Source organism: Paenibacillus sp. BSR1-1 (assembly GCF_030403775.1).
Lineage (GTDB): Bacteria > Bacillota > Bacilli > Bacillales > Cytobacillaceae > Neobacillus.
Window position 1 is genome coordinate 1 of the sequence record NZ_JAQMWQ010000029.1, and the last position, 56,743, is coordinate 56,743.

The 56,743-nt window shown below is 40.8% G+C and carries 68 protein-coding genes, 1 rRNA gene and 2 other annotated features (1 of these 71 cut by a window edge); of the genes, 65 read left to right on the forward strand and 4 right to left on the reverse strand.

What is annotated here, in order from left to right:
• From rrf to tuf, 32 genes are all read left to right on the forward strand, one after another.
• A 5S ribosomal RNA gene (rrf, locus tag PH210_RS26005) occupies positions 1–86 on the forward strand; the annotation flags it as partial.
• 392 nt (positions 87–478) lie between these two features.
• Positions 479–940, forward strand: coding sequence for a CtsR family transcriptional regulator (locus PH210_RS26010; RefSeq protein WP_289989274.1), 462 nt, complete (start codon positions 479–481; stop codon positions 938–940).
• Positions 941–965: 25 nt separating this feature from the next.
• Positions 966–1,514 (forward strand): protein-arginine kinase activator protein McsA, encoded by a 549-nt coding sequence (gene mcsA / locus PH210_RS26015; protein WP_289989275.1) that lies wholly within the window; start codon positions 966–968, stop codon positions 1,512–1,514.
• A 4-nt stretch (positions 1,515–1,518) separates the two neighbouring features.
• Positions 1,519–2,601, forward strand: coding sequence for a protein-arginine kinase McsB (gene mcsB, locus PH210_RS26020; protein WP_289989276.1), 1,083 nt, complete (start codon positions 1,519–1,521; stop codon positions 2,599–2,601).
• Positions 2,602–2,605: 4 nt separating this feature from the next.
• Positions 2,606–5,047, forward strand: a complete 2,442-nt coding sequence (clpC, locus tag PH210_RS26025) for an ATP-dependent protease ATP-binding subunit ClpC (protein ID WP_289989277.1) — start codon at positions 2,606–2,608, stop codon at positions 5,045–5,047.
• Positions 5,048–5,161: 114 nt separating this feature from the next.
• Positions 5,162–6,544, forward strand: coding sequence for a DNA repair protein RadA (gene radA / locus PH210_RS26030; RefSeq protein ID WP_289989278.1), 1,383 nt, complete (start codon positions 5,162–5,164; stop codon positions 6,542–6,544).
• Positions 6,545–6,547: 3 nt separating this feature from the next.
• On the forward strand, positions 6,548–7,621 hold the full coding sequence (gene disA, locus PH210_RS26035) for a DNA integrity scanning diadenylate cyclase DisA (protein ID WP_289989279.1): 1,074 nt from the start codon (positions 6,548–6,550) through the stop codon (positions 7,619–7,621).
• 162 nt (positions 7,622–7,783) lie between these two features.
• Positions 7,784–8,872: a PIN/TRAM domain-containing protein gene (locus PH210_RS26040; protein WP_289989280.1), complete on the forward strand. Its 1,089-nt coding sequence runs from the start codon at positions 7,784–7,786 to the stop codon at positions 8,870–8,872.
• Between the two features lie 14 nt (positions 8,873–8,886).
• Positions 8,887–9,570, forward strand: a complete 684-nt coding sequence (ispD, locus tag PH210_RS26045; RefSeq protein WP_289989281.1) for a 2-C-methyl-D-erythritol 4-phosphate cytidylyltransferase — start codon at positions 8,887–8,889, stop codon at positions 9,568–9,570.
• Positions 9,571–9,572: 2 nt separating this feature from the next.
• Positions 9,573–10,049 (forward strand): 2-C-methyl-D-erythritol 2,4-cyclodiphosphate synthase, encoded by a 477-nt coding sequence (ispF, locus tag PH210_RS26050; protein ID WP_289989282.1) that lies wholly within the window; start codon positions 9,573–9,575, stop codon positions 10,047–10,049.
• A 173-nt stretch (positions 10,050–10,222) separates the two neighbouring features.
• Entirely contained in the window at positions 10,223–11,680 is a 1,458-nt protein-coding gene (gene gltX / locus PH210_RS26055; protein ID WP_289989283.1) for a glutamate--tRNA ligase, read from the forward strand.
• A 46-nt stretch (positions 11,681–11,726) separates the two neighbouring features.
• Positions 11,727–11,958: a binding site (T-box leader), on the forward strand.
• Between the two features lie 49 nt (positions 11,959–12,007).
• Entirely contained in the window at positions 12,008–12,676 is a 669-nt protein-coding gene (gene cysE, locus PH210_RS26060; RefSeq protein ID WP_289989284.1) for a serine O-acetyltransferase, read from the forward strand.
• Positions 12,657–14,054, forward strand: a complete 1,398-nt coding sequence (cysS, locus tag PH210_RS26065) for a cysteine--tRNA ligase (RefSeq protein WP_289989285.1) — start codon at positions 12,657–12,659, stop codon at positions 14,052–14,054. The genes cysE and cysS overlap by 20 nt, the downstream gene beginning before the upstream one ends.
• Positions 14,055–14,058: 4 nt before the next feature.
• Positions 14,059–14,484 (forward strand): Mini-ribonuclease 3, encoded by a 426-nt coding sequence (locus PH210_RS26070; protein WP_289989286.1) that lies wholly within the window; start codon positions 14,059–14,061, stop codon positions 14,482–14,484.
• Positions 14,481–15,224: a 23S rRNA (guanosine(2251)-2'-O)-methyltransferase RlmB gene (gene rlmB / locus PH210_RS26075; RefSeq protein WP_289989287.1), complete on the forward strand. Its 744-nt coding sequence runs from the start codon at positions 14,481–14,483 to the stop codon at positions 15,222–15,224. The genes PH210_RS26070 and rlmB overlap by 4 nt, the downstream gene beginning before the upstream one ends.
• 2 nt (positions 15,225–15,226) lie before the next feature.
• Positions 15,227–15,736: an NYN domain-containing protein gene (locus PH210_RS26080; protein ID WP_223595889.1), complete on the forward strand. Its 510-nt coding sequence runs from the start codon at positions 15,227–15,229 to the stop codon at positions 15,734–15,736.
• Between the two features lie 70 nt (positions 15,737–15,806).
• Positions 15,807–16,457 carry an RNA polymerase sporulation sigma factor SigH gene (gene sigH, locus PH210_RS26085; protein ID WP_223595887.1) on the forward strand — a complete coding sequence of 217 codons (651 nt, stop codon included), beginning with the start codon at positions 15,807–15,809 and terminating at the stop codon, positions 16,455–16,457.
• Between the two features lie 100 nt (positions 16,458–16,557).
• Positions 16,558–16,704: a 50S ribosomal protein L33 gene (gene rpmG, locus PH210_RS26090; RefSeq protein WP_289989288.1), complete on the forward strand. Its 147-nt coding sequence runs from the start codon at positions 16,558–16,560 to the stop codon at positions 16,702–16,704.
• 50 nt (positions 16,705–16,754) lie between these two features.
• Positions 16,755–16,937 carry a preprotein translocase subunit SecE gene (gene secE / locus PH210_RS26095; RefSeq protein WP_289989289.1) on the forward strand — a complete coding sequence of 61 codons (183 nt, stop codon included), beginning with the start codon at positions 16,755–16,757 and terminating at the stop codon, positions 16,935–16,937.
• Positions 16,938–17,205: 268 nt separating this feature from the next.
• Positions 17,206–17,739, forward strand: a complete 534-nt coding sequence (nusG, locus tag PH210_RS26100; protein ID WP_289989290.1) for a transcription termination/antitermination protein NusG — start codon at positions 17,206–17,208, stop codon at positions 17,737–17,739.
• A 336-nt stretch (positions 17,740–18,075) separates the two neighbouring features.
• On the forward strand, positions 18,076–18,501 hold the full coding sequence (gene rplK / locus PH210_RS26105) for a 50S ribosomal protein L11 (RefSeq protein ID WP_223595882.1): 426 nt from the start codon (positions 18,076–18,078) through the stop codon (positions 18,499–18,501).
• A 109-nt stretch (positions 18,502–18,610) separates the two neighbouring features.
• Positions 18,611–19,309, forward strand: coding sequence for a 50S ribosomal protein L1 (gene rplA / locus PH210_RS26110; protein WP_289989291.1), 699 nt, complete (start codon positions 18,611–18,613; stop codon positions 19,307–19,309).
• Between the two features lie 53 nt (positions 19,310–19,362).
• Positions 19,363–19,507: a sequence feature (ribosomal protein L10 leader region), on the forward strand.
• Positions 19,508–19,540: 33 nt separating this feature from the next.
• Positions 19,541–20,041 carry a 50S ribosomal protein L10 gene (gene rplJ / locus PH210_RS26115; protein WP_289989292.1) on the forward strand — a complete coding sequence of 167 codons (501 nt, stop codon included), beginning with the start codon at positions 19,541–19,543 and terminating at the stop codon, positions 20,039–20,041.
• 57 nt (positions 20,042–20,098) lie between these two features.
• Positions 20,099–20,461, forward strand: coding sequence for a 50S ribosomal protein L7/L12 (gene rplL / locus PH210_RS26120; protein ID WP_223595879.1), 363 nt, complete (start codon positions 20,099–20,101; stop codon positions 20,459–20,461).
• Positions 20,462–20,549: 88 nt separating this feature from the next.
• On the forward strand, positions 20,550–21,149 hold the full coding sequence (locus PH210_RS26125; protein ID WP_289989293.1) for a class I SAM-dependent methyltransferase: 600 nt from the start codon (positions 20,550–20,552) through the stop codon (positions 21,147–21,149).
• 257 nt (positions 21,150–21,406) lie between these two features.
• Entirely contained in the window at positions 21,407–24,967 is a 3,561-nt protein-coding gene (rpoB, locus tag PH210_RS26130; protein ID WP_289989294.1) for a DNA-directed RNA polymerase subunit beta, read from the forward strand.
• A gap of 96 nt (positions 24,968–25,063) precedes the next feature.
• Complete coding sequence (gene rpoC, locus PH210_RS26135) at positions 25,064–28,663, forward strand: DNA-directed RNA polymerase subunit beta' (RefSeq protein ID WP_289989295.1); 3,600 nt, start codon at positions 25,064–25,066, stop codon at positions 28,661–28,663.
• A 157-nt stretch (positions 28,664–28,820) separates the two neighbouring features.
• A complete protein-coding gene (locus PH210_RS26140) occupies positions 28,821–29,069 on the forward strand; it encodes a 50S ribosomal protein L7ae-like protein (protein WP_289989296.1) in 249 nt (82 codons plus the stop codon).
• Positions 29,070–29,172: 103 nt separating this feature from the next.
• The gene (gene rpsL, locus PH210_RS26145; RefSeq protein WP_027322663.1) at positions 29,173–29,595 is read left to right on the forward strand and encodes a 30S ribosomal protein S12; all 423 of its coding nucleotides are present in this window, start codon (positions 29,173–29,175) and stop codon (positions 29,593–29,595) included.
• Positions 29,596–29,636: 41 nt separating this feature from the next.
• Positions 29,637–30,107: a 30S ribosomal protein S7 gene (gene rpsG, locus PH210_RS26150; protein ID WP_289989297.1), complete on the forward strand. Its 471-nt coding sequence runs from the start codon at positions 29,637–29,639 to the stop codon at positions 30,105–30,107.
• 48 nt (positions 30,108–30,155) lie between these two features.
• Positions 30,156–32,237 (forward strand): elongation factor G, encoded by a 2,082-nt coding sequence (gene fusA / locus PH210_RS26155; protein ID WP_289989298.1) that lies wholly within the window; start codon positions 30,156–30,158, stop codon positions 32,235–32,237.
• Positions 32,238–32,367: 130 nt separating this feature from the next.
• Entirely contained in the window at positions 32,368–33,555 is a 1,188-nt protein-coding gene (gene tuf / locus PH210_RS26160) for an elongation factor Tu (protein ID WP_223595867.1), read from the forward strand.
• A gap of 66 nt (positions 33,556–33,621) precedes the next feature.
• Here the strand turns inward: tuf and PH210_RS26165 are convergent, their stop codons facing one another.
• The 3 genes from PH210_RS26165 to PH210_RS26175 are packed head-to-tail and all read right to left on the reverse strand — an operon-like array spanning position 33,622 to position 37,294.
• A complete protein-coding gene (locus tag PH210_RS26165) occupies positions 33,622–34,713 on the reverse strand; it encodes a GerAB/ArcD/ProY family transporter (protein WP_289989299.1) in 1,092 nt (363 codons plus the stop codon).
• Positions 34,714–34,773: 60 nt separating this feature from the next.
• Positions 34,774–35,970, reverse strand: a complete 1,197-nt coding sequence (locus PH210_RS26170) for a Ger(x)C family spore germination protein (RefSeq protein ID WP_289989300.1) — start codon at positions 35,968–35,970, stop codon at positions 34,774–34,776.
• Between the two features lie 19 nt (positions 35,971–35,989).
• Positions 35,990–37,294 carry a Ger(x)C family spore germination protein gene (locus tag PH210_RS26175; RefSeq protein ID WP_354670024.1) on the reverse strand — a complete coding sequence of 435 codons (1,305 nt, stop codon included), beginning with the start codon at positions 37,292–37,294 and terminating at the stop codon, positions 35,990–35,992.
• A gap of 83 nt (positions 37,295–37,377) precedes the next feature.
• Between PH210_RS26175 and PH210_RS26180 the strand changes: the two genes are divergently transcribed.
• Together PH210_RS26180 and PH210_RS26185 are read left to right on the forward strand one after the other, a co-directional pair.
• Entirely contained in the window at positions 37,378–37,611 is a 234-nt protein-coding gene (locus tag PH210_RS26180) for a hypothetical protein (RefSeq protein WP_289989302.1), read from the forward strand.
• 14 nt (positions 37,612–37,625) lie between these two features.
• Complete coding sequence (locus tag PH210_RS26185; protein ID WP_289989303.1) at positions 37,626–38,759, forward strand: GerAB/ArcD/ProY family transporter; 1,134 nt, start codon at positions 37,626–37,628, stop codon at positions 38,757–38,759.
• A gap of 66 nt (positions 38,760–38,825) precedes the next feature.
• On the opposite strand, the gene PH210_RS26190 is transcribed toward PH210_RS26185, so the two are convergent.
• Positions 38,826–40,445, reverse strand: a complete 1,620-nt coding sequence (locus PH210_RS26190) for a spore germination protein (protein WP_483312148.1) — start codon at positions 40,443–40,445, stop codon at positions 38,826–38,828.
• A gap of 163 nt (positions 40,446–40,608) precedes the next feature.
• On the opposite strand from PH210_RS26190, the gene PH210_RS26195 reads away from it, so the two are divergent.
• The 31 genes from PH210_RS26195 to PH210_RS26345 form a co-directional block, all read left to right on the forward strand.
• Positions 40,609–41,724, forward strand: a complete 1,116-nt coding sequence (locus tag PH210_RS26195) for a GerAB/ArcD/ProY family transporter (RefSeq protein ID WP_289989304.1) — start codon at positions 40,609–40,611, stop codon at positions 41,722–41,724.
• Between the two features lie 352 nt (positions 41,725–42,076).
• Positions 42,077–42,385, forward strand: a complete 309-nt coding sequence (gene rpsJ / locus PH210_RS26200; RefSeq protein WP_007085291.1) for a 30S ribosomal protein S10 — start codon at positions 42,077–42,079, stop codon at positions 42,383–42,385.
• Between the two features lie 39 nt (positions 42,386–42,424).
• Positions 42,425–43,051, forward strand: coding sequence for a 50S ribosomal protein L3 (gene rplC / locus PH210_RS26205; protein ID WP_223595862.1), 627 nt, complete (start codon positions 42,425–42,427; stop codon positions 43,049–43,051).
• Positions 43,052–43,080: 29 nt separating this feature from the next.
• Complete coding sequence (rplD, locus tag PH210_RS26210; RefSeq protein ID WP_289989305.1) at positions 43,081–43,704, forward strand: 50S ribosomal protein L4; 624 nt, start codon at positions 43,081–43,083, stop codon at positions 43,702–43,704.
• Positions 43,704–43,988, forward strand: coding sequence for a 50S ribosomal protein L23 (gene rplW, locus PH210_RS26215; RefSeq protein ID WP_223595860.1), 285 nt, complete (start codon positions 43,704–43,706; stop codon positions 43,986–43,988). The genes rplD and rplW overlap by 1 nt, the downstream gene beginning before the upstream one ends.
• A 27-nt stretch (positions 43,989–44,015) precedes the next feature.
• Entirely contained in the window at positions 44,016–44,846 is an 831-nt protein-coding gene (gene rplB, locus PH210_RS26220) for a 50S ribosomal protein L2 (protein ID WP_289989306.1), read from the forward strand.
• A gap of 60 nt (positions 44,847–44,906) precedes the next feature.
• Positions 44,907–45,185, forward strand: a complete 279-nt coding sequence (gene rpsS, locus PH210_RS26225; protein WP_026565526.1) for a 30S ribosomal protein S19 — start codon at positions 44,907–44,909, stop codon at positions 45,183–45,185.
• Between the two features lie 17 nt (positions 45,186–45,202).
• Positions 45,203–45,544: a 50S ribosomal protein L22 gene (rplV, locus tag PH210_RS26230; RefSeq protein ID WP_223595858.1), complete on the forward strand. Its 342-nt coding sequence runs from the start codon at positions 45,203–45,205 to the stop codon at positions 45,542–45,544.
• 3 nt (positions 45,545–45,547) lie between these two features.
• Entirely contained in the window at positions 45,548–46,204 is a 657-nt protein-coding gene (gene rpsC, locus PH210_RS26235; protein WP_289989307.1) for a 30S ribosomal protein S3, read from the forward strand.
• 2 nt (positions 46,205–46,206) lie between these two features.
• The gene (gene rplP / locus PH210_RS26240; RefSeq protein ID WP_223595855.1) at positions 46,207–46,641 is read left to right on the forward strand and encodes a 50S ribosomal protein L16; all 435 of its coding nucleotides are present in this window, start codon (positions 46,207–46,209) and stop codon (positions 46,639–46,641) included.
• On the forward strand, positions 46,631–46,831 hold the full coding sequence (gene rpmC / locus PH210_RS26245) for a 50S ribosomal protein L29 (RefSeq protein ID WP_007085282.1): 201 nt from the start codon (positions 46,631–46,633) through the stop codon (positions 46,829–46,831). Before rplP ends, rpmC begins: the two co-directional genes overlap by 11 nt.
• A gap of 21 nt (positions 46,832–46,852) precedes the next feature.
• Positions 46,853–47,116, forward strand: a complete 264-nt coding sequence (gene rpsQ / locus PH210_RS26250; protein ID WP_289989308.1) for a 30S ribosomal protein S17 — start codon at positions 46,853–46,855, stop codon at positions 47,114–47,116.
• Between the two features lie 39 nt (positions 47,117–47,155).
• Positions 47,156–47,524, forward strand: coding sequence for a 50S ribosomal protein L14 (rplN, locus tag PH210_RS26255; RefSeq protein ID WP_034676100.1), 369 nt, complete (start codon positions 47,156–47,158; stop codon positions 47,522–47,524).
• Positions 47,525–47,560: 36 nt separating this feature from the next.
• Positions 47,561–47,869, forward strand: a complete 309-nt coding sequence (gene rplX, locus PH210_RS26260) for a 50S ribosomal protein L24 (protein ID WP_223595853.1) — start codon at positions 47,561–47,563, stop codon at positions 47,867–47,869.
• A gap of 26 nt (positions 47,870–47,895) precedes the next feature.
• The gene (gene rplE / locus PH210_RS26265) at positions 47,896–48,435 is read left to right on the forward strand and encodes a 50S ribosomal protein L5 (protein WP_289989309.1); all 540 of its coding nucleotides are present in this window, start codon (positions 47,896–47,898) and stop codon (positions 48,433–48,435) included.
• Positions 48,436–48,459: 24 nt separating this feature from the next.
• On the forward strand, positions 48,460–48,645 hold the full coding sequence (locus PH210_RS26270) for a type Z 30S ribosomal protein S14 (protein WP_034676107.1): 186 nt from the start codon (positions 48,460–48,462) through the stop codon (positions 48,643–48,645).
• A gap of 30 nt (positions 48,646–48,675) precedes the next feature.
• Positions 48,676–49,074: a 30S ribosomal protein S8 gene (gene rpsH / locus PH210_RS26275; RefSeq protein ID WP_223595849.1), complete on the forward strand. Its 399-nt coding sequence runs from the start codon at positions 48,676–48,678 to the stop codon at positions 49,072–49,074.
• Between the two features lie 31 nt (positions 49,075–49,105).
• Positions 49,106–49,642, forward strand: coding sequence for a 50S ribosomal protein L6 (gene rplF, locus PH210_RS26280; protein WP_289989310.1), 537 nt, complete (start codon positions 49,106–49,108; stop codon positions 49,640–49,642).
• Positions 49,643–49,674: 32 nt separating this feature from the next.
• Positions 49,675–50,037, forward strand: a complete 363-nt coding sequence (gene rplR, locus PH210_RS26285; RefSeq protein WP_289989311.1) for a 50S ribosomal protein L18 — start codon at positions 49,675–49,677, stop codon at positions 50,035–50,037.
• Between the two features lie 24 nt (positions 50,038–50,061).
• Positions 50,062–50,562, forward strand: a complete 501-nt coding sequence (gene rpsE, locus PH210_RS26290) for a 30S ribosomal protein S5 (RefSeq protein ID WP_223595843.1) — start codon at positions 50,062–50,064, stop codon at positions 50,560–50,562.
• A gap of 13 nt (positions 50,563–50,575) precedes the next feature.
• Positions 50,576–50,755: a 50S ribosomal protein L30 gene (gene rpmD / locus PH210_RS26295; RefSeq protein ID WP_223595841.1), complete on the forward strand. Its 180-nt coding sequence runs from the start codon at positions 50,576–50,578 to the stop codon at positions 50,753–50,755.
• Between the two features lie 32 nt (positions 50,756–50,787).
• Complete coding sequence (rplO, locus tag PH210_RS26300; protein ID WP_223595839.1) at positions 50,788–51,228, forward strand: 50S ribosomal protein L15; 441 nt, start codon at positions 50,788–50,790, stop codon at positions 51,226–51,228.
• On the forward strand, positions 51,228–52,523 hold the full coding sequence (gene secY, locus PH210_RS26305; protein ID WP_289989312.1) for a preprotein translocase subunit SecY: 1,296 nt from the start codon (positions 51,228–51,230) through the stop codon (positions 52,521–52,523). The genes rplO and secY overlap by 1 nt, the downstream gene beginning before the upstream one ends.
• Before the next feature lie 58 nt (positions 52,524–52,581).
• Positions 52,582–53,232, forward strand: a complete 651-nt coding sequence (locus tag PH210_RS26310; RefSeq protein WP_289989313.1) for an adenylate kinase — start codon at positions 52,582–52,584, stop codon at positions 53,230–53,232.
• 279 nt (positions 53,233–53,511) lie between these two features.
• Positions 53,512–53,730, forward strand: coding sequence for a translation initiation factor IF-1 (infA, locus tag PH210_RS26315; RefSeq protein ID WP_007085268.1), 219 nt, complete (start codon positions 53,512–53,514; stop codon positions 53,728–53,730).
• 37 nt (positions 53,731–53,767) lie between these two features.
• Positions 53,768–53,881: a 50S ribosomal protein L36 gene (gene rpmJ / locus PH210_RS26320; RefSeq protein ID WP_000868344.1), complete on the forward strand. Its 114-nt coding sequence runs from the start codon at positions 53,768–53,770 to the stop codon at positions 53,879–53,881.
• Positions 53,882–53,904: 23 nt separating this feature from the next.
• Positions 53,905–54,270, forward strand: coding sequence for a 30S ribosomal protein S13 (gene rpsM, locus PH210_RS26325; protein ID WP_166243776.1), 366 nt, complete (start codon positions 53,905–53,907; stop codon positions 54,268–54,270).
• Positions 54,271–54,291: 21 nt separating this feature from the next.
• Positions 54,292–54,681: a 30S ribosomal protein S11 gene (gene rpsK, locus PH210_RS26330; protein WP_026574109.1), complete on the forward strand. Its 390-nt coding sequence runs from the start codon at positions 54,292–54,294 to the stop codon at positions 54,679–54,681.
• A gap of 175 nt (positions 54,682–54,856) precedes the next feature.
• Positions 54,857–55,801, forward strand: coding sequence for a DNA-directed RNA polymerase subunit alpha (locus PH210_RS26335; protein WP_223595916.1), 945 nt, complete (start codon positions 54,857–54,859; stop codon positions 55,799–55,801).
• 52 nt (positions 55,802–55,853) lie between these two features.
• The gene (rplQ, locus tag PH210_RS26340) at positions 55,854–56,216 is read left to right on the forward strand and encodes a 50S ribosomal protein L17 (protein ID WP_289989314.1); all 363 of its coding nucleotides are present in this window, start codon (positions 55,854–55,856) and stop codon (positions 56,214–56,216) included.
• Positions 56,217–56,562: 346 nt separating this feature from the next.
• Positions 56,563–56,743, forward strand: partial view of an energy-coupling factor ABC transporter ATP-binding protein gene (locus tag PH210_RS26345; RefSeq protein WP_289989315.1) — the beginning only. Its footprint extends 659 nt past the window's final position; the window shows 181 of its 840 coding nt (coding positions 1–181); it begins with the start codon at positions 56,563–56,565; its stop codon lies off the right edge, out of view.

Genomic DNA, 56,743 nt, shown 5'->3' on the forward strand with positions numbered 1-56,743 from the left:
TTCCCATACCGAACACGGAAGTTAAGCTTCTCAGCGCCGATGGTAGTTGGGGCACGCGCCCCTGTGAGAGTAGGACGTTGCCAGGCACAAGAAAAGGACAATCCGCGAGGATTGTCTTTTTTTGTATTAAGGACAAAACTTCTGGCAAAATCAATCTAATTGTCCCTAATAGCCCTTATTGAGGACAAAATTGATTATCAAACGAAACAAAATGTCCTTAGTAGGCATATGCAAGACAAGGCTGGTTATTAAACTATTAAAACTGTCCATCATCTCGATCCAATCCAATCCCACCCTCCATTCGATTCACTCAAACCAATCACAAACAAATCAACATAAAAAAATTCACACGTTTCCCATCCGCAGAATTTGGAGAAAATCATTAGTAGCGAAACGTTGCATCTAGATAAAAAAATGAGTATAATTTATGTCAAATATAGTCAAAGTCAGATAAAATAATAACAAAGGGGGTGGGAAGATGAGAAACATCTCCGATATTATTGAAAAATATTTAAAGCAAGTATTAGAAATGAGTGACGAGGACCTTGTTGAAATAAAGCGGAGTGAAATCGCCGATAAATTTCAATGCGTTCCGTCCCAAATCAATTACGTCATCAACACACGCTTTACCATCGAAAGAGGCTACATTGTTGAGAGTAAAAGAGGCGGCGGTGGGTATATACGAATTATGAAGGTTCAATCCCATGATTTAGCCCATCTAATCGACCACTTGCTATCGTTGATTCAACACCGAATTAGTCAGACAAGTGCCGAAGACGTCATCCTCAGGCTTGTCCAGGAAGAAATCATAACAACCAGAGAAGCGAAAATCATGTTAAGTGTCATTGACCGTTCTGTTTTATATATTGATCTTCCACACCGGGACGAATTACGAGCCAGAATGCTAAAAGCTATGCTAACATCATTAAAATATAAATAACTAAAGCTGCTGGAGAGGTGAAAATATGATTTGCCAAGAGTGTAATCAAAGACCTGCAGCACTTCATTTTACAAAATTCATAAATGGTGAAAAAACAGAAGTGCATCTTTGTGAGAAATGTGCTCAGGAAAAAGGCGAAATGTTTATTTTTAATGGAGAGTCGGGTTTCGCATTTAATAATCTGTTAGCCGGATTACTAAATATCGACCCTTCTTTTAAAAAGCCCAGCCAAAGCCCGTTTCATCAGGAGGAAGTCCTGCAATGTGATCACTGTTCAATGACTTTTCCTCAATTTTTAAAGGTAGGCCGTTTCGGTTGTGCATATTGCTATGAAACCTTCAAAGAACAGCTAAAACCTGTTTTGGGACGTCTTCACAGCGGCAACTGGGCACATAATGGAAAAATCCCTAAAAGAATTGGCAGTGGAATTTATCTTCGCAAGCAATTAGATGAACTGAAAAACGCACTTAGGGATTCCATCATCAGTGAAGAATTTGAGAGAGCTGCTGAGATTCGTGATAAAATACGGAACTTAGAAAAACAACTAGCAAGCAGCCCTGAGGGGGGGGAATAAAGGCGTGTCACTCGAACGTTTTCTTAATCAAGCGGTCAGTTCATGGATGTGTGCGGAAGGACCCGATTCCGATATTGTCCTAAGTTCGCGAATACGATTGGCTCGAAATTTTTATGAATATCCTTTCCCAACTTTATTTTCACACGAAGAGGCAAAAAAGATTATTTTAGAAATGGAAGAGATTTTAAAAATTTCGCCGTTCCAAAAATTTGGCCAAATGGAATTGCTGAAAATTGATGAAATACAGCCGCTCCAAAAAAGAGTCTTAGTGGAAAAGCATTTAATCAGTCCGCATTTAGCGGAAGATTCACCATATGGTGCAATTCTATTAACCGAAAATGAAGAAGTTAGTATTATGATTAATGAAGAAGATCATATCCGAATACAATGCTTGTTCCCAGGCTTGCAATTATCAGAAGCGCTGGATGCTGCAAATGAAATTGATGATTGGCTCGAGAGTAATATTCAATATGCTTTTGATGAAAAACACGGCTACTTGACTAGCTGTCCTACTAATGTAGGAACAGGCCTTCGCGCTTCCGTTATGATGCATCTGCCGGGGCTGATGTTAACCCAGCAAATCAACCGGATTATTCCTGCTATTCATCAATTAGGACTGGTTGTTAGAGGGATATATGGCGAAGGAAGTGAGGCGCTGGGGAATATATTTCAAATCTCCAATCAAATTACATTAGGAAAATCGGAAGAGGATATCGGCCGTGACCTGATGGGCGTTGTCAGCCAGTTAATTTCACAAGAAAGGTCGGCGCGCGAAGCATTACGAAAGACTTCTAACATACAATTAGAAGACAGGGTGTTCCGCTCCTTGGGCGTGTTATCTAATAGCCGGATCATTGAATCAAAGGAAGCTGCAAAGTGTTTATCCGATGTTCGGCTTGGAATAGATATGGGGTATATCAATGATATGCCAAAAACGATATTAAATGAATTAATGATATTAACCCAGCCGGGATTTTTGCAGCAATATGCCGGCGGACCGTTAAGACCTCATGAGAGAGATATCAGACGCGCAGCATTAATAAGGGAACGACTAAATTTGGAGAAGGAAAAAATAGGTGAGGAGTGAGAGTATGATGTTCGGCCGTTTTACTGAGAGAGCACAAAAAGTTTTAGCTTTAGCACAAGAGGAAGCCATTCGTCTTGGTCACAACAATATTGGGACAGAGCATATTTTATTAGGGTTAATTCGTGAAGGAGAAGGGATCGCAGCAAAAGCCCTTTATGGACTGGGATTAGGTTCTGATAAAATCCAAAAAGAAGTTGAAAACTTAATTGGCAAAGGACAAGAGACGTCACAAACCATTCACTATACTCCTAGAGCAAAAAAAGTCATTGAACTTTCCATGGATGAGGCCCGTAAATTAGGCCATTCCTATGTGGGAACTGAGCATATCCTCCTTGGTTTAATTCGGGAGGGAGAAGGGGTTGCGGCCCGAGTACTTAATAACCTTGGTGTCAGCTTAAATAAAGCGCGCCAGCAGGTCCTTCAATTATTAGGCAGCAATGAATCCGGCGGCCATCAAGGTGGCGGCGCAGTAAGCGCTAATACTCCAACACTTGATAGCCTTGCTCGTGATTTAACAGCCATTGCAAGAGAAGGAAGCCTAGATCCGGTTATTGGACGCAGCAAGGAAATTCAGCGAGTTATCGAGGTCCTAAGCCGCCGGACAAAAAATAACCCGGTTTTAATCGGGGAGCCTGGTGTAGGTAAAACCGCGATTGCAGAAGGGCTGGCCCAGCAAATCGTGAATAATGAAGTGCCGGAAATTCTCCGTGATAAGCGCGTCATGACGCTCGACATGGGAACGGTTGTTGCCGGAACGAAGTACCGAGGTGAATTTGAAGACCGTCTGAAAAAAGTAATGGATGAAATTCGCCAAGCCGGTAATATTATTTTATTCATTGATGAACTTCATACCTTAATTGGAGCAGGTGGTGCGGAAGGTGCGATTGATGCTTCCAATATTTTAAAACCATCGCTTGCCCGCGGTGAACTTCAATGTATCGGTGCTACGACACTTGATGAATACCGTAAATATATTGAAAAAGATGCTGCCTTAGAACGTCGTTTCCAGCCAATCCGTGTTGATGAACCAACGGCTGAGGAATCGATTCAAATTTTAGAAGGACTGCGGGATCGTTATGAGGCACACCACCGTGTTTCGATTACAGATGAAGCAATTGAGGCAGCGGTAAAGCTATCTGACCGTTATATTTCGGATCGCTTCCTTCCTGATAAAGCCATCGATTTAATTGATGAAGCGGGCTCGAAGGTACGTCTTCGCTCCTATACCACTCCTCCTAATTTAAAAGAATTAGAGGTTAAGCTGGAAGATGTCAGAAAAGAGAAGGACTCAGCTGTTCAAAGTCAAGAGTTTGAAAAAGCTGCTTCCTTAAGAGATACTGAGCAGCGTCTGCGTGAACAGCTCGAAGAAACGAAGAAAACATGGAAAGAAAAACAAGGAAAAGAAAATAACGAAGTAACGGTTGAGGATATCGCCAGTGTTGTTTCCAGCTGGACGGGAGTACCTGTTTCGAAACTTCAACAAACGGAGACTGCAAAACTTCTAAATCTAGAGGAAGTTCTTCATTCCCGTGTTATTGGTCAAGAGGAAGCCGTTATTGCAGTGTCTAAAGCGGTCCGCCGTGCGAGAGCAGGGCTAAAAGATCCAAAGCGTCCAATCGGTTCCTTTGTCTTCCTTGGTCCTACCGGTGTCGGAAAAACGGAATTAGCACGGGCTCTTGCTGAAGCAATGTTTGGCGATGAGGATGCAATGATTCGTATTGATATGTCTGAGTATATGGAGAAGCATTCTACCTCACGTCTTGTCGGATCCCCTCCAGGTTATGTCGGCTATGAAGAAGGCGGGCAATTAACCGAGAAGGTTCGAAGAAAACCATACTCTGTCATCTTGCTGGATGAAATTGAAAAAGCACATCCGGATGTATTTAATATCCTTCTTCAAGTGCTTGAAGATGGACGCTTAACGGATTCCAAAGGAAGAACGGTTGATTTCCGGAATACCGTCTTAATCATGACCTCCAATGTCGGAGCTGAAGCATTAAAACGCAATAAATATGTCGGCTTTAATATTCAGGACAGTGCCCAGGATTATAAGGATATGAAGGGGAAAGTAATGGAGGAATTAAAGAAAGCCTTCCGTCCGGAATTCCTGAACCGTATCGATGAAATCATCGTCTTCCATGCACTCGAGAAGAAGCATTTAGACGAAATTGTCACTCTATTATCAGAGCAGTTAGTCAAACGATTAAAGGAACAAAATATTTCAATTGAACTTACGCCTGCAGCTAAAGGCAAAATTTCAGAGGAAGGGTACGACCCAGAATATGGGGCTAGACCACTAAGACGTGCGATTCAAAAGCATATTGAAGACCGTCTATCTGAAGAACTGCTAAAAGGTACATTATTAACAGGCCACCATGCTATAATAGATGTTGATAATGGTGAATTTGTTGTTAAATCGGCTGAGAAAACAAGCTTAGCGAAATAAAATAGTTAAAGTTCTGCAAAAAATAACTGTAGTTACTCAAGTAGAGGTACACGTGAATAAAGTCCAACCGTGTACCTCTTTTTTCATTTTTGCAGTTGTAAGGAAGGTATAGGAATGGCTAAACGAAAAACGAAGTTTATGTGCTCAGAGTGCGGTTATGAATCGCCAAAATGGATGGGTAAATGTCCGGGGTGTGGTTCGTGGAATAAGATGGTCGAGGAAGTAGAGGTAACCGGTGCGAATAGAAGAGGGGCTTTTGCCCATTCACAAGGCACTTCAGCAATCCTCTCAAAACCAACTCCAATCACATCAATTGAAATGATAAGTGAACCAAGAATTCTTACCGATTTAAATGAATTGAACCGAGTCCTCGGCGGCGGGGTCGTTAAAGGTTCTTTAGTTTTGATTGGCGGGGATCCGGGAATCGGTAAATCAACGCTGCTTCTACAAGTATCCTCCCAGCTGGCGGGTAAAGGCAATCAGGTTTTGTACATATCGGGTGAGGAGTCAATGAGGCAAACCAAACTCCGTGCTGAACGTTTGGGAATCAAATCAGAAAATCTGCTTGTCTATGCGGAAACAAATCTTGAAGAAATTAATCGAACGATTGATAGTACAAATCCAAGTTTCGTCATCATCGATTCCATCCAAACCGTCTTCCACCCGGATATTACTTCAGCGCCGGGGAGCGTTTCCCAGGTCCGTGAGTGTACCTCTGAACTAATGAGAATTGGAAAAACGAAAGGGATCGCCATTTTTATCGTTGGGCACGTCACCAAAGAAGGCTCAATTGCCGGACCGAGACTGTTAGAGCATATGGTGGATACGGTGCTTTATTTTGAAGGAGAGCGGCACCATACGTATCGCATATTACGAGCAGTCAAAAATCGCTTTGGCTCGACAAATGAAATGGGTATTTTTGAAATGAAGGAGTTTGGCCTCGAGGAAGTCGAAAACCCATCTGAAATTTTCCTGGAAGAACGTTCAAGGGGTGCGGCAGGGTCTACAGTGGTGGCTTCGATGGAAGGAACTCGCCCTGTTCTAGTAGAAATTCAGGCGTTAATCTCTCCGACAAGCTTCGGAAACCCGCGCAGAATGGCAACCGGAATCGACCATAACCGAGTGCCGCTATTAATGGCCGTCCTCGAGAAGCGCGTAGGAATGCTCCTGCAAAATCAAGATGCCTATTTAAAGGTTGCTGGCGGCGTAAAATTGGATGAGCCGGCGATTGATTTAGCCGTAGCGGTCAGCATCGCCTCGAGCTTTAGAGATAAACCGACAAGGCCGACCGATTGCATTATAGGTGAAGTGGGGCTGACCGGTGAGGTTAGACGGGTATCGAGAATCGAGCAGCGCGTCCAGGAAGCGGCAAAGCTTGGATTTGAGCGGGTCATCCTGCCAGCCAATAATTTAAGCGGCTGGAACGGGCCGGCAGGAGTTGAACTAATAGGTGTTTCGTCGGTAAGCGAAGCACTAAAAGCTGCGTTGGGGGAGTAGCGGATGGATCATAAAAAGCTTGGCGAACATACAGTTACTGATGTGTTACAGCTTATTGCCCCGGGAACACCTCTTCGCGAGGGAATTGATAATGTTCTGAGAGCCAATACTGGGGGGCTCATTGTAATTGGTTATAACGAAAAGGTTAAAAGTATTGTCGACGGCGGCTTTGCCATCAACTGTCCTTTTTCGCCAAGCTTTTTATATGAATTGGCCAAAATGGATGGAGCCATTATCCTAAATGAAACTGGAAATAAAATTCTATTTGCAAATGCCCAGCTGGCGCCTGACGCGGATATAACCTCGACTGAAACGGGGATGAGGCACCGAACGGCTGAGAGAGCTGCCAAACAAACGAAAGCTCTAGTCATAGCTATTTCACAAAGGCGAAATGTCATTACCTTGTATCAAGGAAATGTCCGTTATGCGTTAAAAGATATTGCAGTCATTTTAACAAAAGCCAATCAGGCCATTCAAACACTTGAGAAATATAAAGCGGTTCTGGAACAAAGTATTACCAATTTAAGTATTTTGGAGTTTGAGGAATCAGTTACTTACAATGATTTTTTACTGGTTCTTCATCGGTTTGAAATGGTGTTAAAAATTAAAAACGAACTATTAACCTACTTGTATGAACTGGGAACAGAGGGCAGGCTGATCCGCTTGCAAATGAATGAAATTTTGACGGAGCTAGAAGAGGAAATCATGTTAATCATCAAGGACTATGCCCATGATCGCGATGTGAAATCCCGTGAAGTCTTTCAAAGGATGCAGGTGCTGGCCAATAGCGGCACGATTGAAGATATGGTGTTATTAAAGCTAATGGGCTACCTAGGGTATGTTCATTTAGATGAAAATAAAAATCCCCGTGGTTATCGGATTCTGAATAAAATACCGCGGCTGCCAGCCATCATTATCGAAAACCTCATCACTTGTTTCGACGAACTTTCCAATATTATTGCTGCCACTGTTGAAGAACTGGACGAAGTTGAGGGGATTGGAGAAGTTCGGGCAAAGAAAATTAAAGAAGGATTTAAATTAATTAAAGAGCGGCTCTACACGGTCCGCCATTTGTAATTGGTAATTATTTGACACAAAAATTTTCCAATGCTACCCTATGAGGAGTAAGATTTTAACATCGCAATTTTATATCAAGGCCTTTCCAATTTGGAAAAATAATCAACATTTCAAGGTTTCAATTTTACGAATCTGTTTATAATGAGTAGAGGAGGTGAAGGAATGTTAAAGCGAATTGTGCAGGCTTGCTTCCTCATAATAGGTGGTACGCTTGGGATCCTGTTTTTACCGAATTTGTTCAATCTACTTCATATTAATGACATTCCCGTTATTAATAATTCTTATGTCACTGCTATTTTAGGTGCTATTATTTTTTATCTTATTACCTTTTGGGCAGTAGATTATGTGTTTAATTTTATTACATGGGCTGAAGATTCATTAGTGAAAATTCCTGTTACGGATGTTTTGTTTGGCAGTCTAGGTCTCATTTTTGGCCTGTTGGTCGCCTTTTTAGTCGGCTTTGCGCTAAACGCTGTTCAGGTGCCGGTGTTAAATGCGGTTGCACCCATTTTGCTGACTCTATTATTTGGTTACTTAGGCTTTCAAGTCGGCTTTAAAAAACGTGATGAGCTCTTAGGCCTTTTTGGAAAGGGCAGCAGCAAGAAAAAGTCTTCGGAAGAAGAGTCTGAAAAGGAAGCTAAGCAATCTTTAAAAATATTAGATACCAGTGTCATTATCGATGGACGTGTTGCTGATATTTGCCAAACGGGATTTTTAGAAGGGACCATTGTCATTCCCCAGTTTGTTTTGGCGGAATTGCAGCATATTGCGGACTCTTCTGATGTCTTAAAGAGAAATCGAGGCCGACGAGGCTTGGATATTTTAAACAGAATTCAAAAGGAACTCGCCATAAAAGTTGAAATTTACGAGGGCGATTTTGACGAGATTAGTGAAGTGGATTCAAAGCTTGTTAAGCTGGCGAAAATAACAAATGGTATTCTTGTTACCAATGATTTTAATCTTAATAAAGTATGTGAATTGCAGAACGTCTCTGTATTAAATATTAATGATTTAGCCAATGCCGTTAAGCCGGTTGTTCTTCCAGGGGAGGAATTAACGGTTCAAGTTATTAAAGATGGAAAAGAATATCATCAGGGCGTTGCTTATTTAGATGATGGAACAATGATTGTCGTAGAAGAGGGAAGAGAATATATCGGGAAAAGAATTGAGGTTCTGGTTACCAGTGTCCTTCAGACTTCTGCCGGGCGAATGATTTTTGCTAAACCTAAATTATTAGAAAAAGCTTTATAGATTGAGGTATTTATATGTCTTACCAAGTTATTCTCCCGGCTGCGGGCCAGGGAAAAAGAATGGGAGCGGGGAAAAATAAACTGTTGCTCACACTTAATGAAATTCCAGTTCTCATTCATACCTTAAGGGTGTTTAATGAAGACGAGGCCTGCGATGGCATCATTCTTGCCATTCATCCTCAGGATGAAGCGGAATTTATAGCTTTGTTAAAAAAGCACCAAATCAAAAAAGTCATCAATTTAGTTCCTGGTGGAAAGGAACGTCAGCATAGTATCTATAATGCTCTGAAAACAGTGAAAAGCGCAGGGATTATTCTTGTTCATGATGCAGCAAGACCATTTATTCAAAAAGAGCATATTCATCGTTTAACAGATAAGGCGGTTGAAACAGGTGCTGCCATTATCGGAGTACCTGCGAAGGACACGATGAAAAAGGTTCAGGATGGTATTGTTGCTGAAACTGTCGAACGTTCAAGCTTGTGGGCCGTGCAAACCCCGCAAGCTTTTCGTATTTCGCTCCTTAAAGAGGCTTATGAAAACGCCGAGAAGGACCAGTTTCTTGGCACAGATGATGCGAGTTTAGTCGAACGCCTCAACCATCCAGTAGCCATGGTCGAAGGCGATTACGATAATATCAAGCTGACAACACCTGAAGATCTATTCTTTGCGGAAGCGATTTTGAAAAAAAGGGGTTTTTAATCATGTTTCGAATTGGTCAAGGCTTCGATGTTCATCAATTAACGGAGGGGCGGCCGCTTATTATTGGCGGTATTACAATCCCCTACGAAAAGGGGCTGTTAGGTCATTCCGATGCAGATGTATTATTGCATACGGTGTCTGATGCCTGCCTGGGTGCAATTGGGGAAGGGGATATTGGCAAGCATTTCCCTGATACTGACCCGCATTTTAAGGATGCAGACTCCGCTAAGCTGATGGAGCATGTATGGCAGTTAGTAAAAGAAAAAGGCTATGAGCTTGTGAATGCTGATTGTACAATCATTGCCCAGAAGCCGAAAATGGCTCCTTATATTGAGAAGATGCGAGTACGGATTGCTGAATTGTTAGAAGCCGATCCGGAACAAATCAATGTAAAGGCGACAACAACAGAAAAGCTTGGCTTCACCGGAAGAGGAGAAGGGATCGCCTCCCAAGCAGTAGTTTTATTGAAAAAGAAATGATAAAATAATCAGTTGAAAATATTAAAAAGAGAAATGTCTAGCTCCAGCGCCTAGGTGCTCGGGGTCATAAGCCAATCCGTCAGGAAGGTTAAAGGGCAACCTTCCAGCCGGCTCGTCTTATGCCTATCGCCCCTGGGCAAGGCGCTTGCGCTTTTCTAATTGGAGGCACGATGATGTCAAACGAAGTTCGTGTAAGGTATGCACCTAGTCCGACAGGACATTTACATATCGGAAACGCCCGTACTGCGTTATTTAATTATTTATTCGCACGCAGCAAAGGCGGGAAATTTATCATTAGGATTGAAGATACCGATAAAAAGCGGAATATTGAGGGCGGAGAAGAAAGCCAATTAAAATACTTAAAATGGCTTGGTATGGATTGGGATGAAAGTGTCGATGTAGGCGGCGAGTTTGGACCCTATCGTCAATCTGAAAGAAACGATATTTATGAAACTTACTATAATCAATTATTAGATCAGGGTCACGCTTATAAGTGTTATTGTACAGAGGCGGAGCTTGAAGCAGAGCGTGAAGCACAGACGGAAAGAGGCGAAACGCCGCATTATTCTGGGAAATGCCGTCATTTGACTCCGGAAGAGCGTCAGCAGCTGGAAAGTGAAGGCCGCGAGCCAAGCATCCGTATTGCCGTTCCTGAAGAAAAAACCTATACCTTTGATGATATGGTTAAAGGCATCGTTTCCTTTGAATCAGAAGGAATGGGTGACTGGGTCATCGTTAAAAAAGATGGAACGCCTACCTATAACTTTGCGGTTGCCATTGATGATCATTTAATGGAAATTTCTCATGTCCTTCGCGGCGATGACCATATCTCGAACACACCAAAGCAGCTGATGGTATATGAAGCATTAGGCTGGGAACCGCCTGTTTTTGGACATATGACCTTAATTGTCAACGAAAGCCGCAAAAAGTTAAGCAAGCGTGATGAGTCGATTATTCAATTCATTGAGCAATACGAGGAATTAGGCTATTTGCCGGAAGCTTTATTTAACTTTATTACCTTACTCGGCTGGTCGCCAGCAGGTGAAGAGGAACTATATTCTAAGGCTGAATTTATTGAAATATTTGATGCAAACCGCCTGTCAAAATCACCGGCATTATTTGATAAACAAAAGCTTACCTGGATGAACAATCAATATATGAAAAAGATTGAAGTTGACCGGGTTGTGGAGCTAGCTCTGCCTCATTTAATGAAAGCAGGTCGCATCAGCGGAAATCCGACTGAAGAAGAGAGAAACTGGGTACACGGCTTAGTTGCGCTTTTACAGGAAAAAATGAGCTTTGGCGCCGAAATCGTCGAACTTTCCGATATGTTCTTTACAGACGAGGCAGTATATGAGGATGATGCAAGGGAAATACTGACAGGTGAGCAGGTTCCAGAAGTTTTAAAGGCATTCTCCCAAGAACTCGATCAACTCGAAAGCTTCGAGGCAGATGGCATTAAGGCAGCCATGAAGGCTGTTCAAAAATCCACTGGTCAAAAAGGAAAAAATCTGTTCATGCCGATTCGTGCAGCGGTGACAGGCCAAACCCATGGACCAGATCTCCCTCAGGCAATTGAACTTTTAGGCAAGAAAAAGGTCCAAATGAGAATTAATAAAATTATTAGTTAACATTACAGACAAAATGTAATATAGTATATGTAAGAATTTTTAATATCTTAAAGCGACGAAGAGGAAAAGTAGATAAATGATGCTTTTAAGAGAGAACCATCACCGGCTGTAAGTGGTTTAAGCCTCTCATTGATTGAAATGCACCTCTGAGCCCCAGTTCGAAAGAGTCAACTCCAGTAGATTTGGGCGGAACATTTCCGTTAACAAGTAAGAGTGAGACTAGTAAGCTATTCGCTTGTAGTCTAATCAGAGTGGAACCACGCACAAGCGTCTCTGTCGTTAGACAGAGGCGTTTTTTATTTTTCACAAAACAAGGGGGAAATGGGAATGTTTAAAAGGATGAGGGAGGATATTGAAGTTGTTTTTGAGCAGGATCCAGCGGCACGAAGCTATTTAGAAGTGGTTCTAACCTATTCAGGCTTACATGCTATTTGGGCACATCGCGTTGCCCATGCACTCTTTAAACGGAAATTATTTTTCTTAGCCCGGGTTATTTCCCAAATCAGCCGCTTTTTTACGGGAATTGAAATCCATCCGGGGGCAAAAATAGGCAGGAGATTTTTCATCGATCACGGTATGGGAGTTGTCATCGGTGAAACATGTGAAATCGGTGATAATGTTACTGTTTTCCAAGGGGTTACGCTCGGAGGTACTGGTAAAGAAAAAGGAAAGAGGCATCCTACTATTAAGGATAATGCCCTCATTGCCACCGGTGCGAAAGTTCTCGGTTCGATTACTGTAGGGGAAAATTCCAAAATCGGTGCAGGTTCAGTCGTATTAAAGGAAGTACCACCAAACTCAACGGTTGTAGGGGTGCCGGGAAGAGTTGTCATTCAGGATGGCAAGCGGATTAATAAAGATTTCAATCATTGTGACCTGCCGGATCCAGTTGCTGATCGTCTACGGGATATGCAATTTGAACTAAACCAGTTAAAAGTAGAACTTGAAGAATTGAAGGAAGAAAGGATAAAGGTCAATGGCCATTCAACTTTATAATACACTTACTCGCAAAAAGGAAGATTTCATTCCGCTTGAGGAAGGGAAAGTAAAAATGTATGTTTGCGGGCCGACTGTCTATAATTATATTCATATAGGCAATGCCCGCCCGGCAATCGTGTTTGATACGGTGCGCCGCTATTTAGAATTCCGCGGTTTTGATGTGCAGTATGTTTCCAATTTTACGGATGTCGACGATAAATTAATCCGTGCTGCCAATCAATTAGGGACGGATGTTCCAACAGTAGCGGAACGATTTATCAATGCTTATTTTGAAGATGTTTCGGCGTTAGGCTGCAAAAAAGCGGATGTCCATCCACGCGTTATGGAAAATATGGATATCATCATTGATTTTATCAGCGAGTTAGTTGAGAAAGGCTACGCCTATGAATCCGAAGGAGATGTCTATTTCCGTACTAGAAGCTTCGACGAATACGGCAAGCTGTCTCACCAATCAATTGATGACCTGCAGGTTGGCGCCAGAATAGAAGTCGGCGATAAAAAGCAGGATGACTTAGACTTTGCCCTATGGAAAGCGGCAAAGGAAGGGGAAATCTACTGGGAAAGCCCGTGGGGAATTGGCCGCCCAGGCTGGCATATCGAATGCTCGGCAATGGCGAAAAAATATCTTGGTGACACAATCGATATTCATGCAGGCGGACAGGATTTGACCTTCCCGCATCATGAAAATGAGATTGCCCAGTCAGAAGCCCTTTCAGGTAAGCTATTTTCCCGATACTGGATGCACAACGGCTATATCAATATTGATAATGAAAAAATGTCCAAATCACTCGGCAACTTCGTCCTAGTGCATGACATTATCAAACAGCATAATCCACAGGTAGTAAGATTTTTCATGCTGTCAGTCCATTATCGCAATCCGATAAACTATAGTGAGGAATTATTAGAGAGCACGAAGGCTGCGCTCGAACGCTTAACGACCTCATACCAAAATTTAAAACACCGCAAGGATGCAAGTACTGACTTGACTCATAATAATCAAGAGTGGCTTGAAAAAATTGCCGCTTTACGCAAGCAGTTTATCGAAGCGATGGATGATGATTTTAATACAGCAAAAGCCATTTCAGTTCTTTTTGATCTTTCCAAGCTGGCTAATTATTATCTATTAGAAAAAAATACAGCAATAGAAGTCATTGATGCCTTCACCAAGCAATTTGAAGAGCTTTTTCAGGTGCTTGGTTTGACAATGGAAAAAGAAGAAATGCTCGACGAAGAGATTGATGCCTTAATTGAAAAACGCATCCAGGCACGTAAAGACCGGAACTTCCAATTGTCTGACCAAATTCGTGACCAATTGAAGGATATGAATATTATTTTAGAGGATACACCACAGGGTACCAGATGGAAAAGAGGCTAATTCAATGCTTGATTATGAACAATCAATCGATGCTAAACAATTGAATAGCCTCGCCCTTGCTTACATGGGTGATGCCATTTTTGAAACATATGTCAGGCGTCATCTTTTGTACGGGGGCCAGGTTCGCCCTCATCAACTTCACAGAGCTGGTACAAGATATGTATCAGCGAAAGCGCAGAGCCAAATTCTTTTTCAAATGATGGATGATCATCTCTTAAATGAAGAAGAAATGGCTGTTGTCATGCGTGGCAGGAACGCTAAGTCAGGAACTGTCCCCAAAAACACGGATGTTCAAACTTATCGCTATAGTACTGCTTTTGAGGCATTGATGGGTTATTTATACTTAACGGATCATATCACTCGTTTAGAGGAACTCATTCAGAAGGCATTTTTATATGTTGATGAAAAAAGAAAGGAGGAAAAAGGATGAACCAGGAATACATCATTGGAAAAAATCCGGTTATGGAAGCACTGAAATCAGGACGAGATATTAATAAAATTTTAATTGCAGAAGGTTCACAGCGCGGTCAGATGCAGCAAGTGACCCAATTGGCAAAAGAAGCGAACGTGATCGTGCAATTTGTCCCAAAGAAAAAAATTGACCAAGTGACGGATCAAAATCATCAAGGAGTCCTTGCTTATGTTGCGGCCTATCAATATGCCGAAATGGATGATTTGTTTGCTGCAGCAGAAAAGAAAAACGAACCTCCTTTCTTTTTATTGCTTGATGAAATTGAGGACCCTCACAACCTCGGGTCGATTATGAGGACGGCTGATGCTGTTGGAGCTCACGGCATAATTATTCCAAAGCGCAGGGCTGTTGGCCTTACGGCGACGGTTGCCAAGGCCTCGACGGGTGCAATAGAATATATCCCGGTTGTCCGTGTCACGAATATGGCGCGAACAATTGAGGAATTAAAGGAACGCGGTGTGTGGATTGCCGGTACCGATGCGAAAGGAAAACAGGATTACCGGCAAATGGATGGAACACTTCCGCTTGGTTTAGTCATTGGCAGTGAAGGTAAAGGAATGGGAAGGCTGATTCGTGATAAATGTGATTTTCTTATCCAGTTACCGATGGCCGGCAAAGTTACGTCCTTAAATGCCTCTGTTGCTGCTGCATTGCTGATGTATGAGGTATATCGAAAACGTCATAAATTAGAGGGATAGCCATGGATATCCTGCTAGTTGACGGATACAACATTATCGGAGCATGGCCAGAACTAAGGGAGTTGAAGGACCGTGACCTGCCTGCTGCTAGAGACCGCTTAGTTGAAAGAATGGCTGAATATCAAGCCGTTTCTGGTTATCGCGTTATTGTTGTTTTTGATGCCCACTATGTACAAGGGACGGAAAAAAAATATAAAAACCATAAAGTAGAAGTGATTTTTACAAAAGAAAACGAAACAGCTGATGAGCGGATAGAAAAAATGGCCATTAGTTTAAATAATCGAAGAACACAAATTCATGTGGCGACCTCCGATTTTACAGAACAATGGGCTATTTTTGGACAAGGGGCGTTAAGAAAATCCGCTCGTGAGCTCCTTGTTGAAATGTCTTCCATTGAGAAGGGCATCGAAAAGAAAGTGAAGAAGATCCAAGAAAAGAAACCTGTGTCAAAAATCCCAATTAGTGATGAAATGGCGGAAATTTTTGAAAAATGGCGCAGAGGGCAGAAATGAGCATAGTATTTTCATAGTTTGTCATGTATAATAATACCTATCTATGCTTGTTCGGTGGAGGGGATCTACTTTGAGTACGGACTTCGGGACAAAAATCAACGAAGAGTTTTTTCGAATGGAAGACGAAGAAATTGTCGATTTAGTGCACCAGGGTGATAGTGAAGCATTGGATTATTTAATCCATAAGTATCGTAATTTTGTGCGTGCAAAAGCAAGATCCTATTTTTTAATTGGAGCCGATAAAGAAGATATTGTGCAAGAGGGAATGATTGGTTTATATAAGGCCATTCGTGACTTTCGTGAGGACAAGCTTACCTCATTCAAAGCATTTGCGGAGCTGTGCATAACCCGGCAAATTATTACTGCGATTAAGACAGCCACACGACAAAAGCATATTCCGTTGAATTCTTATGTTTCTTTGGACAAGCCTATCTATGATGAAGAGTCAGACCGGACCTTGATGGATGTTTTGTCAGGTGCCAAGGTACTTGACCCGGAAGAATTAATCATTAATCAAGAAGAGTTTGACCATATAGAAGTAAAAATGACAGAATTATTAAGCGATTTAGAACGGAAAGTTTTAGCCCTTTACCTTGATGGACAGTCCTATCAAGAAATATCGGAAGAACTGAACCGCCATGTTAAATCAATTGATAATGCCCTTCAGCGTGTGAAAAGAAAATTGGAGCGTTACCTCGAGATACGCGAATTTTCACTTTGATTTATGGCATTATTTTGAATCCGCTCTCACGGTTATTGACATTAATTAGGACACATGTTACATTTTTAGGGATAAAAAAGATGGGTAAAGGTGCCTTATTATGAGTAAAAAAGTCATTCTTGCCTGTGCTGAATGCGGTTCGCGTAATTATACGACAGCAAGCAAGCAGCCAGTTTCAGAAAGATTAGAATTAAAAAAATTCTGTAAGACTTGCGCAACCCATACCATACATCGAGAAACAAAATGATTTCGATAGATTTTTGCAATGCTGATTAAGATAGTCTGGGGGTTACAGAAATGCAACGCATAAAGAAATTCTTTAGTGATATTTTACGTGAAATGGGAAAAGTAAGCTGGCCAAAACGCGGCGAATTAACTCGTTCAACGATTACCGTTTTATCAACTGTTGTTTTTTTTGCGGCATTCTTTGCTGTGCTTGATTTAGGAATTTCTAAATTGATTCGTTTAATTCTTGAATAATAAGTTATACTTCATGGTATAATGGTGACTAATAAAGATATTTTGAACTAAAACCCGTAGATGCGGGTTTTTTAATTTGGCTAGAAAAGCGGAAGCGACCGTTTAGCGCACGACAGGCCTAGAGCGCTCCAACTGAGATAAAGGAAACACGAAGAGCGTTAGCGCATTCGTGCTTGACTTATCGTAGGGCGGAGAGCGAAGGACACTAGTCGCTGGGCGCTGGAGCTGGACAGTAAAAATAGGGAGGGACGGACGCGAGTCCTCTTAAATGGAAAAGAATTGGTATGTGGTCCATACTTACTCGGGTTATGAAAATAAAGTAAAGGCGAATCTTGAGAAGCGTGTGGAATCGATGGGAATGGCGGATAAAATTTTCCGTGTAGTCGTTCCGGAAGAAGAAGAAACTGAAATCAAAAATGGTAAGAAAAAGGTTGTAAAGCGAAAGGTTTTCCCTGGATATGTGTTAGTTGAAATCGTAATGACCGATGATTCTTGGTATGTGGTGCGTAATACACCAGGTGTAACAGGATTTGTTGGATCTGCAGGTTCCGGATCAAAACCGACTCCGTTACTGCCGGAAGAAGTACAAGTATTATTGAAACGTATGGGTGTAGATGAAAAACGTGTGGATGTTGATTATGAAATCGGTGAGACAGTCCGCGTAAAAGAAGGTCCATTCGCGAACTTTACTGGATCAGTTGAAGAAATGGACAAGAACCACTCGAAGCTTAAGGTACTTGTTAACATGTTCGGCCGTGACACCCCAGTAGAGCTTGATTTTACACAAATTGAAAAACTTTAAATAGAAAAGCGGAAGCGCCTTGCCCAGGGGCGACAAGCATAAGACGAGCCGGCGGGAAGGTTGTTTTTTAACCTTCTCGACGGATTGGCTTATGACCTCGAGCCCCTAGGCGCTGTAGCTAGACAGTAACCGAGGTTAAAAGAAAATTAAAGTTTAATGTAAAAAAACTTGAAATCATTTTTAAAAAATGTTAATATTTCATAGGTCAGTATGTCTCCGAATTGGAGACAAGACTTTTGTCAAGTTCTTTGTATTTATATAAAGACTAATTGCCTGAGTGGGAGGGTCCCTAAGGTACCCAATTACCACATCACGGACTTTAAGGAGGTGTGTCTCGTGGCTAAAAAAGTAATTAAAGTTGTTAAATTACAAATCCCTGCTGGTAAAGCAAACCCTGCACCACCAGTTGGTCCTGCACTAGGTCAAGCCGGTGTTAACATCATGGGATTCTGTAAGGAATTTAACGCTCGTACAGCAGATCAAGCTGGATTGATCATTCCTGTTGAAATCACGGTATTTGAAGACCGTTCATTTACATTTATTACGAAAACTCCTCCTGCTGCCGTTCTTTTGAAAGTAGCAGCTGGAATTCAGTCTGGTTCAGGCCAGCCTAACCGTAATAAAGTAGCAACAGTAAAGCGTGGTACAGTACGCGAGATTGCGGAACAAAAAATGCCTGACCTAAACGCAGCTAGCGTTGAAGCAGCAATGCGCATGGTTGAAGGTACTGCACGCAGCATGGGTATCGTAATCGAAGACTAATCCATGTAAAACTGGTTGTTTGTAATGAGGGTTGCGGAGTTTTAAACTACTGCAACCTTTTTCGTGGGAGTTATAAAACGTTAAAACCACAATTTAGGAGGAAATAAAAATGGCTAAAAAAGGTAAAAAGTACCTAGAAGCTGTAAAGCTTGTAGATCGTACAAAGGCTTACCCAATTGCAGAAGCAATTGAACTTGCTAAGCAAACAAACTTTGTGAAATTCGATGCATCTCTAGAAGTTGCATTCCGCTTAGGTGTTGACCCTAAGAAAGCTGACCAGCAAATCCGTGGAGCTGTTGTGCTTCCAAACGGAACTGGTAAAACTCAACGCGTATTAGTATTCGCGAAGGGTGAAAAAGTGAAAGAAGCTGAAGCAGCTGGTGCTGATTATGTAGGCGATGCTGAATACATCAACAAAATCCAACAAGGTTGGTTTGATTTTGATGTAATCGTTGCAACTCCTGACATGATGGGTGAAGTTGGTAAGCTTGGTCGTGTATTAGGACCTAAAGGCTTAATGCCAAACCCTAAAACAGGAACAGTTACATTTGATGTAACACGTGCTATCAATGAAATCAAAGCAGGTAAAGTAGAATACCGTGTTGACAAAGCTGGTAATATCCATGTGCCAATCGGTAAAGCTTCTTTCGAAAACGAAAAGCTTGTAGAAAACTTTACAACTGTATTTGAAACAATGTTAAAAGTTAAACCATCTGCTGCAAAAGGTACTTACATGAAGAATGTAACAGTTACTTCAACAATGGGACCTGGCGTGAAAGTAGATCCTTCTACAGTAGCAGCTAAATAATTTTACCAATTGACAAATACAACAGCATCTTATACAATATATTTTGTTGTTTAATATTATAAACATTTGTACTGTAGACAGCAGGTGCCGTGAGGCTTAATGTCCTGCCGAGGTAGAGCGAATAAATTAACTGAGTCGTTCAGTTGTTATATGCTGCCTCCATGTCTTAGATTGATATGGAGGCTTTTACTTGCCTGGTATAAATGTAGACATTCTACAGGAGGTGTAAAGATGAGCAGTGCAATCGAAGCAAAAAAACATGTTGTTGAAGAAATCACCGATAAATTAAAAAGCAGCGTATCAACAATCGTTGTTGATTACCGCGGACTAAAAGTTGCTGAAGTAACTGAACTTCGTAAACAACTTCGTGAAGCCGGTATTGAGTTCAAAGTTTACAAAAACACTATGACTCGCCGTGCTGCAGAAGCTGCTGAGCTTACTGGCTTAAATGATGCATTAACAGGTCCAAACGCAATCGCGTTCAGTACTGAAGATGTAGTTGCTCCAGCGAAGATCCTTAACGATTTCGCGAAAAAGCATGAAGCACTTGAAATCAAAGCAGGTGTAATCGAAGGTAATGTTGCAACAGTTGAAGAGGTTAAAGCTCTTGCTGAACTTCCTTCACGCGAAGGCTTGCTATCTATGCTACTCAGCGTACTACAAGCTCCAATCCGCAATCTTGCTCTTGCTGCAAAAGCTGTGGCAGAACAAAAAGAAGAACAAGGCGCGTAAGTTAATCTCTATCGCAATTTAAAAATAGTAAACGAAAACTAAGGAGGAAATATTATCATGACTAAAGAACAAATCATTGAAGCAGTTAAAAATATGACTGTTTTAGAACTTAACGACCTAGTAAAAGCAATCGAAGAAGAATTCGGCGTAACTGCTGCTGCTCCTGTAGCAATGGTAGGCGGAGCTGGTGCGGCTGCTGTTGAAGAAAAAACAGAATTCGACGTAATCCTAGCTGGCGCTGGAGATCAAAAAATCAAGGTTATCAAAGTTGTTCGTGAAATCACTGGTCTTGGACTTAAAGAAGCAAAAGACCTTGTTGACAACACTCCAAAGCCAATCAAAGAAGGCGTTTCTAAAGAAGATGCTGAAGCAATCAAAGCTAAGCTTGATGAAGTTGGAGCTAACGTTGAAGTTAAGTAATTTTGATATAAGAAAGCTCGCTGCATAAGCGGGCTTTTTTCTACTTCCTCAATTTTCTACAATATATACTCCCCTGGAGGTGAGTCTATTGTCAGAACACTACTATTCTCGAACCCAAAAGGTTGAAAGTGATCCGAAATATTGGGATTTCAGCTTAAGAAACCATAACTTTCGTTTTAAAACGGATAATGGAGTTTTTTCAAAAAGAGAAGTAGATTTTGGCTCACGGTTATTAATTGAATCTTTTGAAATGCCAGCTGTAGAAGGGTTTGTACTGGATGTTGGCTGTGGTTATGGACCGATTGGATTGTCTTTAGCGAAAACCTATCAAGACCGACTTGTACATATGGTTGATGTAAATGAACGGGCGCTTGAATTAGCTAAAGAAAATGCGTCACTTAACCGTATTGACAATGTGAACATTTATGAAAGTGACCGGCTGAAAAATGTGAAGGAGAATTCCTTCGCAGCTATTCTTACAAATCCGCCGATTAGAGCTGGAAAAAAGACGGTGCATGATATTTTTGAACAAAGCTATGAACATCTTGTTACACAGGGAGAGCTGTGGATAGTCATTCAAAAGAAGCAAGGTGCACCATCCGCCCTTGAAAAATTAAAAACTTTATTTTCCCATGTAGAAACTATTGACAAATCGAAAGGTTATTTTATCATTAAAGCGGTAAAATAGTTGACTCGGAATTGTCGTTGTGTTAGCATTATAAAATGCCATCATAATATTTACCGAATTATTCCTAAAAATACTTATTTTTTTAGTATAAAATTGGAGTAAGAAGGAAATGATGACAAAATAATAGTCAAAATGTGAAAATGTGGTTTTTGAGGAAAAAACCCTTTTTCTTTTTGTCTTATAGAAAGACCTACAGTTTTTTCTATAAGATGTAATAGATTATTTTTAAATAACGCTTGATTTGAGGGGTGAATCAGTTGACAGGTCAACTAGTTCAGTATGGACGACACCGCCAACGAAGAAGTTACGCGCGAATCAGTGAAGTTTTAGAATTACCAAATCTAATCGAAATCCAAACCTCTTCCTATCAATGGTTTCTTGATGAGGGGTTACGTGAAATGTTCCAGGATATTTCACCGATTGAAGACTTTACTGGTAACCTATCACTAGAATTTATTGATTACAGTCTTGGCGATCCAAAGTATTCTGTTGAAGAGTCTAAAGAACGGGACGTTACATATTCAGCTCCATTGCGTGTGAAAGTACGTCTTGTAAACAAAGAAACAGGCGAAGTAAAAGATCAGGATGTCTTCATGGGTGATTTCCCGCTCATGACTGAAACAGGCACATTTGTTATCAATGGTGCAGAACGCGTTATTGTATCACAATTAGTGCGCTCACCGAGTGTCTATTTCAGCGGCAAGCTTGATAAAAACGGAAAAAAAGGATTTACAGCAACTGTAATTCCGAACCGCGGCGCTTGGCTGGAATATGAAACAGATGCCAAAGATGTCGTATATGTCAGAATAGATCGTACTCGGAAACTGCCCGTTACGGTTCTTTTGCGTGCCCTTGGGTTCGGCTCTGACCAGGAAATCATTGAATTGATTGGTGACAACGAATATATTCGTAATACGCTTGAAAAGGACAACACGGAAGGTGTAGACAAAGCGTTACTAGAAATCTATGAACGCCTTCGTCCGGGTGAACCGCCTACCGTCGATAACGCAAAAAGCTTATTAGTTTCCCGTTTCTTCGATCCGAAGCGCTATGACCTTGCAAATGTTGGTCGTTACAAAATTAATAAGAAGCTTCACATTAAAAATCGTTTATTCAATCAACGTTTAGCAGAATCACTTGCTGATCCTGAGACAGGCGAAATCATTGCTGAAAAAGGGTTAGTACTTGATAGAAGGAACCTTGATAGGATTTTACCGGCTCTTGAAAAACATATTAATTTCAAGAACTTTAATCCTGTTGGCGGCGTAGTGGAAGAAGAAATCACCCTTCAGGGCATTAAAATTTACGCGCCTGGGGATGAAAACGAAAAAGTTATTAATGTACTCGGCAACGCCTATGTGGCAGAACCAATTAAAAATATTACTCCTGCAGATATCATTGCATCAATCAGCTATTTCTTTAACCTGCTGCATGGTGTAGGTGATACAGATGATATCGACCACTTAGGTAACAGACGTCTTCGTTCTGTTGGAGAGCTATTGCAAAATCAATTCCGTATCGGTTTATCCCGTATGGAGCGTGTAGTTCGTGAAAGAATGTCAATTCAAGACACGGCAACGATTACTCCGCAGCAGTTAATTAATATTCGTCCAGTAATTGCGTCAATTAAAGAATTCTTCGGAAGCTCACAATTATCGCAGTTCATGGATCAAACGAATCCGTTAGCTGAATTAACACATAAAAGACGTCTATCAGCATTAGGACCAGGTGGATTAACACGTGAACGTGCTGGCTTTGAAGTACGTGACGTTCACTATTCTCACTATGGCCGGATGTGTCCGATTGAAACACCGGAAGGTCCGAACATTGGGTTAATCAACTCCTTATCATCTTATGCGAAGGTAAATCGTTTCGGATTTATTGAAACACCATATCGCAGAGTTGATCCGGATACTGGAAAAGTAACAAGCAGGATCGATTACTTAACAGCAGACGAAGAAGATAACTATGTTACGGCACAGGCGAACTCTCGTCTTGGAGATGATGGATCATTCCTGGATGAAGATATCGTAGCTCGTTTCCGTGGTGAAAACACTGTAGTTAAACGTGAACGTATTGACTATATGGATGTATCACCAAAACAGGTTGTTTCTGCGGCGACTGCGTGTATTCCGTTCCTTGAAAACGATGACTCGAACCGTGCCTTAATGGGTGCGAACATGCAGCGTCAAGCAGTGCCGTTAATGCAGCCAGAAGCACCAAGGGTAGGAACAGGTATGGAATATGTATCTGGTAAAGACTCCGGTGCAGCTGTTATTTGTAAGCACGAAGGTATTGTTGAGCACGTAGAAGCGCGCGAAGTATGGGTTCGTCGTATTAAAGAGGTAGACGGACAAGAAGTAAAAGGCGATCTTGATAAATATCGCATGTTAAAGTTCATTCGTTCCAACCAAGGAACTTGCTATAACCAACGCCCAATTGTGGCTGTTGGTAACCGTGTAACAAAGGGTGAAATTCTCGCTGACGGTCCATCCATGGAGCTAGGTGAGTTAGCGCTTGGACGTAACGTTCTCGTTGCCTTTATGACATGGGATGGTTACAACTACGAAGACGCGATTATCATGAGTCAGCGTCTAGTAAAAGAAGATGTATATACATCGATCCACATCGAAGAATATGAATCAGAATCTCGCGATACGAAACTAGGACCAGAAGAAATTACCCGTGATATTCCAAACGTAGGGGAAGATGCCCTTCGCAACTTGGATGAGCGCGGTATTATCCGCACTGGTGCTGAGGTAAAAGATGGAGACCTGCTTGTTGGTAAAGTAACGCCTAAGGGTGTAACGGAGCTGACTGCAGAAGAGCGTCTGCTCCATGCAATCTTTGGTGAAAAGGCCCGTGAAGTTCGTGATACATCACTTCGCGTTCCACATGGCGGCGGCGGTATTGTTCTTGATGTTAAAGTCTTTAATCGTGAAGACGGTGATGAACTGCCACCAGGCGTGAATCAGCTTGTCCGCGTATATATCGTTCAGAAACGTAAGATCTCTGAAGGAGATAAAATGGCGGGACGCCACGGTAACAAAGGGGTTATCTCAAGAATTTTACCAGAGGAAGATATGCCATACCTTCCAGACGGTACACCAGTTGATATCATGTTAAACCCATTAGGGGTACCATCTCGTATGAACATCGGACAGGTGCTTGAGCTCCATCTTGGAATGGCTGCACGCTACCTAGGTATTCATGTTGCATCACCTGTATTTGACGGAGCCCGTGAAGAAGATGTTTGGGGCACAATTGAAGAAGCAGGCATGGCGCGGGATGCGAAAACCGTTCTGTATGATGGACGTTCTGGTGAACCATTTGATAACCGTGTTTCTGTTGGGGTTATGTATATGATTAAGCTGGCACACATGGTTGATGATAAATTACATGCTCGTTCAACAGGTCCTTACTCACTTGTTACGCAGCAGCCACTTGGCGGTAAAGCGCAATTTGGCGGTCAGCGTTTCGGTGAGATGGAGGTTTGGGCACTTGAAGCATACGGTGCTGCATACACACTACAAGAAATTCTTACTGTTAAATCAGATGACGTCGTTGGCCGTGTGAAAACATATGAAGCCATCGTAAAAGGTGAAAATGTTCCAGAACCAGGCGTCCCTGAGTCATTCAAAGTATTAATTAAAGAGCTTCAGAGTCTTGGTATGGATGTTAAGATCCTATCCGGTGATGAAAAAGAAATAGAAATGCGCGATACGGAAGATGACGAAGACTTACAGCAAGTCGACACGTTAAACATTGTTCCTGATGCACAAAGCTTTGAATCTGAAAAGGTTGGTTCAAAAGAATAGATTTATACGTTAAAAGCGCACAACCAATGTGTGTGCGCTTTTAACCTTTTTTCGCACTAAGGGTAAAACCTGGAGAACGAAAGGGAGGTAGGCCCCTTGATAGACGTTAATAATTTTGAGTATATGAAGATTGGTCTTGCTTCACCGGATAAGATCCGTTCATGGTCTTTCGGAGAAGTCAAAAAGCCAGAAACCATTAACTATCGTACCTTGAAGCCTGAAAAAGACGGTTTATTCTGTGAGCGAATTTTTGGTCCAACAAAGGACTGGGAATGTCATTGCGGAAAGTACAAGCGCGTCCGTTATAAGGGCGTTGTTTGTGACCGATGCGGCGTTGAAGTTACACGGGCAAAGGTTCGCCGTGAACGTATGGGACATATTGAACTTGCTGCACCTGTATCTCATATATGGTACTTTAAAGGAATCCCAAGCCGGATGGGTCTTGTGTTAGACATGTCCCCAAGAGCACTCGAGGAAGTTATTTATTTTGCTTCTTACGTAGTAACTGAATCCGGTGATACTGCACTAGATAAAAAGCAACTGCTTTCTGAAAAAGAATATCGTGCTTACCGTGAAAAGTACGGAAACAAATTCCAAGCTGCCATGGGTGCAGAAGCGATTAAAAAGCTTCTTTCTGATATCGATCTAGAAAAAGATGTAGATAGCTTAAAGGAAGAATTGAAAACTGCTCAAGGCCAGCGCCGTACGCGTGCGATTAAGCGCCTTGAAGTGTTAGAAGCATTCCGTGGTTCAGGAAATGAACCATCTTGGATGATTCTTGACGTTCTTCCGGTTATTCCGCCGGAATTACGCCCGATGGTGCAATTAGATGGAGGCAGATTTGCGACATCTGACTTGAACGATCTTTATCGTCGTGTTATTAACCGTAATAATCGTCTGAAGCGTTTATTAGATCTTGGTGCACCAAGCATTATCGTTCAAAACGAAAAGCGGATGCTTCAAGAAGCTGTTGATGCCTTGATTGATAACGGACGCCGCGGGCGCCCTGTTACTGGTCCTGGTAACCGTCCGTTAAAGTCACTTTCTCATATGTTAAAAGGTAAGCAAGGACGTTTCCGCCAAAACTTACTTGGTAAGCGTGTTGACTATTCTGGACGTTCCGTTATCGTCGTAGGTCCAAACTTAAAAATGTATCAGTGCGGCCTTCCGAAAGAAATGGCTCTTGAATTGTTCAAGCCATTTGTCATGAAGGAATTAGTTGAAAAAGGCTTAGCACATAACATTAAATCAGCAAAACGCAAAATCGAACGAGTATCCCCTGATGTTTGGGATGTACTTGAAGATGTTATTAAGGAGCATCCGGTTCTGTTAAACCGTGCCCCTACTTTGCATAGATTAGGAATCCAGGCTTTTGAGCCTACGTTAGTTGAAGGTAGAGCTATCCGTCTTCACCCGTTAGTATGTACGGCATACAATGCCGACTTCGACGGTGACCAGATGGCGGTTCACGTGCCACTTTCATCTGAAGCACAAGCAGAAGCTCGTCTTTTAATGCTTGCCGCCCAAAACATCTTGAACCCTAAAGATGGTAAACCGGTTGTTACACCGTCTCAGGACATGGTTTTAGGTAACTATTACTTGACTCTTGAGCGTGAAGGTACAGTCGGCGAGGGTATGATTTTTAAAGATACAAACGAAGCGGTCCTTGCATACCAAAATGGTTATGCTCACTTCCATACGCGTGTCGCTGTACATGCCGGATCATTAGGAAATGAAACTTTTACAGAAGAGCAAAATAATAAGTTATTAATCACGACGGTTGGTAAGCTTATTTTTAATGAAATTCTGCCAAAATCATTCCCGTATATCAATGAACCAACTCGACACAATTTAGAAGTTGAAACGCCTGCTAAATATTTTGTAGAAAAAGGCGAAGATATCTCTGCGAAAATCAAAGATATGCCATTAGTTGATCCGTTCAAGAAGAAAATCCTTGGAAATATCATTGCGGAAGTGTTCAAGCGTTTTAAGATTACTGAAACGTCAAAAATGCTTGACCGTATGAAAGACTTAGGATTTAAGCATTCAACTAAAGCTGGTATTACTGTTGGTGTGGCAGATATCGTCGTACTAGGTGAAAAACAAGAAATTCTGAAAGAAGCACAAGGTAAAGTTGATAACGTCATGAAACAGTTCAGACGTGGTTTAATTACCGAAGATGAGCGTTATGACCGTGTTATTGCCATCTGGAGTGCGGCTAAAGATACCATTCAAGGCAAGCTGATGAAATCCTTGAATAAAACGAACCCAATTTTCATGATGTCTGATTCCGGTGCCCGTGGTAATGCCTCGAACTTTACCCAGCTTGCTGGTATGCGCGGCTTGATGGCCAACCCGGCAGGACGTATCATCGAGTTACCGATTAAATCAAGTTTCCGTGAAGGATTAACGGTATTAGAGTACTTTATCTCTACACACGGTGCGCGTAAAGGTCTTGCCGATACCGCTCTTAAAACCGCCGACTCTGGTTACTTGACTCGTCGTCTTGTTGACGTTGCCCAGGATGTTATTGTCCGAGAAGACGATTGCGGAACCGATCGCGGCTTTACAATCAGTGCCTTAAAAGACGGTACGGAAATCATTGAAGGCTTGGATGAGCGCTTAATTGGCCGCTATGCTCGCAAAGCAATCAAGCATCCTGAAACAAAAGAAGTGCTTGTTCCTGAAAATGGTCTGATTACTGAAGATCTTGCGGAAATCATTGTTGGCGCGGGTGTTGAAACCGTAAAAATCCGCTCTGCCTTTACATGTAATACTCGCCATGGTGTATGTAAGAAGTGTTATGGCCGTAACTTGGCTACAGGTCAAGAGGTTGAAGTGGGCGAAGCAGTTGGTATTATCGCTGCTCAATCCATCGGTGAACCTGGTACACAGTTAACCATGCGTACGTTCCATACGGGAGGTGTTGCCGGAGATGATATCACTCAAGGTTTACCGCGTATCCAAGAGATTTTTGAAGCCCGTAATCCTAAAGGTCAAGCTGTTATTTCTGAAATTGATGGTGTTGTTGTTGGTATTAATGAGGGCCGTGACCGTCAGCATGAAATCGTCGTTCAAGGCGAGGTTGAATCACGCACTTATAATGCACCGTATACAGCACGCTTGAAAGTAGCTGTCAATGATCATGTTGGCCGTGGTCAGGAATTAACAGAGGGTTCAATTGACCCTAAAGAATTAATCAAAGTAAAAGACGTAACATCTGTTCAAGAATACCTATTGCGTGAAGTGCAGAAGGTTTACCGTATGCAAGGGGTAGAAATTGGCGATAAGCACGTTGAGGTAATGGTACGTCAAATGCTGCGTAAAATCCGTGTCAGCGAAGCGGGTGATACAGATGTATTACCAGGTACACTTCTAGACATTCACCAGTTTACGGATGCGAACGAAAAAGCATTATTGGCTGGTAAAATGCCGGCAACTGGCCGTCCGGTCTTGCTTGGTATTACAAAAGCATCACTGGAGACTGATTCATTCTTGTCAGCAGCATCGTTCCAAGAAACAACAAGAGTTCTTACCGATGCAGCGATCAAAGGCAAGCGCGATGAATTACTCGGCTTAAAAGAAAATGTTATCATCGGAAAACTTGTACCTGCTGGTACCGGCATGCAGCGCTACCGCAAAGCAGAGCCTGTCCTGAGGGATACAACTTCTGAAGAAACAGTTGCTATTGACTAATTTAAAAGGCGGTATCTGCTAAACGGCAGATACCGCATTTTAAAGAATAATAATTTGTTTGTATAAAAAAGTAAAATCAAATGTTGACATCTTTTTGCTAAGATGTTACTATATCAAAGGTGCTCCTATTCACCTGATACTTTGGAGGATATGATTAATGTCTTATGAAAAAGTATTACAGGCACAAAAGATCATTATAGGAACTAAACAAACAGTGAAAGCCCTAAAGGAAGGGAAAGTTCAAGAAATTTTCGTTGCAGCCGATGCAGAACCAAAGGTTACTGGAAAGATTGTAGAGGAAGCTCTTGGATTAAACGTTCCGGTCCAATATGTTGACTCGATGAAAAAACTCGGGAAAGCGTGCGGGATTGAAGTAGGTGCAGCAGCTGTAGCAATTATCCGTTAAAAACTGTTTTTGTAGATAGAGTAGTCTGCAAAAACTTTGTTTTTGCAAAAAAATGAACCACCTGGATGTGTGGGCTTACAAATAATGAAGGGAGGAAAAAATCATGCCTACTATTAACCAATTAGTGCGCAAGCCTCGTCAAACTAAAGAGGAAAAGTCAAAATCACCTGCGCTAAATAAAGGTTACAACAGCTTCAAGAAATCACAAACTAATGTATCTTCACCACAAAAACGCGGAGTATGTACTCGTGTTGGTACAATGACTCCAAAGAAACCAAACTCAGCGTTACGTAAATATGCACGTGTACGTTTGACAAATGGTATCGAGGTGACTGCATACATTCCTGGTATCGGCCACAACCTTCAAGAGCACAGTGTTGTTCTTATCCGTGGAGGACGTGTAAAGGACTTACCGGGGGTACGTTATCACATCGTACGTGGAGCGCTTGATACAGCTGGTGTAAACAACCGTATGCAAGGCCGTTCTAAATATGGTACTAAGAGACCAAAAGCAGCAAAAAAATAATTTGACACTAAATAGAAGCTTCTTTGAAAGGAGGAAAAACAATGCCACGTAAAGGTCCTGTAGCAAAGAGAGACGTGTTACCAGATCCGCTTTACAATTCAAAATTAGTTACTCGTCTAATCAACAAAATGATGATCGACGGTAAAAGAGGTAAATCTCAAGAAATTCTTTACTCTGCATTTAATACTATCCGTGAACGTTCTGGCAAGGAGCCAATGGAAGTATTCGAAGCAGCAATGAAAAACATCATGCCAGTTCTAGAAGTAAGAGCACGCCGTGTTGGTGGTGCTAACTACCAAGTTCCAGTTGAGGTGCGTCCTGACCGCCGTACAACTCTTGGTCTTCGCTGGTTAGTAAACTATTCACGACTTCGCGGTGAAAAAACGATGGAAGAGCGTTTAGCTAACGAAATCATGGATGCAGCTAACAATTCTGGTGCATCTGTTAAGAAGCGTGAAGATACACACAAAATGGCAGAAGCAAACAAAGCGTTTGCTCACTATCGTTGGTAATTTAACCTTCAATATAAAAACTTTCATACTAGGAAGGAGAAAGACCCAATGGCAAGAGAGTTCTCCTTAAACAACACTCGTAATATCGGGATCATGGCACACATCGATGCCGGTAAAACGACGACCACTGAGCGTGTCCTTTACTACACTGGTAAAATTCATAAAATCGGTGAAACACATGAAGGCGCTTCTCAGATGGACTGGATGGAGCAAGAACAAGAACGCGGAATTACAATCACTTCCGCTGCAACAACTGCACAATGGAAAGGCCACCGTGTTAACATCATCGACACACCAGGACACGTAGACTTCACAGTTGAAGTTGAACGTTCCCTGCGTGTACTTGATGGTGCGGTAGCTGTCCTAGATGCACAATCAGGCGTTGAACCGCAAACTGAAACAGTTTGGCGCCAAGCAACAACTTACGGTGTACCACGTGTTGTATTCGTAAACAAGATGGACAAAATCGGAGCTGATTTCCTATATTCTGTAGGAACAATTCATGATCGTCTTCAAGCGAATGCTCATGCAATTCAGTTACCAATCGGAGCTGAAGATCAGTTTGAAGCCATCATTGACCTTGTGGAAATGAATGCTGTATTCTACGGGAACGACTTAGGTACTGATATTGAAGTACGTGAGATTCCTGAAGAATTCCGCGCTCAAGCTGAAGAATACCGTGAAAAGCTAGTAGAAGCGGTTGCTGAACTAGATGAAGAGTTAATGGAAAAGTACCTTGGTGGTGAAGAAATCACTAAAGAAGAACTTAAAGCAGGAATTCGTAAAGGTACTGTTAACGTTGAATTCTATCCAGTAATTTGTGGATCTGCATTCAAAAACAAAGGTGTTCAGTTAATGCTAGATGCTGTTATTGATTATCTTCCATCTCCACTTGATGTACCTGCAATCAAAGGTCACGCTGTTGATGATGAAGAAGAAACAATTGAACGTCATTCAAGTGATGAAGAGCCATTCTCAGCTCTTGCATTCAAAGTTATGACTGACCCTTATGTTGGTAAATTAACGTTTTTCCGCGTTTACTCTGGTACTTTAGAATCTGGATCATATGTTCAGAACTCAACTAAAGGCAAGCGTGAGCGTATCGGACGTATACTGCAAATGCACGCAAACAGCCGTCAAGAAATCTCTAAGGTTTATGCCGGTGACATTGCAGCTGCAGTAGGTTTGAAAGATACAACAACTGGTGATACTCTATGTGACGACAAAAACCCTGTTATCCTAGAGTCTATGCAATTCCCTGAGCCAGTTATTCAACTTTCTGTTGAACCAAAATCAAAAGCTGACCAAGATAAGATGACAACTGCACTACAGAAGCTTCAAGAAGAAGATCCGACTTTCCGTGCACATACTGACCAGGAGACTGGACAGGTTATCATCGCTGGTATGGGTGAGCTTCACCTAGATATCATCGTTGACCGTATGCGCCGTGAATTTAAGGTTGAAGCTAACGTAGGTGCGCCTCAGGTTGCCTACCGCGAAACTTTCCGTGCTTCTGCACAAGTTGAAGGTAAATTCGCTCGTCAATCTGGTGGTCGTGGACAATACGGTCACGTTTGGATCGAATTCTCACCTAACGAAGAAGGAAAAGGATTCGAATTTGAAAACGGTATTGTCGGTGGTGTTGTTCCTCGTGAATACATCGCTCCAGTTCAAGCTGGACTTGAAGATGCTCTACAACGTGGTGTTCTTGCTGGATATCCACTAGTTGATATTAAAGCAAGACTATTTGACGGATCATACCATGATGTTGACTCCTCTGAAATGGCGTTTAAGATTGCCGCTTCAATGGCTCTTAAAAATGCTGCTTCTAAGTGTCAGCCTGTAATCCTTGAGCCTATGATGAGAGTTGAAGTTGTTATCCCTGAAGAATATCTAGGTGATATTATGGGACAAATCACTGCTCGTCGTGGACGTGTAGAGGGAATGGAAGCTCGTGGTAATGCACAAGTTGTTCGTTCAATGGTTCCACTATCAGAAATGTTTGGTTATGCAACAGCTCTTCGTTCAAGTACACAAGGCCGCGGTGTATTCTCTATGCACTTCGATCACTACGAAGAAGTACCTAAATCAGTTTCTGAAGAAATCATCAAAAAAAATAAAGGTGAATAATTGATTTTCATCTTTCAATAAAGTATAACTACTATTGTGAGTAATGGAAGCTGTGATAATGGGACAAATCATTTTTCAGCTTCCATAAAAAATATACTTAACTTTTATAATCCAAAGGAGGATTTTCCAAATGGCAAAAGCTAAATTCGACCGTTCAAAGCCACACGTTAACATTGGTACAATCGGACACGTTGACCATGGTAAAACTACTTTAACTGCTGCAATCACTTCTGTTCTTGCAAAATCTGGTAAAGCAGAAGCTCGTGCATACGATCAAATCGACGGTGCTCCAGAAGAAAGAGAACGTGGTATCACAATCTCTACTGCTCACGTTGAGTATGAAACAGATCTTCGTCACTATGCACACGTAGACTGCCCAGGACACGCAGACTATGTTAAAAACATGATCACTGGTGCTGCACAAATGGACGGCGGTATCCTAGTTGTTTCTGCAACTGATGGTCCAATGCCACAAACTCGTGAGCACATCCTTCTTTCTCGTCAGGTAGGCGTACCTTACCTTGTTGTATTCATGAACAAGTGTGACATGGTAGACGACGAAGAACTTCTTGAATTAGTAGAAATGGAAATTCGTGATCTATTATCAGAATACGATTTCCCTGGCGATGACACTCCAGTTATCAAAGGTTCTGCTCTAAAAGCATTAGAAGGCGATGCTGCTTGGGAAGAAAAAATCTTTGAACTTATGACTGCTGTTGATGAGTTCATCCCAACTCCTGCTCGTGACACTGACAAGCCTTTCATGATGCCAGTTGAGGATGTATTCTCAATCACTGGTCGTGGAACAGTTGCTACAGGACGTGTTGAGCGTGGTGTAGTTAAAGTTGGTGACGTAGTTGAAATCGTAGGTTTCACTGAAGAGCCAAAATCTACTACTGTAACAGGTGTAGAAATGTTCCGTAAGCTTCTTGACTTTGCTGAAGCTGGTGACAACATTGGTGCCCTTCTTCGTGGTGTTGCTCGTGAAGAAATCGAGCGTGGTCAAGTTTTGGCTAAGCCAAAATCAATCACTCCACACACAAAGTTCAAAGCACAAGTTTACGTTTTAACAAAAGAAGAAGGTGGACGTCATACTCCATTCTTCACTAACTACCGTCCACAATTCTATTTCCGTACTTCTGATATTACTGGTATTTGTAACCTTCCAGAAGGTACTGAAATGGTTATGCCTGGCGACCACATCGAAATGACTGTTGAGCTAATCGCTCCAGTTGCGATCGAAGAAGGAACTAAGTTCTCTATTCGTGAAGGTGGCCGTACAGTAGGTTCAGGTTCAATCACTGATATCACTGAGTAATCAATATATATGAAAGCAGATGGATGACGATCCATCTGCTTTTTTAATTTGTCTATAAACTGAAGGTCAATAACTGTCCTTTTTTCTTATCTTGCTCACTATTAATAATAATAATGGAAAAAAGAGACCAAAAGGGAGAGAAAAAGACGTCCACCATTCTGCTTGTTTGTCAGATTCAACTATATTCTTATTTATAATGAGAGAGAGAACAAGTGTTATTAACCCTAATGGAAACGTCAAACATTTATATTCCTTTAGTTCTAGAATTTGACCCATACATATAATGGACCCATAAAAATAAAGTGTGATTTTAATATAGATGGAAATGAACCAAATGAAGGCCATGACGGCCTCTATTCGCTGCCAAAAGCCTCCAATATTGATTTTTAGTGCAAGAGCATAGGCAACAAATTCCATATTCTCAGAAAAGTAAGTGCCTAAGCACAATATGCTTAGTAATGTTACGACTGTTAAAACAGTTCCACCAATAAATGTTCCAAGCAAAAAGGATTTTTTTGCTTTTGTTGTTTGGTTTACAGCGGGGAAGACCATTAAGAACAATACTAATTGCAAATAAGGTGTCCCAACGGATTTCACAGCAGCACTAATTATGGGTTTTGTCCCATTGGCTAATATGGGTTGAAGCTGCTGAAATTCAATCATTGGGAAAATCGATATGATAAAAATAAGTAAAAGTAAAAAAATGATTGGAAAGAAAATTTCTATAGCTCGTGAAAAGGTTTCTATTCCGTATAGGACGCCCATAATCATTATTCCGATTAAAAGAATATGAAGGGGTAAAATGGGCGTATCCGGGAGAATTTGTATGATGACAAAGTCACCGATTTGTCTGATGAATACAGCAAGGCTAAGAAAAAAATAAATGAAATACAAAAAGGATAGGAGTTTTCCGAGCCATTTTCCTAATATTCTTTCGCTATATTCAGTTAGGTTCATTGTCGGAAATCTACTACCTAATAAATTGAACAGAGACACCAGTATTAGCCCTAGTCCGACCACAATAATATTAGCCATCCAAGCATCCTGTTTCGCACTATGTACAAGACCTGAGGGAGTATACAAAATGCTGCCGCCAACAATAAAAAATGCAATCATGATTGTATATTGATGAGGTGAAATTTTTCCATTCTCAAGCATGCTTGTTCCTCGCTTTTCCCAGAAAACATATTTTTTTGAATGGGAACATCTATTTATTTGTTATTTCATTTCATGAAGTGGGGAATTATTGATTGTACCCGTTTGACGAATATTCATTTCCACTTTAACGGAAACCGGCATCTGTGAATACAGTTGCTCCCATTCCCTTTTATGCTTTTTCCAATAATCAGGTTCAGAGCGATAAAGGGCTTCGCCGAATCCGAATATATCAGTTCGAAAATCTTTTTGTGCATGCTGTATCGTTGATTTTATAATTTTTATAAGAGCTTCCTCTGATTCCTTTTCTAAATATGGAATCGATTTTGGGTCTGTTAAATCCAAGCTTTGACAATCAACTTCTGCTACATTTCCAAGTATTTTAATTTTAATTGTTCCGTGAGGGCGTCCTTTAATAATCATGGTATTTAATTTTGATTTTGTTTTGACCACCTCAATGACCGCTTTGCCGCCTTCTGGACATTTTACAAAACCGACGCTGCTCTTAACCTTTCCCAAGGCATAATGAACCGCCTTACTTTCTCTTTCATTCATCCAGCCAATCAGTTTATCTTGTTTGAAGACTGCCAGCCCTTTATATCGCAGTAAGGTTTTAGGATTTGTCTGATCGACGTTCTTATTACTTTCACCTGTTTTTACAGGTCCCTTAAGTTCTATTCCGGTCAAAATAGGATTATTTCCTTCACTCACCATGTTAGAAACAAGTTTATCTAATGTTACACCTTCGGTAGGGGACCATTCTTTAGCTGATACCTCAAGCGAAGCAAATAAACTATTAGCTGGTATTGTTTCTAATGGGGTTAATATTTTTAAAACATCAGCCGCCTTTGAATTCTTGGATACTGCTATATAAAAATCATCCCGTACCTCTGAATTCCTAATAAGGGCGTCAATCATTTCGCCAATACCTTCTTTTGCTAAATCCTCACCGAAGACGAGAATTCGCAAATGCGCGAAATAAAGCTTTCTTGGGGCAACAGTGGTTATTTTTCTAACTGCTTCAAATAATGTTTCACCCTTACTTTGATAAACAATCACTGGTGCTTTTCCACTGCCTCCTTTCTTTGAAGCAATTTCACTTGGATTTACCACTTGTGCTGTGATAATATATTGCTCTTTTTCTTTATCAATCCCCAACCCAAGTAAGATGGACAGTTCATTTAATTCTCTTTTGTTCCAGCACCCGGTAAGGAGGATAATAGAGCTGAAAAATAGTATCAAAGTGATTTTTCGTTTCATTTCATGCCTCCAATCCGAGTTAATTCTTAATTTCATTGAGCGGGGAGTTTTTAATTTTTCCTATGTTGTGTATTTTTACCTTTACATCTATTTCTACCGGCATGTTTTCAAGGATTTGCAGCCAATCCTTCTTAATTAAATGCCAATAATCAGAGTTGGAACGATGCAGGGCTTCACCAAAACCAAATGGGTCTATTTTATATTTCTTTCGTGCAGCATATAGAGATTTGTTAATACTATGTTCTATATTTTTCTTGGTTTCTCTTTCTAAAATACTTATGGTTTCTGGTTTGGTCAAATCGAGTGTCTTACACTGGACATTTCCAACATTACCCACTGTGGTAACTTTTATGATTCCTTTTGGCTTATGATCTGAAACCTCTGTGTTTAATTCTGATGTTGTATGAATCAATTCAATGGCGGTTTTCCCTTTTTGGGGGCAGGGTATTGTGACAACCGTACTTGTAACATTCCCCAAGGCATAGTTGAGACCTTTGCTTTCGCTTTCTGATAACCAGCCAATAAATTTATCCTTTCTAAATACTCCAATTGAATCATATTTCAGAAATGCAGTAGGCTTCGTTTGCTGTGTGTTTTCTAATTTTCCCCCATCCTGAACATCTCCAATTAACTTAATTCCAGTTAATTTGGCACTTATGCCCTCACTAATAATATCGTAAATCAATTGATCCATCGTAATTTGTATGGTTGTTGCCCATGCTTTCTCAGATGACTGAAGCGATTCAAATACTTGTTGTACGGGTATTCTTTCCATAGTAGTTACAATTTTTAAGATATCTCCTGCTTTTTTATTTTTAGCTACTACAATATAAAAATCTGCTCTCATTTCTGGATCCCTTGATAAAAGGTCTAACGTTTTTGCTATCCCTTTTTTGGCAAATTCCTCTCCCAAAACGAGAAGCCGGAGATGGGAAAAATATAATTTTCGTGGTGAAACTGTGGTGATTCTTCTAATTGCTTCAAACAAGGTATTTCCTTTTTCTTGATAAACGACCACGGGTGATTTTCCACTGCCGCCTTGTGATTCAGCTATTTCTCCAGGGTTAACGACTTGTACAGTCACAACAAATTTACCGTCCTCAATATCGATCCCCATTCCAACTACAATAGCCAATTCGTTTAACTCTTTTCTGTTCCAACATGAAGTCAGTAGGGAAAGAGAGCATATTGAAATGATGATTAAAAGGAATTTTCGGTTCATGCCATTACTCCTTTTAGAATAAAAACTAGTTATATGCTCCCCAAAATATGGCTTTTTAAGCAATGGGAAACAGTAAATAAGCGATGGCAAGAATGGGAACATAGAAAAATGGATATTTTATCTAGTAATTATGATAAACATAGGAAGGTTTTGCCATGAAATTTGAATAGAGGGTGCATTTGCAGATGCTTGGTGTTGCAGGAACAATAGTCGCAGCAATAATAATGATTGCATTTGAAATTCCTTACTTGAAGAAAAAGAAGCTGACGAAAGAATTATGGGTATTTTCTTTCTTAATGCTGTTTGCTGTAGGATTAGGCATTGCCCATAGTTTAAATTGGCCCATTCCGAATCCGCTTGACGGAATAAGGACTGTTTTGCAGCCATTTAGTGATTTTATTTACGAATTGCTGAAATAGGTATGGTGATGTAAATGTTAAAAACGGTTAAAATTAGTGCACGGCAATTCGCAATATTAGTCATTCTATTTTCTGTAGGTACTACTATATTGGTGATACCTGGAATTCTTGCACAGGAGGTAAAACAAGACGCTTGGATGGCTGCAGTAATCGGTACAGTTATTGGTTTGTTAATAGTGACCTTATACATTGCTATAGTGAGGAAGTTCCCGATGATGACTTTAGTTGAAATCATTGAAACACTTCTAGGCAAATGGCTAGGAAAGGCCGTTTCACTTTCGTTTGTTTTCTATTCATTTATCGGCGCATCAGAGTTACTGTATTATGTTGGGTCATTCTTGACAACTCAACTTATTAAGGAAACTCCACCTGCTGCAATCCATATTATTTTCGCTGGCATCTTAGTCATGGGGGTTCGTCTTGGTCTGGAAACGATTGCCCGTTCAGCTGAATTGTTATTTCCTATATTTATTTTATTATTTTTATTAATAATGTTCTCTGTGATAGTAACTCCTGAATTATGGAAGATTGATAACCTGCAGCCTATATTGAATACAGGAATAAAGCCAATGACACGTGCTGTTATACTTTTTTCCAGTGTTTTCTCCTTGCCATTAAATATTTTTTTAATGATTTTTCCAATCTCAGTGACTAAGCCCAAGGAAGCTGAGAAAAATTTTTTTAGTGCCATTTTTATAGGTGGTGTATGTTTATTTATCCTAATTTCTTTGACTATATTAGTTTTAGGTCCAGAAACTAGTTCCAGACAGTTGTATCCAAGCTATACATTAGCAAGGCGGTTAAAAGTAGGGGATTTTTTGCAGCGAGTCGAAGCCATATTAGCGATCATGTGGGAAATAACGATCTTTTTTAAGATGACGATATATTTTTACGCATCCATAACAGGTCTTGTACAAACCTTGAACATAAAGGATTATCGGCCGCTTGTAATACCGTTAGGCATGATCATGGTTACCACTTCTTTGGTTTCACATCCTAATGTTATCCATTCTGCCAAATTTGACTATGAGATTTGGCCTGTTTATGCTCTAACTTATGGTCTTGTTCTACCTTTACTTCTATTAGTTGTCTATGCAATAAGAAAATTAATAAATCTTGATAAAAAACTGTTTGTAAAAAAAGAATAGAAGCTGCCTTCATAGAGAAAGGCAGCTTCTACTCATTTTGTTATCATTACCCGATTCTTTGGGAACTTATTTCGAATCCGGTTTTGGGGCAGGGGTGTCTTCTCGTGTTATATTCGTCTGACTAATTAAACGAGGTCGTGAAAACATAGCCCATCTTGGCATACGGAAAATAGCATCCTTTTGATCATCTTTAATAAAAGGGCCGAATGGAGCCATATAAGGTATACCAAATGAACGTAAACTGCACATATGAAGAATTAACGCGATTAATCCTACAATGATGCCGAATAAACCAAATGATGCCGCAATCGCCATGAAAGGAAAGCGCAGCATCCTGATTGAAATAGCTAATTCATAATTACTAACTATAAAGCTTGAAATGGCGGTAATGGCAACTACAATTACCATTGCTGCTGACACAAATCCGGCTTCAACAGCTGCAGATCCAATGACTAGTGTTCCAACGATGGATACAGCCTGGCCAATCGCTTTTGGCATTCTTAAGCCTGCTTCACGTAATATTTCAAAGCTTACCTCCATCGCTAGGGCTTCAATAAAGGCTGGAAATGGAACACCTTCCCGCTGGGCAGCTAGGGTAATAAGTAATTGCGTGGGCAGCATTTCTTGATGAAAGGTAGTGATCGCAATATAAAATGAAGGTGCTAACAATGCAATAAAAAAACCGACATATCTCAGGAAACGAAGAAGTGTTGTAATATCTGCCCGGTTATAATAATCCTCAGGGGACTGTAAAAATTGTGCGAATATGACTGGTATTGTAATGACAAAGGGTGTACCATCAACTAGGATCGCAATGCGGCCCTCTAGCAAATCGGCAGCAATGGCATCTGGACGTTCTGAATGATACATAGTAGGAAATGGTGACCATTTTGCATCCTGAATTAATTCTTCGATATAACCGGTTTCTAAAATACTGTCAATCTTTATTCGATCGAGTCTTTTACGCACCTCTTCTACAATCTTATCATTTGCAATACCATTGATATACATAATAGAGACGTTGGTTTTAGATACTTTTCCAATTTTTCTGGATTCGATCCATAGGTTGTGGTCTCTAATTTTTCTTCTTAGTAAAGAAGTGTTGACCCGTATATTTTCTGTAAATCCTTCACGGGGTCCCCTGATTGTTGTTTCGGTTGTAGGCTCCTCAACTGACCGTTCTTTTCCCCCTTTCATTTCAACTGCGAAGCCTTGGGAATATCCTTCAAACAAAAGAATTACTTTCCCATTTAGAAGAGAATCGAGCAGATTCGTAAAATCATTTATATCCTGAATATCCCCGACCGTTAAAACCATATCTTTTAAATACTGTAGAAGGTTTAATCTAGAGACTGATTCTGATTCTACTTCAGTTGTTCGCCAATCAATCATTAACGATTCCATGATGAAGTTTTGAGCGGATTGACTATCTATCAAGCCGTCGGTAAAAATGATACAAGCTTTAATCCTGCCTTCCTTACCTATTCTGATTTCACGCATAATAATGTCGTCACTGTTTCCGAACAACTCTTTAATTTTCTGGAGGTTATCAGTTAAACTCAGTTCTAAGGGTTCCTTTATTTCTTCTTGTGGTTTTGTTTGAATCGTTTGTTCCGCAGTCCGTTTTTGTATGTCTTCCCACTTGAATTTAATTGATTGTTTGTTTTTCGTTTTGAAAAAATTCAAAGTTTTTCCCTCATATTCCTGCTGTTTTTAAGGTTATTATTTCCACTTGAAACAGGCATATTCCACACATATTTAGATGAACTTTTAGGAGGTTTAATTTACCAGTAAAAAGTTAAAAATATGAAATGAAAGTTTTCGTTCTAATGGGAAGGAATTTATATAAATGGAAAATGCGAAAATTGATTCAAAGCAATTGTTTTCTCTTATGTTTCTATTTCAATTAGGAACCGGAATTGTGACAAGAATGGGGATGCAAGCGAAACAAGATGCTTGGATTTCAATCATGTTTGGCATGCTTGGCGCCATCATTCTTTTTTTCTTTGTATACGTCCAAATATTCAAACGGTATCCAAATCTTCCTTTTACCGGAGTTTTAATTAAAGTATTTAGCAAATATATCGGATTTCCATTAAGCATAGTATATATTTGCTATTTTACTTTTGTTGCCGCAGTCAATGCGCGGCATTTAGGGGATACAATGGGAACTTATATTTTAGCGGAAACGCCGGTTCCCGTAATTATTTTTATCGGCCTGTTATTGGTTTCATATGCCTGCTATTTAGGGATTGAAGTGGTAGGAAGGACGGCAGAGATTCTTGTTGGCGCAATGGCCGCTTTCGGAATAATTGGTAATTTAACTGTTTTTGCTTCCGGAATTATCAAAATTAAGAACGTGCAGCCTGTTTTAGAATATGGCTGGCTGCCTGTTTTAAAACAGGCAGTACCCCTAACATTATTTTTCCCCTTTGGGGAAATTTTTCTTTTTCTTATGTTTTTCCCATACTTGAATAAGCCTGAATTGGTCAAAAAAACGGGCTTACTGTCCATTTTGTTAAGTGGTTTAGGTCTTACATGGACCTTTTTATTAATTATTAGTGTAATTGGTAATGGCGCACAGGCCGTTGAAATCCCATTGCTTCTTACAGTTGAAAAGATCAACGTTGGCCATATTATCCAGAGGATGGACTCTATTGTTGTTGGGACCTTTGCGGTAGGATTTTTTATAAAAATTATTCTTTATGTCTATGCAGTTTTGATTGGGTTAAAGGACATTTTCAAATTTAAAAGGTATCAGCCCTTGATTATTCCCGTAATATCGCTCATTTTTATATACTCATGGCTTGGGTCGAAGAATAAGATTGCTTATCAACAGTTTTTTTATAATAAAATGCCATATTGGGTTGGATTCCCCCTTTTAGTGGGAATACCCTTCATTGCTCTAATAATGATTTTGGTTCGAACCTATTTTGGTAAATCACGATCAAATATATCAGAGTAAAGTGTTATTGTTTTATGTTGAAATCAGTTTCTACTATTATATATGTTCATATTAAATTGATTAAATATTTGGAGTAATAAATTAGGAGAATATTGGAGATTACATTTTGGGATTGAAATTGAAAATGTCAGCCGCTATAATTAAAAAAGTGTTCAACACAGAAGGCATAAAAAAAATCGTAATAACTGTTGCGTTTACTTTATGTTTTATGTATAATAGACAATGTTGGTCTTTGACTGCGATGAGGTGGAAGGTTGCTGACACACCCGGCCGCTTTGCCATGGCGAGTGTGTGGGAAATTTTCACTGAGAACTGTCTATTTCGAAAATAGGCGAATAAAGGAGGGAAAATAATGGCAAAACAAAAAATTCGTATCCGCTTAAAAGCATATGATCACAGAATCCTTGATCAATCTGCAGAAAAAATCGTTGAAACAGCAAAACGTTCAGGTGCGGCAGTTTCTGGTCCGATTCCGCTTCCAACTGAAAAGTCTGTTTACACAATTCTTCGTGCGGTTCATAAGTACAAAGATTCTCGTGAACAGTTCGAAATGCGGACTCATAAGCGTCTAATCGACATCGTTAACCCAACTCCACAAACAGTTGATGCGTTAATGCGTTTAGATTTACCATCTGGTGTAGATATCGAAATCAAACTTTAATCAAAATAAATGAACAAATATACAGGAGGTGTGACTTAAATGACCAAAGGAATCTTAGGAAGAAAGATTGGTATGACTCAAGTATTTGCAAGTAACGGCAACTTAATCCCTGTAACTGTAGTTGAGGCAGCTGCTAACGTAGTTCTTCAAAAGAAATCAGTTGAAACTGACGGTTATACTGCAGTTCAAGTTGGTTTTGAAGACAAGCGTGAGAAGTTATCTAACAAACCAGAAAAAGGCCATGTTGCTAAAGCAAATACTGCTCCTAAGCGCTTCGTTCGCGAATTCCGCGGAGACGACTTAGCAGCACTTGAAGTTGGTCAAGAAGTCAAAGTTGATATTTTCGCTGCAGGCGATATTGTAGATGTAACAGGAATCTCAAAGGGTAAAGGTTTCCAAGGCTCAATCAAGCGCCACGGACAATCACGCGGCCCAATGGCTCACGGTTCACGTTACCACCGTCGTCCTGGTTCAATGGGACCTGTTGCTCCAAACCGTGTATTCAAAGGTAAAGCATTACCTGGACGTATGGGCGGAGAACAAGTTACTGTACAAAACCTAGAAATCGTTAAAGTTGACGTTGAGCGCAACCTATTATTGATCAAAGGTAATGTTCCGGGAGCAAAAAAAGCATTATTAAAAATTAAAGGTGCGGTAAAAGCATAGTCACTTTTTAAGAAAGGAGGAACAAAGGAATGCCGAAAGTAGCATTATTAAACCAAAACGGATCACAAGTTGGTGATATCGAGCTTAATGAATCAGTTTTTGGTATTGAGCCTAACCAGCACGTATTATTCGAAGCGATTGTTATGCAACGTGCTTCATTACGTCAAGGAACACATAAAACTAAAATTCGTTCTGAAGTTGCAGGCGGTGGCCGTAAGCCATGGCGTCAAAAAGGAACTGGCCGTGCTCGTCAAGGGTCAATCCGTTCTCCACAATGGCGCGGAGGTGGTACTGTATTTGGTCCAACACCACGCAGCTACAGCTATAAATTACCTAAGAAGGTTCGTCGCTTAGCGATCAAATCTGCATTATCTTCTAAAGTATTAGAAGCAAATATCTTGGTATTAGAAAGCTTAGCGTTCGAAACTCCAAAAACAAAAGATTTCAAAGCTGTTTTAAACGGTCTTTCTGTTGAGAAAAAAGCACTTATTGTTACAGCTAACCTAGATGAAAATGTAGCGCTTTCTGCTCGCAACATTCCTGGTGTAACAGTAGTAACAGCTGATGGAATCAACGTATTAGATGTTGTAAACCATGATAAATTAATCATGACTAAAGCAGCGGTTGAAAAAGTAGAGGAGGTGCTTGCATAATGGATGCACGCGATATCATTAAGCGCCCCGTTATCACTGAGCGTTCTACTGACCTAATGGCTGAAAAGAAATATACGTTCGAAGTTGATGTGAGAGCTAACAAAACACAAGTGAAAGATGCTATTGTAGAAATCTTTGGCGTTGAAGTTGAGAAAGTTAACATCATGAACTATAAAGGTAAATTCAAGCGTATGGGTAAATTCGGCGGTTACACAAACAAGCGTCGTAAAGCAATCGTAAAATTAACAGCTGACAGCAAAGAAATCGAATTCTTTGAAAGCTAAAAACTAACAAGAAGAGGAGGGAATAAAATGGCGATTAAAAAGTACAAACCTACCTCCAATGGTCGTCGCGGAATGACTAGCTCTGATTTTGCTGAAATCACAACTAGCACTCCAGAAAAATCTCTATTAGCTCCATTAAAGAGAAAAGGCGGCCGTAATAACCAAGGTAAGTTAACTGTTCGTCATCAAGGTGGCGGCCATAAGCGTCAATATCGTTTAATCGACTTTAAGCGTAACAAAGATGGCATTCCAGGACGCGTTGCCACAATTGAGTATGATCCAAACCGTTCTGCAAATATTGCATTAATCAATTATGTTGATGGAGAAAAGCGTTATATCTTAGCTCCTAAAAACCTTCAAGTAGGCATGGAAGTAATGTCTGGCCCTGAGGCAGATATTAAAGTGGGTAACGCACTTCCACTAGCAAACATCCCTGTTGGTACTGTAGTACACAACATTGAACTAAAGCCTGGTAAAGGCGGACAATTAGTTCGTTCTGCTGGAACTAGCGCACAAGTTCTAGGTAAAGAAGGAAAATACGTACTAGTTCGTTTAACTTCTGGTGAAGTTCGCATGATCCTTTCTGAGTGCCGTGCATCTATCGGTCAAGTTGGTAACGAACAACATGAACTTATTAAAATTGGTAAAGCAGGTCGTTCTCGTTGGTTAGGCAAACGCCCAACTGTCCGTGGATCTGTTATGAACCCTAACGATCACCCACACGGTGGTGGTGAAGGACGTTCACCAATCGGACGTAAGTCACCAATGACTCCATGGGGTAAACCAACTCTTGGATACAAAACTCGTAAAAAGAAAAACAAATCAGATAAATTTATCGTACGTCGTCGTAAAAAATAACGTGTCTCTCCTACGGTTCAAAGATAGAACCGTAGAACAGTCACGAAGGGAGGTACCTTCATGGGTCGCAGCTTAAAAAAAGGACCATTCGTTGATGATCATTTAATGGTTAAGGTCGAAAAGTTAAATGAAACTGAGAGCAAACAAGTTATTAAGACTTGGTCTCGCCGTTCTACGATCTTCCCACAATTTATCGGCCACACAATCGCAGTTTACGATGGTCGCAAACATGTGCCTGTATATGTTACTGAAGACATGGTAGGTCATAAGCTTGGAGAATTCGCTCCAACACGTGCTTACAAAGGGCACGGTAATGATGACAAGAAAACAAGACGTTAAGAGAGGAGGGCATCCAAATGCAAGCTAAAGCTGTTGCAAGAACAGTTCGTATTGCTCCTCGTAAAGCACGTTTAGTCGTTGATTTAATCCGAGGAAAGCAAGTTGGTGAAGCTGTGGCGATTTTAAATCTCACACCTAAGGCTGCTTCTCCAATCGTTGAAAAAGTATTAAAATCCGCTATGGCAAACGCAGAGCACAACTATGAAATGGACGTTAACACTCTAGTTGTAACTCAAGCATTCGTTGATGAAGGACCAACCTTAAAACGTTTCCGTCCTCGCGCAATGGGTCGTGCAAGCCAAATTAACAAACGCACAAGCCATATTACAATCGTTTTAACAGAAAAGAAGGAGGGATAAGCTGTGGGTCAAAAAGTAAATCCAGTCGGTTTGCGTATCGGAATCATCCGTGATTGGGAATCTAAATGGTACGCAGGTAAAGACTTCGCTGATCTTTTACACGAAGACCTTAAAGTTCGTGAGTATATCACGAAGCGTTTAAAAGATGCTTCTGTTTCTAAAGTAGAAATCGAACGTGCTGCTAACCGTGTTAACGTAACAGTTCATACAGCTAAGCCTGGTATGGTTATCGGTAAAGGCGGTACTGAAGTTGAAGCACTTCGTAAAGCATTAAATCAACTTACTGGCAAACGTGTTCACATCAACATCCTTGAAATTAAGAGAGCTGATCTTGATGCGAAACTAGTTGCTGAAAATATTGCTCGTCAATTAGAAAACCGTGTATCTTTCCGTCGTGCACAAAAGCAAGTTATTCAACGTGCAATGCGCGCTGGTGCGAAAGGTATTAAAACAATGGTATCTGGTCGTCTTGGCGGCGCTGATATCGCTCGTTCTGAACACTACAGCGAAGGAACTGTACCTCTTCATACACTTCGCGCTGATATCGACTATGCTACAGCTGAAGCTGATACTACTTATGGTAAGCTTGGCGTAAAAGTGTGGATCTATAAGGGAGAAGTCCTTCCTACTAAGAAGAAAAATGCGGAAGGAGGCAAATAATAATGTTATTGCCAAAACGCGTAAAATATCGCCGTCAACACCGTGGAAATATGCGCGGCCAAACAAAAGGCGGAGCTGAAGTAACATTCGGTGAATTCGGCCTTCAAGCAATGGAAGCTTCTTGGATTACAAACCGTCAAATCGAAGCTGCTCGTATTGCGATGACACGTTACATGAAACGTGGCGGTAAAGTATGGATTAAAATCTTCCCTCACAAACCTTACACTGCAAAGCCTCTAGAAGTGCGGATGGGTTCCGGTAAAGGTTCACCTGAAGGCTGGGTAGCAGTTGTAAAGCCAGGGAAAGTTATGTTTGAAATCGCGGGTGTTTCTGAAGAAATCGCACGTGAAGCATTACGCCTTGCTATGCACAAACTTCCAGTAAAATGTAAGTTTGTAAAACGTGAAGAAATTGGTGGTGAATCAAATGAAAGCTAATGAACTTCGTGACCTTACCACTGCTGAAATTGAACAAAAAGTAAAATCTCTTAAAGAAGAGCTTTTCAACCTACGCTTTCAATTGGCGACAGGACAACTAGAAAATACTGCGCGTATTCGTGAAGTACGTAAAGCGATCGCTCGTATGAAAACTGTTGTTCGCGAAAGAGAAATCAGCGTTAACAAGTAATAAATGAGAGGAGGTTCACAGATGAGTGAACGTAACCAACGCAAAGTTTACACAGGACGCGTTGTTTCTGACAAGATGGACAAAACAGTTACAGTTCTTGTTGAAACTTACAAAAAGCATCCTTTATACGGTAAACGCGTTAAGTACTCTAAAAAGTATAAAGCTCATGATGAGCAAAACCTGGCAAAAATCGGTGATGTTGTTCGCATTATGGAAACTCGCCCACTTTCAGCTACTAAACGCTTCCGTTTAGTCGAAGTTGTAGAAAAAGCCGTTATTATTTAATTGTTCGGATAAGCTTCAATCCGAAGGGAGGTTACACACATGATTCAACAAGAATCACGTTTAAAAGTTGCTGACAACTCTGGTGCTCGTGAAGTACTTACGATTAAAGTTCTTGGTGGCTCTGGTCGTAAAACTGCTGGTATTGGTGATGTGATCGTTTGTACAGTAAAACAAGCAACACCAGGTGGCGTTGTTAAAAAAGGTGACGTTGTTAAGGCTGTTATTGTTCGTACAAAGAGTGGCGCTCGCCGTCCAGATGGTTCTTACATTCGTTTCGATGAAAACGCATGTGTAATCATTAAAGATGATAAGAGCCCACGTGGAACACGTATCTTCGGACCAGTTGCCCGCGAACTTCGCGATAACAACTTTATGAAAATCGTTTCTCTTGCTCCAGAAGTATTATAATTTTAAAATCAATTGCCTTTAAGGAGGTGCGACAAGATGCATGTAAAAAAAGGTGATAAAGTCAGAGTTATTTCTGGCAAGGATAAAGGCAAAACAGGTGTTATCCTAGCTGCTTATCCTAAAGACAGCCGTGTTCTAGTAGAAGGCGTAAACATCGTGAAAAAGCACTCAAAGCCTTCTCAAGTGAATCCACAAGGCGGAATTATCAGCTTTGAGGCTCCAATTCATGTATCAAACGTTATGCCTATCGATCCTAAATCAGGTAACCCAACTCGTGTAGGTTACAAAACGGTTGATGGCAAAAAAGTACGCGTAGCAAAATCCGGTGAAGTATTAGATAAATAGTTTAAATTAAGAAGGGAGGTACACACATGAACCGCCTAAAAGAAAAGTTTGTTAAAGAAATTACTCCTGCTCTAATGAGCAAGTTCAGCTATAAATCAGTTATGCAAGTTCCTAAGATTGAAAAGATCGTTGTAAACATGGGTGTTGGTGATGCAGTTGCAAACGCAAAAGCTCTTGATAACGCTGTTGAAGAATTAGCAACGATCACTGGTCAAAAGCCACTTATCACTCGTGCGAAAAAATCTATCGCTGGCTTCCGTCTTCGTGAAGGTATGCCAATCGGTGCAAAGGTTACTCTTCGCGGTGAGCGCATGTACGAATTCTTGGATAAATTAGTTTCTGTTTCTTTACCTCGTGTACGTGACTTCCGTGGTGTTTCTAAGAAAGCATTTGACGGTCGCGGTAACTATACTTTGGGTGTTAAAGAACAATTAATCTTCCCTGAAATTGATTACGATAAAGTAAGCAAAGTTCGTGGTATGGATATCGTTATCGTAACGACTGCTAACACTGATGAAGAATCTCGTGAACTTTTAACTCAATTTGGAATGCCATTCCAAAAGTAATCGCTAAATAAGGGAGGCGAAAACGTGGCTAAAAAGTCAATGATTGCGAAACAAAAACGCACGCCTAAATATGCTGTACAAGAGTACACTCGCTGCGAACGTTGCGGCCGTCCACACTCTGTATACCGTAAATTTAAGCTTTGCCGTATTTGTTTCCGTGAATTAGCATACAAAGGACAAATTCCTGGTGTTAAAAAAGCTAGCTGGTAAAACCCAGAGTTGTGGAAGGAGGTAAAAATAATGGTCATGACAGATCCAATTGCAGATATGCTTACTCGCATTCGTAATGCGAACATGGTACGTCACGAAAAGTTAGAAGTACCTGCTTCTAATATGAAAAAAGAAATCGCTGAAATCTTAAAGCGTGAAGGTTTCGTACGTGACGTTGAGTTTATCGACGACAACAAACAAGGTATCATCCGTATCTTCTTAAAGTACGGTACAAATAATGAGCGTGTTATTACTGGTCTTAAGCGCATAAGTAAGCCTGGTCTTCGTGTTTATGCAAAATCTACTGAGGTACCACGTGTTCTTAACGGTCTTGGTATCGCACTAGTATCTACATCACAAGGTGTTATTACAGATAAAGAAGCTCGTGCAAAACAAATCGGTGGAGAAGTTTTAGCATACGTTTGGTAATCGAGTTTTTGAATGAATGGAGGTGCACTAAATGTCTCGCGTAGGAAAAAAACCTATCGAAATTCCAGCAGGAGTTACGGTTACTTTAAATAATAATACAGTTACAGTAAAAGGCCCTAAAGGCGAACTTACTCGTACTTTTAATCCTGAGATTGCGATCACTGTTGAAGAGAACATCATTACAGTGACTCGTCCATCTGATGTAAAAGAAATCCGCGCATTACATGGTACTACTCGTGCTGTGATCGCGAACATGGTTGAAGGTGTTTCCAAAGGCTTCGAAAGAGGTTTAGAATTAATCGGGGTTGGTTACCGTGCTCAAAAGCAAGGTACTAAGCTTGTATTAAACGTTGGTTACTCTCATCCAGTTGAAATGGAACCTGAAAAAGGTCTTGAAATCGAAGTACCCACTAACACAAAGATCATTGTTAAAGGTACTGATAAAGAACGTGTTGGTGCATTAGCTGCCAATATTCGCGGAGTTCGTCCTCCAGAGCCATATAAAGGCAAAGGAATTCGTTACGAAGGCGAATTTGTTCGTCGCAAAGAAGGTAAAACAGGTAAGTAATGCCGCATAGGTAAACGAAAGGAGTGACGTAAATGATTACGAAGCTTGATAAAAACGCTACTCGCAAGAAAAGACATGCTCGTGTTCGTGCGAAACTTAGCGGAACTTCAGCTCGTCCACGTCTAAATGTGTTCCGTTCAAACCAACACATTTATGCTCAAATTATCGATGACATGAATGGAGTTACTTTAGCAAGTGCTTCTACAATAGAAAAAGACTTCGGTCTTGAATCTACAAGCAACGCTCAAGCTGCACAAAAAGTCGGAGAATTAGTTGCTAAACGTGCGGTTGAAAAAGGGATCTCTGCAGTTGTATTTGACCGTGGAGGATACCTATACCATGGACGTATTCAAGCATTAGCTGATGCTGCTCGTGAAAACGGCCTACAATTTTAATAGACAAAGGAGGGACACTTAAAGATGCGTCGTATTGATCCAAACAAACTTGAACTTGAAGAACGCGTAGTTACTGTTAACCGTGTTGCGAAGGTTGTTAAAGGTGGACGTCGTTTCCGTTTCTCTGCACTTGTCGTAGTGGGAGATAAAAACGGTCATGTCGGCTTCGGTACTGGTAAAGCCCAAGAGGTACCTGATGCAATTCGTAAAGCTATCGAAGATGCAAAGAAAAACTTAGTGGAAGTACCAATGGTTGGAACTACTGTTCCTCACCAAGTAATTGGACGTTTTGGTGCTGGTGAAATTCTTCTTAAGCCTGCTTCTGAAGGTACAGGAGTTATCGCTGGTGGTCCAGTTCGTGCGGTTCTTGAATTAGCTGGGGTAGCTGATATCCTTTCTAAATCATTAGGCACAAACACTCCAATTAATATGGTACGTGCTACAGTTGATGGTTTAAAACAATTAAAACGTGCTGAAGACGTAGCGAAATTACGTGGTAAATCAGTAGAAGAACTGTTAGGATAAGGGGGGAAATCAAATGGCGAAACTTTTAATTACCCTCAACAAGAGCGTTATAGGTCGCCCTGAGGACCAACGTGCAACAGTTACAGCGCTAGGTTTACGTAAATTAAATCAAACAGTTGAGCACCAAGATAACGCTGCGATTCGCGGTATGATTAACAAAGTTGCTCACCTTGTAACAGTAAAAGAACAATAATCCATTGTTTTCTTTCATAAGGAGGTGCCAATATGAAACTTCATGAATTAAAACCTGCCGAAGGTTCTCGTAAAGAGCGCAAACGTTTAGGACGCGGGATCGGTTCTGGCCAAGGAAAGACTGCAGGTAAAGGTCATAAAGGTCAAAACGCTCGTTCTGGCGGCGGTGTACGTGTTGGTTTTGAGGGTGGTCAAACACCTTTATTCCGTCGTTTACCAAAACGCGGATTCACGAACATTAGCCGTAAAGAATACGCAGTTGTGAACCTTGATGCATTAAACCGCTTTGAAGAAGGTACAGAAGTTACTCCAGAACTTCTTATCGAAACAGGCGTTGTAAGTAACGAAAAAGCAGGAATTAAAGTTCTTGCAAAAGGGAACGTAGAGAAAAAGCTGACTGTGAAAGCTCACAAATTCTCCTCTGCTGCTAAGGAAGCTATCGAAGCTGCTGGTGGAACTACTGAGGTGATCTAATGTTCCAGACAATCTCCAATTTTATGCGCGTGGGTGAGATAAGGAATAAAATTATTTTCACCCTTTTAATGTTAGTCGTTTTTCGACTAGGTACATTTATCCCTGTACCGAATGTAAATGCTGAGGTTCTTGCTAATCAGGATAAGCTAAGTGTTTTCGGGATTTTAAATACCTTTGGCGGTGGAGCGTTGAAACAATTCTCCATCTTTGCAATGGGTATCATGCCGTATATCACTGCTTCGATTATCATTCAGCTTTTACAGATGGATGTTGTTCCGAAATTTACGGAATGGTCCAAGCAAGGGGAATCAGGGCGTCGTAAGATTGCTCAGTTCACTCGTTATTTCACTGTTGTGCTTGGATTTATCCAAGCATTAGGTATGTCATATGGCTTTAATAATTTAGCCAATGGCCAACTAATTGAAAACCCTGGAATCGGAACTTATCTATTGATTGCTACAGTTTTAACTGCTGGTACTTCTTTCTTGATGTGGTTAGGTGAGCAAATTACCACGAAGGGTGTCGGAAATGGTATCTCGATCATTATCTTCGCTGGTATTGTTGCTGCCATTCCTAACACAGTTAATCAAATTTATGTCCAACAGTTCGAAAATGCAGGAGAAGCTTTGTTCCTACGTATAGTTACGGTCGCATTAATAGTTCTTGCTATTATTGCCATTGTTGTTGGAGTTATTTTCATCCAGCAAGCAACACGTAAAATTCCTATTCAATATGCGAAACGCGTTGTAGAAGGACGCAATCCGGTTGGTGGCCAATCCACTCATATGCCGTTAAAAGTTAACGCAGCCGGTGTTATCCCTGTTATCTTTGCCGTTTCATTCATCGTAACGCCAAGAACTGTTGCATCATTCTTTCCAACGAATGATGTCACACTCTGGATTACAAAAGTATTTGACTATTCTCATCCAATTGGGATGACTCTTTATGCAGCATTAATTATCGCGTTTACTTATTTCTATGCCTTTATCCAAGTTAACCCTGAACAAGCAGCGGAAAACTTACAAAAGCAAAGCGGCTATATTCCTGGCATACGTCCTGGTAAGAGCACGCAAGAATACTTAACACGCGTCTTATATCGTTTAACATTTGTTGGTGCGATCTTCTTATCTGTTATTGCGGTTCTTCCTGTTTTATTCATTAAATTAGCGAATTTGCCACAATCGGCACAAATAGGCGGAACAAGCTTGCTCATCGTTGTCGGTGTTGCACTTGAAACGATGAAACAACTTGAAGCACAACTTGTTAAACGTCACTATAAAGGTTTTATAAAGTAAAAGGTTTTGGGGACCTATTGGCCCCTGAAACCAAATATAGCACGAGGGGGGAACACGTGTGAATTTAGTATTAATGGGGCTTCCGGGTGCTGGAAAAGGTACTCAGGCTGAAAGAATCGTAGAGCAATACGGCATCCCTCATATCTCAACTGGAGATATGTTCCGTGCAGCGATGAAAGAAGGAACTGAACTAGGATTACAAGCAAAATCCTTCATGGACAAAGGTGAACTTGTTCCTGATGAAGTAACAATCGGCATTGTTCGTGAACGATTAAGCAAAGATGACTGTGAAAAAGGCTTTTTGCTGGATGGCTTTCCTAGAACAGTACCTCAAGCAGATGCGTTGGAAAACTTACTAGTTGATTTAAACAAAAAAATTGACTATGTAATCAATATTAACGTTGATAAAAGTATATTAATGGAACGTTTGACTGGACGTCGGATTTGTAAAGACTGCGGCTCCACTTATCATCTAGTATTTAATCCCCCTGCCAACGAAGGTACATGCGACAAGTGTGGCGGCGAGCTTTATCAAAGAGCTGATGATAATGCGGAAACAGTTCAAAACCGTTTAGACGTCAACATCAAACAACAAGAGCCATTACTAACTTTTTATGAAACAAAAGGCTATCTCCGCACGATTGATGGTCAACAGGATATTCGCAAAGTTTTTGCTGACATCGAGCAATTACTTGAGGATTTACGTTAATGGTCATTAGCAACACCGGGCGGGCGACTCTCGAACATCTCTTCAAAAGAAAACAAAAGTATGTGGGAGAAAATGGCTTTTCTATTGTACTTAGTATGTAGGACCGAGAGTTGGGCAAGACTTACATGAGGACTGATAAATTCCTAAAAATGTAGAATTTACTTGCGGACAGATGCTGTACAATATGTTAAAATTTTAAGGTTGCTATTGTTGTACCTATTAGAAGATTAATTTTACATTTTCGAATACTATTTTTGAATAGAGAAGGGAGACGAGTTGATGGCCAAGGATGATGTAATTGAAATTGAGGGTAAAGTCATTGAAACTTTGCCAAATGCGATGTTTAAGGTAGAATTAGAAAATGGTCATACTGTGCTGGCTCATGTTTCTGGTAAGATCCGCATGCACTTCATCAGGATTCTTCCTGGAGACAAGGTTACTGTTGAGCTTTCTCCATATGACTTGACACGCGGAAGAATTACTTACCGCTTCAAATAATTCGCTTGCACTCCGTACTACTAAGGAGGTTAGGATAATGAAAGTAAGACCATCTGTTAAACCGATCTGCGAAAAGTGCAAAGTTATCCGTAGACGCGGAAAAGTTATGGTTATCTGTGAAAACCCTAAACATAAACAAAAACAAGGTTAATCATTGAAGGAGGTGCGCTCATTATGGCACGTATTGCTGGTGTAGATATTCCACGTGAAAAGCGTGTAGTTATCTCTTTAACTTACATTTATGGTATTGGTAAAAATACTGCACAAAAGGTATTAGCAGAAGCTGGCGTTTCTGAAAATACTCGTGTACGTGATTTAACAGAAGACGAATTAAACAAAATCCGTGACATCATCGACAAATTAAAAGTCGAAGGTGATCTTCGCCGTGAAATTTCTCTTAACATTAAGCGTTTAATGGAAATCGGCTGCTACCGCGGATTACGTCATCGTCGTGGTTTACCGGTTCGTGGACAAAATACGAAAAACAACGCTCGTACACGCAAAGGTCCTCGTAAGACTGTTGCGAACAAGAAGAAGTAATCGGCAAAGGAGGTTATTTAAATGGCACGTAAAACTAATACACGTAAGCGTCGTGTTAAAAAGAATATTGAATCAGGGATTGCTCATATCCGATCAACTTTCAACAACACGATCGTAACAATCACTGATGTTCATGGTAATGCAATTTCTTGGTCAAGTGCTGGTGCGCTTGGATTTAAAGGTTCTCGTAAATCTACTCCATTCGCAGCACAAATGGCAGCTGAAACTGCAGCTAAGACATCCATTGAACATGGTATGAAAACTTTAGAAGTTACTGTTAAAGGACCTGGTGCAGGCCGTGAAGCTGCTATCCGTGCTCTTCAAGCTGCTGGTCTTGAAGTAACTGCTATTAAAGACGTTACACCTGTTCCTCATAATGGATGCCGTCCACCAAAACGTCGTCGCGTTTAATTTTTCTGTATAGATTTTGTATCATATGTCTATAATGGGATATGATATTAAAATTTGGCAACATACAGAAGATTTATTCCAGTTGTTGTGCACAAAACGGGAACGTAAACATGGGGGAAATTTCGGTTAGCTGACTACCTAATCGAGTTTCGACGTTTTGAAGGAGGGTTAATGGATGATCGAAATAGAAAAACCAAAAATCGAAACGGTTGAGATCAACGATGATGCCAAGTATGGCAAGTTCGTCGTAGAACCACTTGAGCGCGGATATGGTACTACTTTGGGTAACTCCTTACGTCGTATCCTATTATCTTCACTCCCAGGTGCCGCTGTTACATCGATTCAAATCGATGGGGTACTTCATGAGTTCTCAACAATTGAAGGCGTCGTAGAGGATGTAACATCCATCATTTTAAACATTAAAAAGCTAGCTTTAAAAATCTACTCTGATGAAGAAAAATCACTTGAAATTGATGTGCAAGGTGAAGGACCTGTAAAAGCAAGCAACATTACCCATGACAGTGATGTTGAGATTTTAAATCCAGATCTTCATATTGCAACATTAGCGTCAAATGGCCATCTTCGCATGCGTTTAACAGCTAAACGTGGTCGTGGTTATACACCGGCTGATCAGAATAAGAGAGAAGATCAACCAATTGGTGTAATTCCAATTGACTCTATTTATACGCCTGTTGCTCGTGTGGCTTTCCAGGTAGAAAATACACGTGTTGGCCAAATGTCAAATTATGATAAGCTTACGCTTGATGTTTGGACAGATGGAAGCACTGGGCCAAAAGAAGCGATTGCTCTAGGTTCAAAAATTTTGACCGAGCATTTGAACATCTTTGTTGGTTTAACTGATGAAGCGCAAAATGCTGAAATCATGATTGAAAAAGAAGAAGACCAAAAAGAAAAGGTTCTAGAGATGACTATTGAGGAACTTGATCTTTCGGTTCGTTCTTATAACTGCTTGAAGCGTGCTGGAATCAACACTGTTCAGGAATTAGCTAATAAGACTGAAGAAGATATGATGAAAGTTCGTAACTTAGGCCGTAAATCACTTGAAGAAGTGAAGGCAAAACTAGAAGAGCTTGGATTAGGCTTGCGCAAAGACGACTAGTCAAGCGCTACGATAATCCGTTTTATGACTTCAACAAAGGAGGGAACCCTTCATGGCATACAGAAAGTTAGGACGCACAAGTGCACAGCGTAAAGCTATGCTACGTGATTTAACTACAGATTTAATTATCAACGAGCGCATCGAAACAACTGAAACTCGCGCAAAAGAACTTCGTGTGACAGTTGAAAAAATGATCACTTTAGGTAAGCGCGGCGATTTACATGCTCGTCGTCAAGCATCTTCTTACGTTCGTAACGAAGTTGCTAATGCTGAAAACGGTCAAGATGCAGTACAAAAACTTTTCGCTGATATCGCTCCACGTTACCAAGAGCGTCAAGGTGGATACACTCGTATTATGAAACTTGGACCTCGCCGCGGTGACGGTGCGCCAATGGTTATTATCGAGTTAGTTTAATACCTTTTAACAGACAACAAGGGCGCTGGACAGTTTACAAACAAACTTGTTCTTTGCCCTTTTTCTGTAAAGTGCAATTCAATACTATATAGTTTTACCAAGCCAAACGAGTGTTATGATGAGCGTGACTCCACTAAAATGGAGCGATGATTTTTTCCCGGAAGGATATCTCTTTTCCTTTTTGCGACTCGTCTAGCTCATGCACCTCCTCCCATTTCTATTATAGAAATCCCTTTATTTGCAGCTTCTGAAACGCAGTGCTGCAACTGGGTCGAGGTGCAGGCTTTTTTTGTATTTAAAAGAATTTCAGAGATGAGTATAGTCTAGCTTAGTGGGGGATTGCTTGATGAAAAAGTCAATAGTATCTCTAAAGGGAGTATCTTTTCAATACGATTCACAAGAGCGCTATGCCCTTAAGAATGTCTCCTTCGACATTTTTGAAGGGGAATGGCTGGCCATTGTCGGGCATAATGGTTCGGGGAAATCGACAATGGCGAAACTTTTAAATGGCTTGCAGTTTCCAAAGG

Excerpts from the sequence above, each read along its gene's own strand:
- rplQ (WP_289989314.1), top strand. The coding sequence starts at position 55,854 with ATGGCATACAGAAAGTTAGGACGCACAAGTGCACAGCGTAAAGCTATG.
- gltX (WP_289989283.1), top strand. The coding sequence starts at position 10,223 with ATGTCAAACGAAGTTCGTGTAAGGTATGCACCTAGTCCGACAGGACAT.
- rplN (WP_034676100.1), top strand. The coding sequence starts at position 47,156 with ATGATTCAACAAGAATCACGTTTAAAAGTTGCTGACAACTCTGGTGCT.
- PH210_RS26080 (WP_223595889.1), top strand. The coding sequence starts at position 15,227 with ATGGATATCCTGCTAGTTGACGGATACAACATTATCGGAGCATGGCCA.
- PH210_RS26140 (WP_289989296.1), top strand. The coding sequence starts at position 28,821 with ATGTCTTATGAAAAAGTATTACAGGCACAAAAGATCATTATAGGAACT.
- cysS (WP_289989285.1), top strand. The coding sequence starts at position 12,657 with ATGGCCATTCAACTTTATAATACACTTACTCGCAAAAAGGAAGATTTC.
- PH210_RS26165 (WP_289989299.1), bottom strand. The coding sequence starts at position 34,713 with ATGCTTGAGAATGGAAAAATTTCACCTCATCAATATACAATCATGATT.
- rplP (WP_223595855.1), top strand. The coding sequence starts at position 46,207 with ATGTTATTGCCAAAACGCGTAAAATATCGCCGTCAACACCGTGGAAAT.
- mcsA (WP_289989275.1), top strand. The coding sequence starts at position 966 with ATGATTTGCCAAGAGTGTAATCAAAGACCTGCAGCACTTCATTTTACA.
- rplF (WP_289989310.1), top strand. The coding sequence starts at position 49,106 with ATGTCTCGCGTAGGAAAAAAACCTATCGAAATTCCAGCAGGAGTTACG.
- PH210_RS26170 (WP_289989300.1), bottom strand. The coding sequence starts at position 35,970 with ATGAAACGAAAAATCACTTTGATACTATTTTTCAGCTCTATTATCCTC.
- rplA (WP_289989291.1), top strand. The coding sequence starts at position 18,611 with ATGGCTAAAAAAGGTAAAAAGTACCTAGAAGCTGTAAAGCTTGTAGAT.
- rpsG (WP_289989297.1), top strand. The coding sequence starts at position 29,637 with ATGCCACGTAAAGGTCCTGTAGCAAAGAGAGACGTGTTACCAGATCCG.
- rpsH (WP_223595849.1), top strand. The coding sequence starts at position 48,676 with ATGGTCATGACAGATCCAATTGCAGATATGCTTACTCGCATTCGTAAT.
- PH210_RS26070 (WP_289989286.1), top strand. The coding sequence starts at position 14,059 with ATGCTTGATTATGAACAATCAATCGATGCTAAACAATTGAATAGCCTC.
- infA (WP_007085268.1), top strand. The coding sequence starts at position 53,512 with ATGGCCAAGGATGATGTAATTGAAATTGAGGGTAAAGTCATTGAAACT.
- PH210_RS26040 (WP_289989280.1), top strand. The coding sequence starts at position 7,784 with ATGTTAAAGCGAATTGTGCAGGCTTGCTTCCTCATAATAGGTGGTACG.
- rpmJ (WP_000868344.1), top strand. The coding sequence starts at position 53,768 with ATGAAAGTAAGACCATCTGTTAAACCGATCTGCGAAAAGTGCAAAGTT.
- rpmG (WP_289989288.1), top strand. The coding sequence starts at position 16,558 with ATGAGTAAAAAAGTCATTCTTGCCTGTGCTGAATGCGGTTCGCGTAAT.
- rplW (WP_223595860.1), top strand. The coding sequence starts at position 43,704 with ATGGATGCACGCGATATCATTAAGCGCCCCGTTATCACTGAGCGTTCT.
- radA (WP_289989278.1), top strand. The coding sequence starts at position 5,162 with ATGGCTAAACGAAAAACGAAGTTTATGTGCTCAGAGTGCGGTTATGAA.
- PH210_RS26185 (WP_289989303.1), top strand. The coding sequence starts at position 37,626 with ATGTTAAAAACGGTTAAAATTAGTGCACGGCAATTCGCAATATTAGTC.
- rpsQ (WP_289989308.1), top strand. The coding sequence starts at position 46,853 with ATGAGTGAACGTAACCAACGCAAAGTTTACACAGGACGCGTTGTTTCT.
- PH210_RS26010 (WP_289989274.1), top strand. The coding sequence starts at position 479 with ATGAGAAACATCTCCGATATTATTGAAAAATATTTAAAGCAAGTATTA.
- secY (WP_289989312.1), top strand. The coding sequence starts at position 51,228 with ATGTTCCAGACAATCTCCAATTTTATGCGCGTGGGTGAGATAAGGAAT.
- rpsJ (WP_007085291.1), top strand. The coding sequence starts at position 42,077 with ATGGCAAAACAAAAAATTCGTATCCGCTTAAAAGCATATGATCACAGA.
- rpsS (WP_026565526.1), top strand. The coding sequence starts at position 44,907 with ATGGGTCGCAGCTTAAAAAAAGGACCATTCGTTGATGATCATTTAATG.
- rplO (WP_223595839.1), top strand. The coding sequence starts at position 50,788 with ATGAAACTTCATGAATTAAAACCTGCCGAAGGTTCTCGTAAAGAGCGC.
- rpmC (WP_007085282.1), top strand. The coding sequence starts at position 46,631 with ATGAAAGCTAATGAACTTCGTGACCTTACCACTGCTGAAATTGAACAA.
- rpsM (WP_166243776.1), top strand. The coding sequence starts at position 53,905 with ATGGCACGTATTGCTGGTGTAGATATTCCACGTGAAAAGCGTGTAGTT.
- rpsE (WP_223595843.1), top strand. The coding sequence starts at position 50,062 with ATGCGTCGTATTGATCCAAACAAACTTGAACTTGAAGAACGCGTAGTT.
- rpsK (WP_026574109.1), top strand. The coding sequence starts at position 54,292 with ATGGCACGTAAAACTAATACACGTAAGCGTCGTGTTAAAAAGAATATT.
- rplL (WP_223595879.1), top strand. The coding sequence starts at position 20,099 with ATGACTAAAGAACAAATCATTGAAGCAGTTAAAAATATGACTGTTTTA.
- nusG (WP_289989290.1), top strand. The coding sequence starts at position 17,206 with ATGGAAAAGAATTGGTATGTGGTCCATACTTACTCGGGTTATGAAAAT.
- cysE (WP_289989284.1), top strand. The coding sequence starts at position 12,008 with ATGTTTAAAAGGATGAGGGAGGATATTGAAGTTGTTTTTGAGCAGGAT.
- rplC (WP_223595862.1), top strand. The coding sequence starts at position 42,425 with ATGACCAAAGGAATCTTAGGAAGAAAGATTGGTATGACTCAAGTATTT.
- PH210_RS26335 (WP_223595916.1), top strand. The coding sequence starts at position 54,857 with ATGATCGAAATAGAAAAACCAAAAATCGAAACGGTTGAGATCAACGAT.
- rpmD (WP_223595841.1), top strand. The coding sequence starts at position 50,576 with ATGGCGAAACTTTTAATTACCCTCAACAAGAGCGTTATAGGTCGCCCT.
- PH210_RS26180 (WP_289989302.1), top strand. The coding sequence starts at position 37,378 with ATGCTTGGTGTTGCAGGAACAATAGTCGCAGCAATAATAATGATTGCA.
- disA (WP_289989279.1), top strand. The coding sequence starts at position 6,548 with ATGGATCATAAAAAGCTTGGCGAACATACAGTTACTGATGTGTTACAG.
- rplD (WP_289989305.1), top strand. The coding sequence starts at position 43,081 with ATGCCGAAAGTAGCATTATTAAACCAAAACGGATCACAAGTTGGTGAT.
- PH210_RS26175 (WP_354670024.1), bottom strand. The coding sequence starts at position 37,294 with ATGTTCCCATTCTTGCCATCGCTTATTTACTGTTTCCCATTGCTTAAA.
- ispD (WP_289989281.1), top strand. The coding sequence starts at position 8,887 with ATGTCTTACCAAGTTATTCTCCCGGCTGCGGGCCAGGGAAAAAGAATG.
- rlmB (WP_289989287.1), top strand. The coding sequence starts at position 14,481 with ATGAACCAGGAATACATCATTGGAAAAAATCCGGTTATGGAAGCACTG.
- rplV (WP_223595858.1), top strand. The coding sequence starts at position 45,203 with ATGCAAGCTAAAGCTGTTGCAAGAACAGTTCGTATTGCTCCTCGTAAA.
- rplR (WP_289989311.1), top strand. The coding sequence starts at position 49,675 with ATGATTACGAAGCTTGATAAAAACGCTACTCGCAAGAAAAGACATGCT.
- rpsL (WP_027322663.1), top strand. The coding sequence starts at position 29,173 with ATGCCTACTATTAACCAATTAGTGCGCAAGCCTCGTCAAACTAAAGAG.
- PH210_RS26195 (WP_289989304.1), top strand. The coding sequence starts at position 40,609 with ATGGAAAATGCGAAAATTGATTCAAAGCAATTGTTTTCTCTTATGTTT.
- rplJ (WP_289989292.1), top strand. The coding sequence starts at position 19,541 with ATGAGCAGTGCAATCGAAGCAAAAAAACATGTTGTTGAAGAAATCACC.
- ispF (WP_289989282.1), top strand. The coding sequence starts at position 9,573 with ATGTTTCGAATTGGTCAAGGCTTCGATGTTCATCAATTAACGGAGGGG.
- secE (WP_289989289.1), top strand. The coding sequence starts at position 16,755 with ATGCAACGCATAAAGAAATTCTTTAGTGATATTTTACGTGAAATGGGA.
- clpC (WP_289989277.1), top strand. The coding sequence starts at position 2,606 with ATGATGTTCGGCCGTTTTACTGAGAGAGCACAAAAAGTTTTAGCTTTA.
- rplB (WP_289989306.1), top strand. The coding sequence starts at position 44,016 with ATGGCGATTAAAAAGTACAAACCTACCTCCAATGGTCGTCGCGGAATG.
- rplE (WP_289989309.1), top strand. The coding sequence starts at position 47,896 with ATGAACCGCCTAAAAGAAAAGTTTGTTAAAGAAATTACTCCTGCTCTA.
- rplX (WP_223595853.1), top strand. The coding sequence starts at position 47,561 with ATGCATGTAAAAAAAGGTGATAAAGTCAGAGTTATTTCTGGCAAGGAT.
- fusA (WP_289989298.1), top strand. The coding sequence starts at position 30,156 with ATGGCAAGAGAGTTCTCCTTAAACAACACTCGTAATATCGGGATCATG.
- tuf (WP_223595867.1), top strand. The coding sequence starts at position 32,368 with ATGGCAAAAGCTAAATTCGACCGTTCAAAGCCACACGTTAACATTGGT.